General features: G+C 39.5%; 46 protein-coding genes. All 46 read left to right on the top strand.

Going from position 1 to position 48,845, the window contains the following annotated elements:
• The first annotated feature begins 465 nt into the window (after nt 1-465).
• A complete protein-coding gene (gene rpoE, locus HR057_RS10140) occupies nt 466-1,056 on the top strand; it encodes a DNA-directed RNA polymerase subunit delta (protein WP_173731315.1) in 591 nt (196 codons plus the stop codon).
• A gap of 320 nt (nt 1,057-1,376) precedes the next feature.
• Nucleotides 1,377-2,984 (top strand): CTP synthase, encoded by a 1,608-nt coding sequence (locus tag HR057_RS10135; RefSeq protein WP_173731314.1) that lies wholly within the window; start codon nt 1,377-1,379, stop codon nt 2,982-2,984.
• A 1,052-nt stretch (nt 2,985-4,036) separates the two neighbouring features.
• The gene (locus tag HR057_RS10130) at nt 4,037-4,408 is read left to right on the top strand and encodes a response regulator (protein WP_173731313.1); all 372 of its coding nucleotides are present in this window, start codon (nt 4,037-4,039) and stop codon (nt 4,406-4,408) included.
• 879 nt (nt 4,409-5,287) lie between these two features.
• Entirely contained in the window at nt 5,288-6,151 is an 864-nt protein-coding gene (fba, locus tag HR057_RS10125) for a class II fructose-1,6-bisphosphate aldolase (protein WP_173731312.1), read from the top strand.
• A gap of 429 nt (nt 6,152-6,580) precedes the next feature.
• Nucleotides 6,581-7,237, top strand: a complete 657-nt coding sequence (gene fsa, locus HR057_RS10120; protein ID WP_173731311.1) for a fructose-6-phosphate aldolase — start codon at nt 6,581-6,583, stop codon at nt 7,235-7,237.
• A 198-nt stretch (nt 7,238-7,435) separates the two neighbouring features.
• On the top strand, nt 7,436-8,722 hold the full coding sequence (locus HR057_RS10115; RefSeq protein ID WP_173731310.1) for a UDP-N-acetylglucosamine 1-carboxyvinyltransferase: 1,287 nt from the start codon (nt 7,436-7,438) through the stop codon (nt 8,720-8,722).
• Nucleotides 8,723-8,743: 21 nt separating this feature from the next.
• Complete coding sequence (gene glpX / locus HR057_RS10110; protein ID WP_173731309.1) at nt 8,744-9,709, top strand: class II fructose-bisphosphatase; 966 nt, start codon at nt 8,744-8,746, stop codon at nt 9,707-9,709.
• A 137-nt stretch (nt 9,710-9,846) separates the two neighbouring features.
• Complete coding sequence (locus HR057_RS10105) at nt 9,847-10,074, top strand: hypothetical protein (RefSeq protein WP_173731308.1); 228 nt, start codon at nt 9,847-9,849, stop codon at nt 10,072-10,074.
• Nucleotides 10,075-10,918: 844 nt separating this feature from the next.
• A complete protein-coding gene (locus HR057_RS17235; protein WP_268990204.1) occupies nt 10,919-11,041 on the top strand; it encodes a hypothetical protein in 123 nt (40 codons plus the stop codon).
• A 352-nt stretch (nt 11,042-11,393) separates the two neighbouring features.
• The gene (gene rho / locus HR057_RS10100) at nt 11,394-12,665 is read left to right on the top strand and encodes a transcription termination factor Rho (protein ID WP_173731307.1); all 1,272 of its coding nucleotides are present in this window, start codon (nt 11,394-11,396) and stop codon (nt 12,663-12,665) included.
• A 513-nt stretch (nt 12,666-13,178) separates the two neighbouring features.
• Nucleotides 13,179-13,379 (top strand): 50S ribosomal protein L31, encoded by a 201-nt coding sequence (rpmE, locus tag HR057_RS10095; protein ID WP_173731306.1) that lies wholly within the window; start codon nt 13,179-13,181, stop codon nt 13,377-13,379.
• A gap of 392 nt (nt 13,380-13,771) precedes the next feature.
• The gene (locus HR057_RS10090) at nt 13,772-14,380 is read left to right on the top strand and encodes a thymidine kinase (protein ID WP_173731305.1); all 609 of its coding nucleotides are present in this window, start codon (nt 13,772-13,774) and stop codon (nt 14,378-14,380) included.
• Between the two features lie 351 nt (nt 14,381-14,731).
• A complete protein-coding gene (locus HR057_RS10085; protein ID WP_173731304.1) occupies nt 14,732-15,178 on the top strand; it encodes a hypothetical protein in 447 nt (148 codons plus the stop codon).
• A gap of 460 nt (nt 15,179-15,638) precedes the next feature.
• Nucleotides 15,639-16,709 carry a peptide chain release factor 1 gene (gene prfA / locus HR057_RS10080; RefSeq protein WP_173731303.1) on the top strand — a complete coding sequence of 357 codons (1,071 nt, stop codon included), beginning with the start codon at nt 15,639-15,641 and terminating at the stop codon, nt 16,707-16,709.
• Complete coding sequence (gene prmC / locus HR057_RS10075) at nt 16,709-17,587, top strand: peptide chain release factor N(5)-glutamine methyltransferase (RefSeq protein WP_173731322.1); 879 nt, start codon at nt 16,709-16,711, stop codon at nt 17,585-17,587. Before prfA ends, prmC begins: the two co-directional genes overlap by 1 nt.
• 535 nt (nt 17,588-18,122) lie before the next feature.
• Entirely contained in the window at nt 18,123-18,728 is a 606-nt protein-coding gene (gene spoIIR, locus HR057_RS10070; RefSeq protein WP_173731302.1) for a stage II sporulation protein R, read from the top strand.
• Between the two features lie 584 nt (nt 18,729-19,312).
• The gene (locus HR057_RS10065; protein ID WP_173731301.1) at nt 19,313-20,362 is read left to right on the top strand and encodes an L-threonylcarbamoyladenylate synthase; all 1,050 of its coding nucleotides are present in this window, start codon (nt 19,313-19,315) and stop codon (nt 20,360-20,362) included.
• Between the two features lie 509 nt (nt 20,363-20,871).
• A complete protein-coding gene (locus HR057_RS10060; RefSeq protein ID WP_173731300.1) occupies nt 20,872-21,432 on the top strand; it encodes a manganese efflux pump MntP in 561 nt (186 codons plus the stop codon).
• Between the two features lie 211 nt (nt 21,433-21,643).
• Nucleotides 21,644-22,105 (top strand): low molecular weight protein arginine phosphatase, encoded by a 462-nt coding sequence (locus HR057_RS10055; RefSeq protein ID WP_173731299.1) that lies wholly within the window; start codon nt 21,644-21,646, stop codon nt 22,103-22,105.
• A 201-nt stretch (nt 22,106-22,306) separates the two neighbouring features.
• On the top strand, nt 22,307-22,462 hold the full coding sequence (locus HR057_RS10050; RefSeq protein ID WP_173731298.1) for a hypothetical protein: 156 nt from the start codon (nt 22,307-22,309) through the stop codon (nt 22,460-22,462).
• Between the two features lie 221 nt (nt 22,463-22,683).
• Nucleotides 22,684-23,982: a methyl-accepting chemotaxis protein gene (locus HR057_RS10045; RefSeq protein ID WP_173731297.1), complete on the top strand. Its 1,299-nt coding sequence runs from the start codon at nt 22,684-22,686 to the stop codon at nt 23,980-23,982.
• Nucleotides 23,983-24,423, top strand: coding sequence for a ribose 5-phosphate isomerase B (gene rpiB, locus HR057_RS10040; RefSeq protein WP_173731296.1), 441 nt, complete (start codon nt 23,983-23,985; stop codon nt 24,421-24,423).
• 459 nt (nt 24,424-24,882) lie between these two features.
• A complete protein-coding gene (locus tag HR057_RS10035) occupies nt 24,883-25,461 on the top strand; it encodes a TIGR01440 family protein (RefSeq protein ID WP_173731295.1) in 579 nt (192 codons plus the stop codon).
• Nucleotides 25,462-25,754: 293 nt separating this feature from the next.
• Nucleotides 25,755-26,996 (top strand): serine hydroxymethyltransferase, encoded by a 1,242-nt coding sequence (locus tag HR057_RS10030; RefSeq protein ID WP_173731294.1) that lies wholly within the window; start codon nt 25,755-25,757, stop codon nt 26,994-26,996.
• A gap of 526 nt (nt 26,997-27,522) precedes the next feature.
• Entirely contained in the window at nt 27,523-28,152 is a 630-nt protein-coding gene (gene upp, locus HR057_RS10025; RefSeq protein WP_173731293.1) for a uracil phosphoribosyltransferase, read from the top strand.
• Between the two features lie 15 nt (nt 28,153-28,167).
• On the top strand, nt 28,168-29,319 hold the full coding sequence (gene wecB, locus HR057_RS10020) for a non-hydrolyzing UDP-N-acetylglucosamine 2-epimerase (RefSeq protein WP_173731292.1): 1,152 nt from the start codon (nt 28,168-28,170) through the stop codon (nt 29,317-29,319).
• Between the two features lie 663 nt (nt 29,320-29,982).
• Nucleotides 29,983-32,307, top strand: coding sequence for a S8 family serine peptidase (locus HR057_RS10015; RefSeq protein ID WP_329955866.1), 2,325 nt, complete (start codon nt 29,983-29,985; stop codon nt 32,305-32,307).
• A gap of 567 nt (nt 32,308-32,874) precedes the next feature.
• On the top strand, nt 32,875-33,072 hold the full coding sequence (locus tag HR057_RS10010; RefSeq protein ID WP_173731320.1) for an AtpZ/AtpI family protein: 198 nt from the start codon (nt 32,875-32,877) through the stop codon (nt 33,070-33,072).
• A 408-nt stretch (nt 33,073-33,480) separates the two neighbouring features.
• Nucleotides 33,481-33,885: an ATP synthase subunit I gene (locus tag HR057_RS10005; protein WP_173731291.1), complete on the top strand. Its 405-nt coding sequence runs from the start codon at nt 33,481-33,483 to the stop codon at nt 33,883-33,885.
• 17 nt (nt 33,886-33,902) lie between these two features.
• Entirely contained in the window at nt 33,903-34,613 is a 711-nt protein-coding gene (gene atpB, locus HR057_RS10000) for a F0F1 ATP synthase subunit A (RefSeq protein ID WP_173731290.1), read from the top strand.
• Nucleotides 34,614-34,677: 64 nt separating this feature from the next.
• Entirely contained in the window at nt 34,678-34,890 is a 213-nt protein-coding gene (atpE, locus tag HR057_RS09995) for a F0F1 ATP synthase subunit C (protein WP_173731289.1), read from the top strand.
• A 247-nt stretch (nt 34,891-35,137) separates the two neighbouring features.
• Nucleotides 35,138-35,668: a F0F1 ATP synthase subunit B gene (gene atpF / locus HR057_RS09990; RefSeq protein ID WP_173731288.1), complete on the top strand. Its 531-nt coding sequence runs from the start codon at nt 35,138-35,140 to the stop codon at nt 35,666-35,668.
• Complete coding sequence (locus HR057_RS09985; RefSeq protein ID WP_173731287.1) at nt 35,665-36,207, top strand: F0F1 ATP synthase subunit delta; 543 nt, start codon at nt 35,665-35,667, stop codon at nt 36,205-36,207. The genes atpF and HR057_RS09985 overlap by 4 nt, the downstream gene beginning before the upstream one ends.
• Nucleotides 36,208-36,504: 297 nt before the next feature.
• Entirely contained in the window at nt 36,505-38,013 is a 1,509-nt protein-coding gene (atpA, locus tag HR057_RS09980; RefSeq protein ID WP_173731286.1) for a F0F1 ATP synthase subunit alpha, read from the top strand.
• Between the two features lie 142 nt (nt 38,014-38,155).
• The gene (locus tag HR057_RS09975; protein WP_173731285.1) at nt 38,156-39,016 is read left to right on the top strand and encodes a F0F1 ATP synthase subunit gamma; all 861 of its coding nucleotides are present in this window, start codon (nt 38,156-38,158) and stop codon (nt 39,014-39,016) included.
• A gap of 293 nt (nt 39,017-39,309) precedes the next feature.
• A complete protein-coding gene (gene atpD, locus HR057_RS09970) occupies nt 39,310-40,731 on the top strand; it encodes a F0F1 ATP synthase subunit beta (protein ID WP_173731284.1) in 1,422 nt (473 codons plus the stop codon).
• 106 nt (nt 40,732-40,837) lie between these two features.
• Nucleotides 40,838-41,242 (top strand): F0F1 ATP synthase subunit epsilon, encoded by a 405-nt coding sequence (locus HR057_RS09965; protein WP_173731283.1) that lies wholly within the window; start codon nt 40,838-40,840, stop codon nt 41,240-41,242.
• Nucleotides 41,243-41,616: 374 nt separating this feature from the next.
• Nucleotides 41,617-41,889, top strand: a complete 273-nt coding sequence (locus HR057_RS09960; protein WP_173731282.1) for a hypothetical protein — start codon at nt 41,617-41,619, stop codon at nt 41,887-41,889.
• A gap of 1,056 nt (nt 41,890-42,945) precedes the next feature.
• Nucleotides 42,946-43,320: an NADH-quinone oxidoreductase subunit A gene (locus HR057_RS09955; protein ID WP_173731281.1), complete on the top strand. Its 375-nt coding sequence runs from the start codon at nt 42,946-42,948 to the stop codon at nt 43,318-43,320.
• Complete coding sequence (locus HR057_RS09950; RefSeq protein WP_407926123.1) at nt 43,311-43,829, top strand: NuoB/complex I 20 kDa subunit family protein; 519 nt, start codon at nt 43,311-43,313, stop codon at nt 43,827-43,829. Before HR057_RS09955 ends, HR057_RS09950 begins: the two co-directional genes overlap by 10 nt.
• Complete coding sequence (locus HR057_RS09945; RefSeq protein WP_173731279.1) at nt 43,830-45,092, top strand: NADH-quinone oxidoreductase subunit C; 1,263 nt, start codon at nt 43,830-43,832, stop codon at nt 45,090-45,092.
• Nucleotides 45,093-45,095: 3 nt separating this feature from the next.
• Nucleotides 45,096-46,199: an NADH-quinone oxidoreductase subunit D gene (locus tag HR057_RS09940; RefSeq protein WP_173731278.1), complete on the top strand. Its 1,104-nt coding sequence runs from the start codon at nt 45,096-45,098 to the stop codon at nt 46,197-46,199.
• A complete protein-coding gene (nuoH, locus tag HR057_RS09935; RefSeq protein ID WP_173731277.1) occupies nt 46,199-47,203 on the top strand; it encodes an NADH-quinone oxidoreductase subunit NuoH in 1,005 nt (334 codons plus the stop codon). Before HR057_RS09940 ends, nuoH begins: the two co-directional genes overlap by 1 nt.
• Nucleotides 47,204-47,593: 390 nt before the next feature.
• Nucleotides 47,594-48,013, top strand: a complete 420-nt coding sequence (nuoI, locus tag HR057_RS09930; protein ID WP_173731276.1) for an NADH-quinone oxidoreductase subunit NuoI — start codon at nt 47,594-47,596, stop codon at nt 48,011-48,013.
• On the top strand, nt 48,010-48,525 hold the full coding sequence (locus HR057_RS09925; RefSeq protein ID WP_173731275.1) for an NADH-quinone oxidoreductase subunit J: 516 nt from the start codon (nt 48,010-48,012) through the stop codon (nt 48,523-48,525). The genes nuoI and HR057_RS09925 overlap by 4 nt, the downstream gene beginning before the upstream one ends.
• Nucleotides 48,518-48,832 (top strand): NADH-quinone oxidoreductase subunit NuoK, encoded by a 315-nt coding sequence (gene nuoK / locus HR057_RS09920; protein ID WP_173731274.1) that lies wholly within the window; start codon nt 48,518-48,520, stop codon nt 48,830-48,832. Before HR057_RS09925 ends, nuoK begins: the two co-directional genes overlap by 8 nt.
• Nucleotides 48,833-48,845: the final 13 nt, after the last annotated feature.

Here is a 48,845-nt window from a genome sequence, read left to right as displayed (position 1 = left end):
ACTTGGTTCTGCATAAATTCTCTGCAAATCTCTGTACTTCTATTTTGCAATAAACAGTGGGGTGCCAGACCCCTCTGGTGTACCGTCTCTGGCACCGTCTGAGGTGGGGTGCCAGACCCCTCTGGTGCACCATCTGCGGCACCATCTGGGGTGGGGTGCCAGACCCCTCTGGTGCACCATCTGCGGCACCATCTGGGGTGGGGTGCCAGACCCCTCTGGTGTACCGTCTGCGGCACCATCTGAGGTGGGGTGCCAGACCCCTCTGGTGCACCGTCTCTGGTACCGTCTCAGGCACCATTGTTGACTTTTTAAGGTGTTTTTTGTAAAAAACAGTTGTTTTCTATAGCATATTATATGAAGTTTTGTTTATAATGAATGGTATGATTTTCTATAGTTTTTATTATGACAGAACTGATTACATACAAATGCTATCATTCTTTTTTATACAGAGAGGGGTTGCCGTATATGATATCACGATTAACTAGTGAAGAAATTGAAGAGTTATCAATGATTGAGCTTGCCCTTATGATTTTGGAGGAAGAGAAGCAGGCGATAGATTTCTATGAATTATTTAATAAAGTTTGTGATTTGAAGGGATTGTCGCAGGAAGAAAGAGAAGAGCGGATCGCTCGGTTTTATACGGATATGAATGTTGACGGTCGCTTTTTTTGCATCGGCGACAATCGCTGGGGCTTAAGAAACTGGTATCCATATGACCAAGTTGATGAAGAGTTCGCTATTCCTGCTAGAACGAAGAAGAAGAAAGGCAAGAAGAAGCTTGTTGATGATGACTTCGACGATTACGATGAGGATTATGTCGAAGATGATGATTACCTTGAAGATGACGAGGACTTCGATGATGATGATCTATTAGATGATGAAGACGATTATGAAGATGAAGATGATTTTGACCTCGATGAAGATTTTGATGATTCAGAGTTAGATGATTTTGATCTCGATGAAGACTTTGATGATTCTGAGTTAGATGATGTTGACGTCGATGTTGATGTAGATGATGAAGATGAAGAATCAGATGATGAAGAAGATGAAGAATAATCCAATGAATAAATTTTTCGATGCTTGACATTATATATCGAAATCGGTAGAATCTTTCTTGGGCTCTGATGAAACAAATAAATGTTGAGATGAACGAGAAAGTGCTCCCTTTTTTTAGGGCTGCACTTTTTTTATTTTTAGACCCTTCATCTTTTTTTATAAAACATCGCATACTAGTAGGGATGGTTCATTGTAGGCATAGTACCTTTTCAGCAAAAATCACTATGTAAGTTTTGTAAATTTGTGATGTCGACGGCGAACGCTTGCCAATGCAGATCGTCGTTTTTACTTTTTAAGTTTTTAGAAAAGAGGGGAAAAGCATGACGAAATATATTTTCGTTACTGGAGGCGTTGTGTCTTCACTTGGAAAAGGGATTACGGCCGCATCACTTGGTCGTTTATTAAAAAATCGAGGTGTAAATGTTACGATTCAAAAATTTGATCCATATATTAATGTGGACCCTGGAACAATGAGCCCGTATCAACACGGTGAGGTTTTTGTTACTGATGACGGTGCAGAAACAGACCTTGATTTAGGCCATTATGAGCGCTTCATTGATATTAATTTAAGCAAGTATAGCAATGTAACAACTGGTAAAATTTATTCAACAGTTATTAAGAAAGAGCGCCGCGGTGATTATTTAGGAGGAACTGTCCAAGTTATACCGCATATTACAAACGAAATTAAAGATCGCGTGTTCCGTGCTGGCCGCGAAACGAATGCAGATGTAGTTATAACTGAGATCGGTGGAACAGTTGGCGATATTGAATCTTTGCCATTTTTAGAAGCAATTCGCCAAATTAAAAGTGATGTTGGCAGTGAAAATGTTATGTACATCCACTGTACTCTCATTCCGTATATTAAAGCAGCTGGAGAAATGAAAACAAAGCCTACGCAGCACAGTGTAAAAGAATTGCGCAGCCTAGGAATTCAGCCAAATGTAATTGTAACGCGCAATGAAATGCCGCTTACGCAAGATATGAAAGAAAAAATTGCGCTGTTCTGTGATATCGACGTGAAATCAGTCATTGAATGCCGTGATGCGAAAAACTTATATGAAATCCCACTTGCACTGCAAGAACAAGGTTTTGACCAAATTGTATGTGACCATCTCAAGCTTGATACAAAAGAAGCGGATATGACTGAGTGGAAAGCATTAGTAGAGAAAGTAACGAATCTTTCAAAAGAAGTAAAAATTGGTTTAGTCGGAAAATATGTTGAGCTTCAAGATGCTTACATATCTGTAGTTGAAGCATTACGCCATGCTGGATATTATTATGACGCTGATATTAAAGTAAAATGGATCAATGCTGAACATGTGACACCAGAAAACGTAAACGAATTGCTTTCTGATGTGGATGGAGTATTAGTGCCTGGGGGATTCGGTGACCGCGGCATTGAAGGAAAAATTGAAGCAACTCGTTATGCCCGTGAAAATAAAGTACCATTCCTTGGCATTTGCTTAGGAATGCAAATGGCAACAGTTGAATTTGCACGGAATGTACTAGGCTATAAAGAAGCAAATTCAGCTGAATTTAATCCAAATACGCCTCATCCAATCATCGATTTATTGCCAGAACAAAAGGATATCGAAGATTTAGGAGGAACGTTGCGCTTAGGATTATATCCATGCAGAATTATTGAAGGAACGACAGCTCATAAAGCTTATAATGATGTGTTAATTTATGAACGCCATCGCCATCGTTACGAATTTAACAACCAATACCGCCAAGAAATGGAGGAAGCTGGTTTAGTCTTCTCTGGAACAAGCCCTGATGGACGTTTAGTGGAAATTATCGAAGTGAAAGACCATCCTTGGTTTGTCGCATCTCAATTCCATCCTGAATTTAGATCACGTCCAACAAGACCACAACCGCTCTTCCGCGAGTTCATTAATGCATCTTTGATTAATAAAGAGAGCAAGTAATTATTAACGAAAAAATAAGAATAGCTAGGTGGCCCAAAACGCCCCTTTTAAAAAAATGTAAAAACCCTTTCGCCCGGTGTGCGGAAGGGTTTTTATTTTAAGTAGTTGATAGAATTTATATTTGCTTCAAAAACGGCAGGAAGATCATGCTAAGTTGATTTTAAATAAGAATGTTGAATTTCTATCGCAAGTCTATATTCAGTTTTTTAGGGCAATGGCAATCATTTTTCGAGATCTTACTTAGAAGGATTTTTTATTGCTATATGGAAATCAATACAAATATAGAAACCGACCATCTCTGGAGCAGGGCATTACTTGTAGAAGTTAAAATCTTTTAAGGAGCAGCCTTACTAGAAAAAATCACCCCCCTTTGGAGTGCGTTCCTATTAGTAAAAATCAACCCCCTCAGGAGAGCGTCCTTACTAGTAGAAATCAACACCCTTTGGAGAGCGTCCTTACTAGTAAAAATCAAACCCCCTCAGGAGAGCGTTCCTACTAGAAAAAAATCAACCCCCTCAGGAGAGCGTCCTTCCTTGTAAAAGTCAACACCTTCTAGAGCGGGTCCTTGCTTAAAAAAGAAAACACTATCTGGAACGCTCCTTACCTTATTAGACTCCCCATTAGGTATAGAAACTTTTTGAAGAAACTACTTGATTGGGCTAAAAAATCTTTTAGAAGTTGTTTTTAAGGTAATCTACCTTTGTTACCTACTGAACGAGCTTAAAGAAACTTTGTTGGGTGCTGTTAAAAAGCTAATCTAGTAACTGCTTAGCGAACTTAAAAATACATATGTTAGATTCCGCGTTTTAAAGTCTAATAAAAATTTCTACCTACTGAACAATCTGCAAATAATTTAATGCTAAAAAATCATTTTTTTGCTATAAATTCACACTTTCGTTCCCTCTCACCGCTGTTATTACGTAATGTGGTTATTTAGAAAAAACTGTCGATATTTTATTATTAAAATTTGCAGGAAATAGGTGGATATTAGAGAATAATATTAAATTAAGAATTAAAAGATTAATTCCTGAAGAAAAGTCGGGGTGGGTAATATGAGTAGGAAAAAACTTTTAATTGTAGATGATCAGTATGGTATCCGGATTTTGTTAAACGAAGTTTTTCAGAAAGAAGGATATGAAACGTATCAAGCTTCAAATGGAGTACAAGCTCTTGAAATTGTTGAGCAAAACAGACCAGATCTTGTCTTGCTAGATATGAAAATTCCGGGAATGGATGGCATTGAAATTTTAAAACGATTAAAGGAATTTGATCAAAGTATTGAAGTATTTATCATGACGGCCTATGGAGAATTAGATATGATTCAGCAGGCTAAAGATTTAGGGGCACGTACTCATTTTGCAAAACCATTTGACATTGATGAAATACGTGAAGCTGTAAAAGCGCAAGTTCCTCTTGAAGCATAATGAACTTAGAATTATTAAGGTGAGAAGCAAATTCCGTTATGTCGCAAAAAGTTACAACCGTTTTTCGTACCGGATTTTCATCTATCAAAGTTTAATTGCAAGCGCACATATACACATATAATTGAAAACATTTTATATTACATAATTTTTTTAACAAAATGTATCTGCTTCTTACCCGGGGGACAGGGAGACTCCGTTCTAGGTAATGAAAAGCGGTTGCAAAATGATGATGTTTTTATATTGATAAATTTGAGTCAATGAAAACAGGCAAATTACATAATGTTATCTATGAAATCAATTTGGACTTAATGCCAATTGGTTCAATTCGTCATGGAACCTATTATTGTATGAATATCATTGGGCTTATGGTCTTGCGTGAAATGGCACTTTCTCACTAACCTAACCTAAATGGACTCTTAAAATTTTGAATACTGCCAAATGAGAACTTGCATCTTAAATGGTTTTGGCTTGCCCTGTGAATAGATGGTTTGAAAAACTGGATATTCCCCAAATAAAATCTTGAAAGCATCTGACAGTTGTACAGTGTTAGAGTTTGGCCAAGGAAGCAGTTGGCAAATTTCTAAAAGATGCCCGAACCAGCCGTACAGCGTTGTCTTGCTTTGCCCAACGATGTTGTAGGCGGCTTTCATTATGCAATCAGAGCTAGTAGACATTATGAACTTTGAGCTTGTTGGGTACTCTATTAGAGGAAAAAAATTCCGACTAATAATCGTTCCCACAAGCTTATTTGTTGCCCCGACACTTTTCTGCAATTTATTTATTTATATTTCCGTACAAAAGGGATTCTGGAATAATCAATGTATTATGCTATACTTACTATAGTACATAAATTCATTTTTGAATGGAGGACATAGAAAAATGCCTTTAGTTTCAATGACTGAAATGTTAAACAAAGCGAAAAACGAAGGGTATGCTGTAGGGCAATTCAACATTAACAACCTAGAGTATACACAAGCGATTTTAAAAGCTGCACAAGAAGAAAATTCACCAGTGATTTTAGGTGTTTCTGAAGGTGCAGCCAAATATATGGGTGGCTTTAAAACTGTAGTTGCAATGGTTAAAGGTTTAATGGAAGACTATAAAATTACTGTTCCAGTAGCCATTCACCTTGACCATGGTTCAAGCTTTGAAAAATGTGTAGAAGCCATGTATGCAGGTTTCACTTCAGTAATGATTGACGGATCTCACCTGCCATTAGATGAGAACATTGCATTAACGAAAAAAGTTGTTGATGTTGCACATGTATTAGGTGTATCTGTTGAAGCTGAATTAGGACGCATCGGCGGACAAGAAGATGATTTAGTTGTTGAAGATGCTGAAGCAATGTATGCAATTCCAGCTGAGTGCGAACGTTTAGTTCGTGAAACAGGCGTTGATTGTTTCGCACCTGCTTTAGGATCTGTACACGGCCCTTATAAAGGAGAGCCAAAACTTGGTTTTGACCGTATGAAAGAAATTATGGAACTTACTGGTGTACCGTTAGTATTGCATGGAGGTACAGGTATTCCGTTAAAAGATATTCAAAAAGCAATTTCTCTTGGTACAGCAAAAATAAATGTCAATACAGAAAACCAAATTACATCTACAAAAACAGTTCGTCAAATCTTAGCAGAAAAGCCAGATCTATATGATACACGTAAATTTATGGGACCAGCACGGGATACAATTAAAGAAACAGTAATTGGAAAAATTCGTGAATTTGGTTCATCTAATAAAGCATAAGTGTCTCAGTACTTGACGAGCAAATCTTGTTTTTAATGGTAATGAAAAATAGGTAAAATCATAAAGAAACCGCCATCCCAACGGCGGTTTCACATTTCCATCTTGCTATACATGAATAAATCAAAGAGGAACACCAGAAACCAAAACTTCATCACGGTGTTTTTTACATAAAATCCACGGTCAGTAAAAAAGTGACTGAAAAACGGCAACAGTGTTTAATGAAAATCGATCCGTGTTCACCGCTTTTTTATTCACCGTAACATATTTCATATGGAATGAAGAGACCGAAAACGATCGGATGATTCGACTTGATTTAATAAAAGCACTTATTGATCCAGTGAAAAAACATCTAAATGTTCAACTGGATTTTAACAGTGCCTAAATCATCATCTTAAAGGTTTTTATTTTTGACTAAAGGAGAGAGTAAATTTGAAATTTTTCATCGATACAGCGAATATTGATGAGATCCGTGAAGCGAATGCATTAGGAATTTTAGACGGTGTTACAACAAACCCTAGTCTAGTTGCAAAGGAAAATGTATCGTTTCATGATCGTTTAAGAGAAATTGCTGCTGAAGTAACCCAAGGTTCGATCAGTGCGGAAGTTATTTCACTTAAAGCAGAAGAAATGATTGAAGAAGGGAAACAATTGGCAGCGATTGCACCAAATATTACGATCAAAGTGCCAATGACACCAGATGGATTAAAAGCGGTTAAAGTGTTTAAAGAGCTTGGCATTAAAACAAATGTAACGCTCATTTTTTCTGCTAATCAAGCATTGTTGGCTGCAAGAGCAGGCGCAACTTATGTATCTCCATTCTTAGGACGTTTAGATGATATCGGCCATGACGGTTTAGCATTGATTGAGCAAATTGCTGATATTTTTGCAATCCATGGCATTGAAACAGAAATTATCGCTGCTTCCATTCGCCACCCAATGCATATTACAGAAGCGGCATTAAAAGGTGCTCATATCGCAACAGTTCCTTACAAAGTACTCATGCAGCTTTTCAATCATCCATTAACAGATATCGGCATCGAGAAATTTTTAGCAGATTGGAACAAAACGAAAGAAGGCAAGGCATAAAACGATTTCTTCCTGAATAAGAAGATGAAATGTCTACCTTTTGGGAAAAAAGTCTAAGCTAATAGTATAGAACATTTTTGTATTTAAATGTGTTTTACTCATCTACGAAAAATACGGCCATCGGTAATGGTTGAAAAATTTTGTATCCAAACAGCAAGACGAAAATTCACGAATGAAAAAGGGGGCTTAGTGTGGTAGATGGAAAAATTAATTATTGAAGGCGGTCATCCTTTAAAAGGTACTGTCCGGATCAGCGGTGCAAAAAATAGTGCGGTTGCTTTAATACCAGCGGCCATTTTGGCAGAATCAGAAGTAACGATTGATGGGTTGCCGAATATTTCTGATGTACATACGCTATGCGGATTACTTGAAGAGATCGGCGGCAAGGTGACTTTGGAAAATGATAAAGTGACGATTGACCCGTCTAAGATGGTATCGATGCCATTGCCAAATGGAAAGGTAAAAAAGCTGCGTGCTTCTTATTACTTAATGGGTGCCATGCTTGGCCGGTTTAAGCAAGCTGTCATCGGTTTGCCTGGCGGCTGCCACCTAGGCCCTCGACCTATAGATCAGCATATTAAAGGATTTGAAGCGCTTGGCGCAAAAGTAACGAACGAACATGGCGCTATTTATTTACGGGCAGAAGAATTGGTTGGAGCTCGGATTTATCTCGACGTTGTCAGCGTAGGTGCTACGATCAATATTATGTTGGCTGCCGTTCGGGCAAAAGGACAAACGATCATAGAAAATGCAGCGAAAGAACCGGAAATTATTGATGTAGCAACACTTCTTACAAGCATGGGCGCAAAAATTAAAGGAGCCGGCACGGACGTGATTCGGATTGAAGGTGTCGAAAAATTACACGGCTGCCGTCATACGATCATTCCGGATCGGATTGAAGCAGGTACATATATGATCATGGCTGTAGCTCAAGGTGAAGAAGTGCTTATCGATAATGTCATTCCGCAGCATTTAGAATCGTTAATAGCGAAACTGCGTGAAATGGGAGCCAATATTAAAATAAGCGATGATCAAGTTCTTGTAACAAAAGTACCGGAACTAAAAATGGTCGATATTAAAACATTAGTGTACCCTGGCTTTCCAACAGATTTGCAACAGCCATTCACTTCGCTTTTAACAAAAGCCGTTGGCACCGGGCTTGTCACAGATACGATTTACAGTGCCCGCTTTAAACATATCGATGAACTAAGAAGAATGAATGCGAATGTAAAAGTTGAAGGCAGTTCAGCTATTGTTACTGGTCCTGTAACGCTGCAAGGTGCGAAAGTAAAAGTTTCTGATTTAAGAGCTGGCGCAGCTTTAGTTATTGCAGGTTTAATGGCAAATGGCATGACGGAAATAACAGGATTGGAGCATATCGACCGCGGTTATGAGAATTTAGAAGAAAAGCTTACAAATTTAGGTGCTGTCGTCTGGCGAAAAAAAATGACTGAAGAGGAGATCAATCATTTTCAAAATTCATAAACCATGGGAGAGGATTGAATCATGGAAAGAAGTTTATCAATGGAATTAGTGCGGGTAACGGAAGCGGCTGCCCTTGCGTCTGCTAGATGGATGGGACGCGGGAAAAAAGAAGAAGCAGATAATGCTGCGACTGAAGCAATGAGGAAAGTATTCGATACAATTCCGATGCATGGGACTGTTGTTATTGGTGAAGGTGAAATGGACGAAGCGCCGATGCTTTATATTGGTGAGGAGCTAGGGACAAAACAGGGTCCAAAAGTCGATGTTGCTGTCGATCCTCTTGAAGGAACGAATATTCTTGCTTCAGGTTCATGGGGAGCTTTTGCTGTGATTGCTGTGGCTGACCAAGGTAATTTGTTGCATGCACCTGACATGTATATGGAAAAAATCGCTGTTGGTCCAGATGCAGCCGGCAAAATTGATATTAATGCACCTGTTATTGATAACTTGCGAGCTGTTGCCAAAGCGAAAAACAAAGATATTGAAGATGTAGTTGCTATTATTTTAAATCGTCCACGTCATGAAAAAATTATTTCTGAAATTCGTGAAGCAGGTGCCCGTATTAAGTTAATTTCCGATGGCGACGTGGCAGCAGCTTTAAATACAGCTTTTGATTTTACTGGTGTTGACATCATGTTTGGAACAGGCGGTGCGCCTGAAGGTGTTTTAGCAGCGGTCGGTTTGAAATGTTTAGGCGGCGAGCTGCAAGGAAAATTGAAACCGCAAAATGAGGAAGAACTAAGACGCTGCCATGAAATGGGCATTACTGATATTAATAAAGTGTTAATGATGGAAGATCTTGTTCGTGGAGACGACTGTATTTTCGCAGCAACTGGTGTAACCGATGGCGAGTTGTTAAAAGGTGTTCAATTTAAAGGAAGCATTGCAACCACACAATCCTTAGTCATGCGTGCGAAATCAGGTACTGTTCGCTTTATTGATGGTCGTCATATGTTGAAAAAGAAACCGAATCTAGTTATGAAATAAAGTTTCGTCCTATAATGGATATGTAAAAAATCATAGTTTATGATGCAAGATCTTTTGCAGATTTTGGCAAAATAATTATTTTGAAAAAATCTTATGTGATGCTTTATAATTTTGTATTGGCTTGGTTGAGGAAACGATTGATCAAGGAAAATAGCAGCTGTCATGTAACAGGAAATTCTATAAGCAAAGTAATGAAGGAAGGGAGAAGGGCTTGCTTAGAGCCAATGATTTTGTATCTGGAAGTGGAAAAAGATTTTATCCAATGGTTATTGGTTGAAATCATTTGGACGGAAAAGCAAAGACATTTGAAAAAGCAAGCCCCAATCCAACGAACTGCAGCCCGCGAAAAAACATTTGATACTTAAAACTTTTATGAGCGAGAAAGCAAACGGCTTTCAGTTTTGTGTAATCGTTAAAAATTTTAAGCAGAAATAAGAGATATTCGATTACTCCAATGGTTGGCGATGAAAACTTGGCTCAAGTGTAATAGACCCCAAAAGTTTTGGAAAGTGCTGAGAACACGAAGGGTTTCAATCTATTGTAATCGGTAAAATTTTTAAGATGAAAAACGAGATCAATGGAGAATCTAATCCTTCCAACGGTTGGCGGTTGAAACTCTGGCCCAAGTGTAATATTTAACGGATGACTACAAAAAGTTTTGGAAAGTGCTGAGAACACGAAGGTCTTTAATCTAGTGTAATCGGTAAAATTTTTAAGGTGAAAAACGAGATCAATGGAGAATCTAATCCTTCTAACGGTTGGCGGTTGAAACTCTGGTCCAAGTGTAATATTTAACGGATGACTACAAAAAGTTTTGGAAAGTACTGAGAACACGAAGGTCTTCAATCTAGTGTAATCGGTAAAATTTTTAAGGTGAAAAACGAGATCAATGGAGAATCCAGTCCTTCTAACGGTTGGCAGATGAAAACTTGGCTCAAGTGTAATAGTAAAGAATGACCCCAAAAGTTTTGGTAAAGTGCTGAGATCCTAAGAGGCTTAATCTAGTGTAAGAGGAAAAATTTTAAGACAAAAAACAAGATCATTGTTGAATCCTTTCCCTCCCCAACAGTTACCAGTTGAAATTATTAAATTGCCTAAAAAATGACCCATTGATAAATTTTTTGAGAAAAAGAATCTAAAATTCAACAAATCACAGAGAAAATATTAGGGTAGAAAAATAAACCTACAAGAGAAAATCGAGTTTGAAACTTGCTTTTAGCAGCAATAATGATTAAAGCGGAAAAACAAAGTTATGGAAAAAGCATGCTTCCATTCAATGATAAAATGGTTGAAAACATTAGTGCGAAAAAACGAAGTGATGATCAAGCGTGATTAGGGCGAATGATACCAATAATTACTGGTAAAGGGCTCAATGCAAAGCTAATAAGATGGTAATGCCCTTTTTAAAACTATTCTAAAAAAGAACAACTGTTTGATTTTTCTGTAAAGTGTGATATACTTGTAATGATAGTCCACCCCGACTAAAATTATATTATTTTAAGAGACAACAAACTACCAATTTCCAACTTCACAATTAAGGAACATCCTTCTCGCGCATTCAACTTCATTGTTTTTATTTCCTTATTTATCGAAAGCTAGGTCGCTTTGCTATTTGGTAAGGCAGTGTTCTGTCTTGCGTAATTTTTTATTACATAGAAAAAATAAAATAAAGAGTGGTGTAAAGATGTCGTTAACAATTTCTCATTTAGAAAATATGAAATTAAAAGAATTGTATGAGCTTGCACGTGAATTAAAAATTTCTTATTACAGTAAACTCAATAAAAAAGAATTGATTTTTTCTATTTTAAAAGCAAGAGCGGAACAAGACGGTTTGTTATTCATGGAAGGTGTTTTAGAAATTATTCCTTCTGAAGGGTTCGGCTTCTTAAGACCAATTAATTATTCTCCGAGTGCTGAGGATATCTACATCTCCGCTTCGCAAATTAGACGTTTTGATTTGCGTAATGGCGATAAAGTTTCTGGTAAAGTCCGTCCTCCTAAAGAAAGCGAGCGGTATTATGGGCTTTTGCATGTTGAGGCCGTCAATGGGGAAGATCCAGAAACTGCGAAAGAACGGGTTCATTTTCCAGCGTTAACACCTCTTTATCCGGATCGTCAAATGGTTCTTGAAACTGACCCAGAACACCTTTCAACAAGAATTATGGATATTATCGCTCCAGTCGGTTTTGGCCAGCGCGGTTTAATTGTGGCACCTCCTAAGGCAGGAAAAACCGTTTTGCTTAAAGAAATTGCTAACAGCATTACAACTAACCACCCTGATGCTGAATTGATTGTTTTATTAATTGATGAAAGACCGGAAGAAGTGACAGATATCGAACGTTCTGTCAAAGGCGATGTTGTTAGTTCCACATTTGATGAAGTGCCAGAAAATCATATTAAAGTGGCTGAACTTGTATTGGAAAGAGCGATGCGTTTAGTAGAACATAAGAAAGATGTCGTCATTCTTATGGACAGTATCACTCGTTTAGCAAGGGCTTACAACCTTGTCATTCCACCAAGTGGAAGAACTCTATCTGGTGGTATTGACCCTGCTGCTTTTCATCGTCCAAAACGTTTCTTTGGTGCTGCTCGTAATATTGAAGAGGGAGGCAGCCTAACAATTTTGGCAACAGCTTTAATTGATACTGGTTCAAGAATGGATGATGTTATTTACGAGGAATTTAAAGGTACAGGTAATATGGAGCTTCATTTGGATCGTAGTTTGGCAGAACGCCGCATTTTCCCTGCTATTGATATTCGCCGCTCGGGTACACGTCGGGAAGAACTGCTGCTTCCAAAGAGCCATTTAGAAAAACTTTGGGCTATTCGCCGAACAATGACGGATACGCCTGACTTTGTCGAACGTTTCTTAAAACGGTTAAAAAGTACAAAAACAAACGAAGAGTTCTTCCAAAAGATGGAAGAAGAAATGCGTGGAATTGCGAGCAAAAGATAACTTGATTAGATGGTAAAAAGTAATTGTTATCCAAAATCCAGTTAGACTCGTGTGAAATGTTACTTTGTCCTGCAAAAGGCTGAGAGGCTTGTACAGGCAAAGCAATTGAGCGTTTGAATATATTTTTTAGTAGGTAAGCCGGTATAGGTTTTTTTAGGTGTTGAACATATTTTAAGGTAGGTAAACCTGCAAGTGGTCGAGGTTTGAGGGAATGTTAGAACTTTTGAAGTGGAAAAATTTTTCTGATTAGGAAAACGCTTGGAACGGAATTTTGGCAGGAGTAAAGTGCACTTGTGATAAACAGATTGGAATCTCAATACATGGAGATAGGTCAAACCAATTTTAAAATTAAAGTGAATAGAAGGATGTTGGAGAATAAGATCTGTGAAATTAATAGAAAAGAGTGCGTAAAATGAAATCTTGCATTCATATTTTATTCCTGCTATAATTTTTTCATGTGTGTAAAAGTAAACTCTGTTTCCTCAGGATTCAGGGCGGAAGGAGATGAAAGATATGAAACAAGGGATTCACCCAAATTATAAAAAAGTAATGGTACAATGTGCATGTGGTAACGAATTTGAGAGCGGTTCAGTAAAAGATGTAGTTAAAGTGGAAATTTGCTCTGAGTGCCATCCATTTTATACTGGCCGTCAAAAATTCGCTGATGCTGGTGGACGTGTGGATCGCTTCAAGAAAAAATACAATCTTAAATAATTGTATGATTCGAAAGCCACAGCATGTAGAAAAGCTAGTGGAATTGGGAATTTATAAATTTCAAAGGGTTGTCTCAAAAGTGTCGTGCATCTTTTTTGATGCAAAAAAGGCCGCATAAAGGTATGTGGAATTAGACACATTTTGGGACAACCTTTTTATACTTTTATCTATATTTGTTATTGCAAGGTAATAGATGCAGGTTTTATCGCGGCTGAGTCAATAGTTATAGATGGATTCAGATATTTAGTAATGGTAAAAATAAGCACTCAGACCGAACTTGTATTTACCCTGACAAAGATCTTTTGAATATATATGGAAATGGGATTTTTTTAAAATTCTAAGGATCGTAATTTTGATAGCTAAGCAGCAGCTTGGGGGGAATTGAAGACAATATGTATGTAATGAAACAAAAAGGTTCGGTTGAGTTGATTTGCGGAAGCATGTTTTCTGGGAAATCAGAGGAATTAATACGGAGAATTCGCAGAGCGGAATATGCGAAACTTTCGGTTCAAGTGTTTAAACCTGTCATCGATAACCGTTATAGCCAAACTTCGGTTGTTTCACATAATGGTGCATCGGTTCAAGCCGTGCCGGTAGAAAGCGCGTCCAATATTTTGCAATTAGTAAAGCCAGAGACGGATGTAATCGGAATTGATGAAGTTCAGTTTTTTGATGATCAAATCATCGAAGTTGTGCAATATTTGGCGGATCAAGGATATCATGTCATTTGTGCTGGTTTGGATTTAGATTTTCGAGGTGAACCATTTGGTTCCATGCCGGTATTAATGGCTATGGCTGAAACAGTAACGAAATTACAAGCGATTTGTGTTCAGTGCGGTTCCCCAGCGAGCCGGACGCAGCGGCTAATTAACGGAAAACCAGCTTCTTATAATGAGCCAGTAATCTTGGTTGGAGCTTCTGAATCCTATGAACCTCGATGCCGCCATTGCCATGAAGTGCCAGGCAAAGCTGCTTTTCAACCTCAGTATTTAAAATCTTAAGGATGATTGGTCCAAGGGTTTTCATACACCTTCTTAGCGATCTCATCACATTAATATTTTATAGATGATTGATTTTCGATGGAGATCCGGTTGACATTAACATGATCTCTCCGTATTAACATTTTATGGATGACTGGTTCGGAGATTTTGAGGAATATTGGGTAAAACATTTGTATGGAGAGTTAGAAAGCAAATTTTGTTCATTTTTCTATTTCAACATCTCTTGGGAAAGAACTAAATAGATATAGGCAATGGAAGTCAAAATTGTATGATTTAGGCAATTTTGGCTTTTTTATTTTTGTATGGAATGGAGTTATTTTGGCAACCTACATTTAGAGGAGGTGCCGTCAAATGAATAAACTAGCAATTTTTATCGTGATCTTGTTTCTAAGTGCTTGTAATGTTTGGAGCAATAATGAAGCTGGTGTACAGCCATTGGAAACTAGAAATGCATTAAAAGATAATGAAGGCTCTAAGATGGAACCAACCACATATTTAGAGGGTGAGATCACTGATATTGCGGATCGCAACCCAAATTTCTTGGATCTAAACAACGAGAATGAGGCGCATAATAATCGAGGAGCATACCAACAAAAATTGCGTGAAATCGTTGAAAGCACTCAAGTTTTTGATGCCGGCATGATCTATATCAATGGTCATCGAGCTGTTGTAAATGTCACACCGACACGACAACTTTCAGAAAGAGAACTAGAAAAACATGCAAATGAACTCGAAAAGAAATTAGTCAATGCTGTTCCCCGCTTTAAAATTGATCTTCGAGTAAGAAACAACGGTTAATCAACAAAAAATTGAAATTGTTATAGGCCCAACCCAATCTCTCTGGCACCATCTGTGTTGCGGTGCCAGACCCTTCTGATGTACCGTCTCCGGCACCAAGTCTGGCACCATCTGCGTTGCGGTGTCAGACCCTTCTGGTGCACCATCTCCGGTACGGTCTGCGGCACCATCTGTGTTGCGGTGCCAGACCCCTCTGATGTACCGTCTCCGGCACCAAGTTCGGCACCACCTGCGGTATGGTGTCAGACCCCTCTGGAGTACCGCCTCCTGTACCTTTTCCGGCACTATGCAAGTCAAATTCCCTGCTAACGATAACCGTTTAAGGTTTTATTCCTTTTGGATATTGAAAGCCCAAACTTTTTTACTTCCGCTCTCTGCAAATTTCATACATATTTTGACTAGCAATTTCTCATGTACTATAATTGAAATGTTATGGACTTATATGATGGGGTGAGTATGCGTGTTAGACCGTTTGCAATCGATTGAAAATCGGTATGAAAAGTTAAATGAGCTGCTGAGCGATCCAGCAGTTATTAATGATACGGAAAAATTACGTGAGTATTCTAAAGAACAGGCTAGTATTGAAGAAACTGTTCAAGTTTACCGTGAATATAAAAAAGTTGTACAGCAACTGAAAGATGCGAAAGCGATGCTTGAAGAAAAGCTTGATCCGGAAATGCGTGAAATGGTAAAAGAAGAAGTTGCTGAACTTTCAGAACAGGAAGAACAATTAACAGAACGTTTAAGAATTTTACTTTTACCGAAAGATCCAAATGATGAGAAAAACGTAATCGTTGAAATCCGCGGTGCTGCAGGTGGAGATGAGGCTGCCTTGTTTGCTGGAGATTTGTACAGAATGTATACACGTTATGCTGAATCACAAGGTTGGAAAATCGATGTGATTGAAGCCAATACAACGGGATTAGGCGGTTACAAAGAAATCATCTTTATGATCAACGGAAAGGGAGCCTATTCAAAACTAAAATTTGAAAATGGTGCACACCGTGTTCAACGGGTTCCTGAAACTGAATCAGGCGGCCGCATACATACGTCAACAGCCACGGTTGCCGTACTTCCTGAAGCGGAAGAAATTGAAGTTGAAATTAATGAAAAAGACATCCGCGTTGATACATTTGCATCAAGCGGTCCTGGTGGACAAAGCGTAAACACTACGATGTCAGCTGTTCGTTTGACACATATTCCAACAGGTATTGTAGTATCCTGCCAGGATGAAAAATCGCAAATTAAGAACAAAGAAAAAGCGATGAAAGTTTTGCGTGCTCGTATTTATGATAAGTACCAACAAGAAGCACAAGCTGAATACGATCAAACTCGTAAATCTGCTGTTGGAACAGGCGATCGTTCCGAACGTATCCGTACGTACAACTTCCCGCAAAACCGCGTAACCGATCACCGCATCGGTTTAACGCTCCAAAAACTTGATCAAGTTTTGGAAGGAAAACTTGATGAGATTATTGATGCTCTTATTTTAGATGACCAAACGAAAAAAATGGAGCAAGCAAATCAATGATGAAACCGAGTTTTTCGAAAGTTTACGAAGCCCTCAATTGGGCTTCTTCTTTTTTAGAAGATCATAAGCGGGAAAAATTTGCGGCAGAAATTTTGCTCAAATATCATCTCAATATGTCGCGATCACAGCTATATTCTTCGCTGCGGGAAGAATGGCAGGATGAAGAAGCAAAAGATGCTTTTGTAAAAGATGTCTATACACATGCACTTGAAGGGGTGCCCGTCCAATATTTGGTCGGTTATGAGGAGTTTTATGGTCGCAAATTTATAGTCAATGAAGAAGTGCTAATTCCGCGGCCGGAAACGGAAGAATTAATCGAAGGAGTTTTACGAAGAAAAAAAGAGCACTTTCCAAAAGATGCGAAGCTTGATGTCGTTGATGTGGGCACTGGAAGCGGCATTATTGCTATTACTTTGGCGTTGGAGGATCCTGCATTAAACGTAACAGCAACAGATATATCTAGTGAATCACTGAAAGTTGCCAAAATGAATGCTGAAAAACTTGGGGCAAGCATTCGATTCATTGAAGGTGATTTGCTTACTCCATTCATAGAGCAAGGAGAGAAGTTTGATATCATCGTTTCCAACCCTCCTTATATACCTGAAGCAGAAATCGCAACTTTATCTGTTATTGTCAAAGATCACGAACCGCTGCGTGCTTTAGTAGGTGGAGAAGATGGCTTGGCGCTTTACCGGCGATTCATGGAGCAACTTCCACTTGTTGTAAAAGACCATGCCCTTATTGCATTTGAAATCGGAACAGGTCAAGGAGAAGCTGTTTCTGAAATGTTACGCACCACTTTTCATGAAAAAGGCATTCAAGTAGAGGTTGCGTATGACATTAATGGAAAAGATCGAATGGTATTTGGAGCTTTTTAGAGGTGTCAGAAATTCATTGGTAGAGGGGTTAGTAGAGGAAATAGGCGCCCAGTGGAAGAAGTGACAATAGAAAATTCAGTAGAGAGGTTAGTAATTCGCAGGCAGAAGTATCACAAGAAGTACAGCAGAGGGGTCAGGCACCGCACCACAGACGGTGCCACAGACCGTACAAGAGACGGTACTCCAGAGGGGTCAGGCCCCGCACTGCAGATGGTGCCGGAGACGGTACTGGAGATGGTGCACCAGAGGGGTCAGGCCCCGCACTGCAGATGGTGCCGGAGACGGTACCGGAGAAGGTGCATCAGAGGGGTCAGGCACCCAAAGGTAGAAGTACCACCAGAGGACCCCTCCCCTCGGTAAAGGATCATCAGAAGGGCCGGCACCTTCACTTAGGTGTTTCTCTTCAGGTGCCGATCCCATTTCTTTATCTCTATCGATTGCTCTATTAAACTATTTTTGAAAAAATTTTAAATTTACTAGTTTAAGATTCTTCCATTTTGTCCACACTGTCTTAGTGAAGGACGGTGGAGAGAAAATGACAAAAAGAAATCAAGCAATCATTTTTATAATTTTACTATTGATTGGTGCAAATTTAATTCAAGTTTTTGATAGAGCAATTGCTGAGGCAAATGGGCCTGTTGTAATTCCAGATGAAGCTATTCGTTTACGAATTCTTGCAAACAGTAATTCAGATGAAGACCAAGCGTTAAAGAGAAAAGTACGTGATGCAGTAAACGCTGAAATTACGACATGGGTAGAAGACTTAACATCAATCGAGGCGGCTAGAGCATTAATCGAGAGCCGAGTTGATGAAATTGAGGAAATTGCGTATGAAGTGTTAGCTGAAGAAGGCAGCAACCAAACTGTTCAAGTTGAATTTGGTCAAGTTAACTTTCCGACGAAAATTTATGGTAACTATATTTATCCAGCAGGCCAGTATGAAGCAATTTTAATTACGCTTGGAGAAGGGGAAGGTGCCAATTGGTGGTGCGTTTTATTCCCTCCTTTATGTTTCCTAGATTTTTCAAACGGAGACGCAGTAATGGAGCCTGGTGATGAAGAAGAGCAGGATTCTGAAGAAGAAGTGGAAGTTAAATTTTTTGTTATAGTGTTGTTTGAAAAATTAATGGATCTCTTTTAGATTTAAGAAATCTATGAAACTGTGGATGAGCTGGGGAAGTTTTTGAGGGTTAAGAAAAACGTTATAGGGGTGAGCGGCTAAACATTTCACAGTGATTGTTAAATAAAATAAGTTATTGAAAAAGACGTGCCGACTTAAGTCGTCCAGTTTCTCAGCGATTTCACCAAGTCTATTAAATAGTACGAACGAAAGGTATTAGTTGGCAAAAACAAATTTACATATAATGAGGAACTGAATAAATTGTGGATAACTTTTTTATTTTGCACTTTGTAACTCAACGATTGTAAATGTAGAATCGTTCGTTTATGAATGAAATGTATAAAGTATTTTGCGGCATTTGAACGTTTAATGATTAGGAACTATTGAAAAGCTTGGTTGTCAAAGAATTTACCATGATCAAAAGATAAAAGAAGATGAACACCCTATTTTAATGTATTATACTTAGAATTAGGGGATAAAAATTGGGAATTCACAAAGTTATCCACTTTTCCAAAGCGTTTATCCACATTATGTGGATATTTTTGTTTATAACTTTTATAACACAGTGAAAAAAATAGTGATATTTCTAGAGAAAGGACATAGTAATGAGCCGATTAGATACGAAATATTGGGTTGTGGATAAAAAAGATGAAAAACTCACAACTAATCCACAGATTCAAGAAGCGGCTCTGTGGATAAATAAAAATGAAGTAGTTGCCTTTCCGACAGAAACGGTGTATGGGTTGGGGGCAAATGCTTTGTCAGATGAAGCGATTGCCAAAATTTACGAAGCTAAAGGACGTCCAAGCGACAATCCGCTAATTGTCCATATTGCAAAAGAAAGCCAATTGCAAAACTTAGTGAAAAGTATTCCGGAGTCAGCAGAAAAATTAATGGCTGCCTTTTGGCCAGGTCCGTTAACCATTATTTTTGAAAGCAATTCAACTGTTTCGTCCAAAGTTACCGCCGGGTTATCAACAGTTGCCATTCGTATGCCGGATCATCCGGTGGCCCTTGCTTTAATTGAAGCTGCTGGTGTTCCTGTTGCGGCACCAAGTGCAAATTTGTCTGGCAAACCAAGTCCAACAAATGCAGAGCATGTATTGCATGACTTGCAAGGAAGAATTGCTGGTATTGTTGACGGTGGTCCGACCGGTGTTGGTGTAGAATCAACGGTGATCGATTGTACATCTACCCCTGCAATTATTTTGCGTCCGGGGGGCATTACTCGAGAAGAAATTGAAGCGGTTATTGGTCCTGTCGCTGTTGATAAAGCATTGACAGAAAAAGGCCAAGCCCCGAAATCTCCTGGAATGAAATATACTCATTATGCACCGAAAGCGCCGCTTGTTATCGTTCTTGGTTCCAATACTTTCATGCAAAATTTGATTGATAAAGAACGGCAAAGCGGAAAAAAAGTTGGTGTGTTGGCAACGGAAGAAAGTAAACAAAGGTACAAAGCAGATGTAATAGTTGCTTGTGGATATCGGGAAGATTTAAAGACGGTGGCCAGAGATTTATATGATAGTCTGCGTGCATTTGATAAAGAAATGGTCGATATCATTTTCAGTGAAGGATTTCCGCGCACGGGTCTTGGGGAAGCGATTATGAACCGCCTTGAAAAAGCAGCAGGAGGTCATATTATAAAAGAATAAAAAACTTCATATCTGCCGTGCGGTGCCAGACCCCACTGGAGTACCTTCTCTGGCACCGAGTGCGGCACCATCTGGGGTAGGGTGCCAGACCCCACTGGAGTACCGTCTCTGGCACCAAGTGCGGCACCATCTGGTGAGCGGTGCCAGACCCCACTGGAGTACCATCTCCGGCACCAAGTGCGGCACTATCTGGTGAGCGGTACCAGACCCCACTGGTGTACTATCTCCGGCACCAAGTGCGGCACTATCTGGTGAGCGGTGCCAGACCCCACAGGAGTACCGTCTCCGGCACCGAGTGTGGCACCATCTGGTGAGCGGTGTCAGACCCCACAGGAGTACCGTCTCTGGCACCGAGTGCGGCACCAACAGAGGTAGGGTGCCAGACCCCACAGGAGTACCGTCTCCGGCACCAAGTGCGGCACCTTCTTGCAGCTTGTGTTTACATCCCCGCTTCTAAATCCTTCTGGACGTGCATATGTTATACAAGCACGGCTTTAGGGGGAAGTTTGATGGGACTATCAGAAATAATCGGGGAAGTAATTCCGTTAGCAATTATGGCAATGGCACTTGGTATGGATGCCTTTTCATTAGGCTTGGGGATGGGAATGCTTCGTCTCCGGCTAAAACAAGTCTTTTATATAGGGATTACGATTGGTTTTTTTCATGTGATCATGCCGCTTTTAGGTATTGTTCTTGGTCGTTATATTTCTTATCATTTCAGCGGCATTGCAACATATATCGGTGGTTTCCTATTACTAATTTTGGGGCTGCAGATGGTTATTTCTTCCTTTAAATCTGAAAATGACACTTTTGTAACACCTATAGGTTTTGGCCTCATTGTTTTTGCATTAACCGTCAGCTTGGACAGTTTTTCGGTCGGACTGAGCTTAGGTATTTTTGGAGCGAGGACAGCAGTTACAATTATGCTCTTCGGTTTTTTCAGCATGGTATTAACATGGGCCGGCTTGTTATTGGGGCGGAAAGTTCAGACTTGGCTCGGTTCTTATGGAGAAGCGCTTGGCGGCAGCATTTTGTTTGCATTTGGATTAAAATTATTACTGCCAATCTAGCTATCTTACAGATTTGACAATATACCCATATACTGGCAGAAATAGTTGCAATCGATTTTGCAATCCACACGCTTTTTTACTCTAGTAAAAAACAATATTTTATAATTTTTTTAAAAAAAATAAAAGTAAATAACAATAAATTATATTAGAAAAAGCAAGATTGCATTATAATAAAACTATGGCAATAACATGCCAATGGGGTGATTTTGTTATGCGGAAAATTTTATTCGTTTGTACGGGAAATACATGCCGAAGTCCAATGGCAGAGGCGATTTTTAAATATAAATCGAACAATCGCTATGAAGTTAAATCTGCGGGTATTTTTGCTCACGAGGGAAGTTTGGCATCGTCTCACTCTCAAGAAATTTTAAAAAAAGAAGAGATCCCGCTTGATCATAAATCAAAACAGCTAACAACAGAACTTGTAGCTTGGTCAGATTTAATTTTGACAATGGGAAATTCCCACAAAGAGCTTATTTTGCAACGTTATCCGAAATCGAGCGGAAAAGTATATACTTTGAAAGAATTTGCTTTAAACAGTAAAGCTGACATCGTAGATCCTTTCGGGGGAACACTCGAAGTCTATGAACAGACATATCAAGAAATTAAAGAAGCTGTAGAAAAATTAATCGAAAAGTTGGACAACCTCACAAACGACCAACAAGAAGAATAAGCTGAAATAATCCGTAAATAGCAACATTAAAAAATCCACACAAATAACCGATAATATAATTAGTTGGATTAGTTTAAAAATGCACGCAAGTCTATATCCCACAAAAATAAACGTAAAGTAGAAGCTCTGCGACAGTTGTGAAAGATCAAATGGAACCCCATTATAAAAAAAGCAAGTTACCATACAGCCAAATGAACGGAAATGGAATTAGCTGCAAGGGATGAGATCGCGTGTAAATTAACTCCAAAGTATCAGTTGCAAGATTTGGGGGAGCGTAAGTCTATTTTTTTAGTAAAAAACGCAGTTAAAAAAGTTGCAACATTTGGTAAATTGCGTAAATCAACAAAAGAAAAGTAAGTGAGGCACTAGAATCTTTTACAAGAGATAGAGCCTCTAAACCTGAAAAAACTAGTATACTAAATATAAAATAATTTTAATGTTAGAAATATAAAAATAATTACGTTTCTTTTTTTAGATTATTTTGTTGCTATAAAAAAAGCGTATGACCTTAAAAAGGTGCAAAGAATTGAGGATACTGTAATACATTATGTATTACAACAGGAGGCAACTAAAAAAATATGAAAAAAAAATATAAGTTTAGCTTGCGACTGAAAGTAGTTGTTTTTATAACGATTGTTTCAATCATTACGTATACTACAAGTGGATTTTATATTTACGTTCTTTATGATTTTGTTAATAACTTTATTTCAATAAGCGAAGAATTATTCACCGTTTTAACGTTGTTATTGGGAATTGTATGGTCCGGCATTCTTGGTTATTTTGCGGCTGGACTCATTGTAAAACCATTGGAAATTCTTGAAGAAGCTGTCCATAAAGCCGCTGAGGGTGATATTCGCGAAGATGTCAAAGTATCAAAATCCGATGATGAAATTCGATCTTTAGGACTTGCGTTTAACCATATGTTGCGCTCATTACGAACGATGGTAATCAATATAGACGAAAATTTTAAAATGACGAATAATTATGTTGAAAAAATTACAGGAGCGTCAAGATCGGCAGCAGATCAAGCGGATAGCATTTCAAAAACACTTGAGGAAATTGCTAAAGGTGCTGAGCGGTCAGCTTGCGCCATCACATCGACCGTTGAATCAATCAACAATGTGACAGAAATTTCTCAGCAAGTTTTAAAGCAAGCAACCGATTCTCAAGAAGTATCCGCCCAAATGGTTGTATCTTTGGAAAATAGCAAAAAAGTCATTCATTCGCTTGTCGAGGGAATTGAAAAATTAGTGAAAGACAACCAAGCATCATTGGTGGCTGTTGAACGGCTTGAAAAAAATGCAAAGCAAATTGAAAATATCATTTCACTAGTTGGTGATATTGCTGACCAAACGAACTTGCTTGCACTAAATGCGTCCATTGAAGCGGCCCGTGCTGGGGAACATGGTAGAGGATTTGCAGTCGTTGCAGAAGAAGTTCGCCAGCTTGCAGAACAAAGCAGAAATGCTGTTCAAGGCATAACGGGGTTAATTGAAAACATTCAAGCTGAAGTGAAAAGTGTAGTAGATCAAATTCTTGGTCAAGTGGAAGCTGCGAACGAAGGTGCAGAAAAAGGTTTGGAAACGAATAAAGCTATTCAGGAAATGACGGAATCCGTTCACAAAATGGAAGAAGCCGTTCAAAAAATAGCTGTTTTTGCGGAAAAACAAATGAAGTATATTCAACTAACACAAAATGAATCTGAAGAGGTGGCAGCGATTGCCGAAGAAACATCAGCTGGTGCAGAGCAAATTGCTTCAGCTACAATGGAACAAGCTGCACTGATTGATGATATTGCCCAAATTGCTGTACAATTATCTACACAAGCAAAAACATTGAAACAAACAATCAATCAATTTCAACTAGGAGGTAAATAAATGAAAGTCGCAATCGCTTCCGATCATGGAGGCATACATATTCGTGAAGAAATTAAAAAGTTGATGGATGAAATGGGGATTGAATATGAAGATTTTGGCTGTGAATGCAGCACTTCTGTAGACTATCCAGACTATGCAATCCCTGTTGCTGAAAAAGTAGCAAACGGCGAGTTTGATCGTGGGATTCTTATTTGCGGAACTGGTATTGGCATGTCCATTGCAGCTAATAAAGTGAAAGGAATCCGTTGTGCACTTGTTCATGACGTATTCAGTGCAAAAGCAACCCGTGAGCACAATGACAGCAATATTTTAGCGATGGGCGAGCGTGTAATTGGACCAGGATTAGCGAGAGAAATCGCAAAAGTTTGGCTCACGACGGAATTTGAAGGCGGCCGCCATTTAAATCGTGTTAATAAAATCACTGATTATGAGAATAAGTAAGAGCGAAAAAAATCACATAGTTGGAGCTTTATGATGACTAGGAACAACGATAGCAGGTATACGTACCTGCTATTTTTATAGGTTTAGTATAGGAAAAAAGGTATTTACATTCTGGGTTGTGAACGAAAGGGCATCAATGTTTTTTATAGAAAATGTTGAAGAGTCATTAGGCATGTTTTGTAAAATAGAACGTCATTCGCTTGGAGGATTTGACAAAAGAGCAGGTTTTAGAGGATATCATTTTTTCGTGAAAATAAGGCAGAGATAATATTCGTGAAGTCTTTGGGCAAAAAACATGAATGTTTTCTTATGAAAAAAACGGGGAAAAATGCTTTTCGATTAGGATTGACAGCGGAAGATCATCAATGGTTTTATAGAAAAAATATCTCAGCGTCTTCACGCAAGTTTTGCAAAATAAGCGTCATCGCTTGATGTGTTTGAAAAAGGAGTGGGTTTTCAATGGACATCAATTTACAGGAGATTCAAAGCCAGTTGCAAGCAGCGTTAGATGATTTGCAGGCAGCAGCTAGTTTAACTAGCGAGCACATTCTCGTTATTGGTTGCAGCACGAGCGAAATTATTGGAAAACGAATTGGTACAGCGGGCTCTGAAGAACTTGCACCGGTGCTGTTTGAAGTATTCGACAATTTTAGAAAAAAAACAGGGGTACATCTTGCTTTTCAATGCTGTGAACATTTGAACCGAGCGCTAGTCGTTGAAAAAGAAACGGCTCAACAAAAAGGGTTGGAACAAGTAACTGTCATTCCTGTTAAAAAAGCAGGTGGAGCAATGGCAGCCTATGCGTATAAACATTTGAATCATCCGCAAGTGGTTGAATTTATAAAAGCTGATGCAGGCATCGATATTGGCGATACATTGATCGGCATGCACTTAAAACATGTTGCAGTGCCTGTTCGCAGTAAAGTAAAGGAAATTGGCCAAGCGCACGTGACAATGGCTCGAACAAGACCGAAACTTATTGGTGGTGAACGTGCTGTTTATTCGGAAAACAAGGAAAATACCATTTGCAATGGTTAGATTTCTATATTAACATGGATTCCCCGCATAAGGAAACTGAAGGGGAATCCATCTATTATTTTGGATAAAAAACATACGATTGGTAGTCATAAAAGTTTATTTTTTTGATTAAATTTTCGGATTTTAAAGCAAGCTAAATTTGATACAACCAATTAAATTCGGAAATAATAGTGAGTAAACTTTCTTAAGAAGAAATATTTTCTGTTTTTTATTGAAAACAAATATGATACAATGGTGGACGAGTGTTAATATTCGGATTTTAATAAATTTATATATATTTTTAGGAGGAAATCATGAGCTATTTAAAAAATCAAGACATGGAAGTATTTCAAGCAATCCAAGATGAACTTGGACGTCAGCGCAATAAAATCGAACTAATTGCGTCTGAAAATTTTGTAAGTGAAGCTGTAATGGAAGCACAAGGATCGGTGTTAACAAACAAGTACGCGGAAGGTTATCCTGGTCGTCGTTATTATGGAGGCTGTGAGTACGTTGATGTAGTTGAAAACATTGCAAGAGATCGTGCGAAGCGAATTTTTGGTGCGGAACATGTAAACGTTCAGCCACATTCAGGTGCCCAAGCAAATATGGCTGTTTATTTCACGATTTTAGAGCACGGCGATACGGTTCTTGGTATGGACTTATCACACGGGGGCCATTTAACGCACGGAAGCCCTGTGAACTTTAGTGGTATTCAATACAATTTCGTTGCTTATGGTGTGGATAAGGAAACTCATCGTATTGACTATGATGATGTTTTAGCTAAAGCAAAAGAACATAAACCAAAATTGATCGTTGCTGGTGCAAGTGCATATCCGCGTGAAATTGATTTCAAAAAATTCCGTGAAATTGCTGATGAAGTTGGCGCGTATTTAATGGTTGATATGGCACACATCGCTGGACTAGTGGCTGCTGGTTTCCACATGAATCCAGTACCTTATGCTGATTTCGTAACAACAACTACTCACAAAACCTTGCGTGGTCCACGTGGTGGTATGATTTTATGTAAACAAGAATTTGCGCAAAAAATTGATAAAGCAATTTTCCCAGGGATCCAAGGCGGGCCATTAATGCATGTTATCGCTGCTAAAGCTGTTGCACTAGGAGAAGCATTGCAAGATAGCTTCAAAGAGTATGCGCAAAACATTATTAACAACGCTAAGCGTCTAGCTGAAGGTTTGCAAAAAGAAGGATTAACATTAGTTTCAGGTGGTACAGACAACCATTTAATGTTAGTTGACGTTCGTAATTTAGGACTTACTGGAAAAGTTGCAGAAAAAGCGTTGGATGATGTGGGTATCACTGTAAATAAAAATACAATTCCGTATGATCCAGAAAGCCCATTTGTAACAAGCGGTATCCGTATCGGTACAGCTGCTGTTACAAGCCGTGGCTTCGGATTAGAAGAAATGGATGAAATCGCAGCGATCATCGGCCTAACATTGAAAAATGTTGACAACGAAGAAAAATTGGCTGAAGCAGCTAAACGTGTAGAAGCATTGACAAAGAAAATCCCGCTTTATCCAAATAAATAATAATCGCGATTTTTGTCAATAATGAGAATAACCTGATAAAACATGAATATCTAATTCTAATAAATAGGGGAACCCATTGGGATGCGCGTTTGCATCTCAATGGAGTTCCCCTTTTTGTGTAAAGCTAAAGCTGTCTCCGGCCCCATCTGCGGTACGGTGCCAGACCCCTCTGGAGTACCGTCTCTGACACCATCTCCGGCACCATCTGGGGTAGGGTGTCAGACCCCTCTGGAGTACCGTCTCTGGTACCATCTGCGGCACCATCTGGGGTAGGGTGTCAGACCCCTCTCCTGTACCGTCTCCTGTACCCTCTCCTGTAGTTGTTTAAAAATAGTGACTTTTCCTATTTCCCTTGTTTATGACGTTTTTTTATTTTACAATTTATTAGACAAATACAGACGTATTTTGACTGAATTAGCCAAAATATTATTATGTTAGCTCCAACACTAAATTAGGGATGTCCATTTTTTCAGTGGAAAATAGGGCAACATACATATTGGGAAAACAAGTAAAGGAGACGTTTCGAATGGGAAAAATTCATGTGTTTGATCATCCGTTAATCCAACATAAGCTTTCAATGATTCGTGACAAAAATACGGGCACAAAGGAATTTCGTGAGTTGGTTGATGAAATTGCTAGCCTAATGGCCTTTGAAGCTACACGTGATTTGCCTCTTGAAGAAGTAACTGTAGAAACACCGGTTGCTACAGCGAAAGCAAAAGTGATTGCTGGTAAAAAGCTAGGCTTAATTCCAATTTTACGTGCCGGCCTTGGAATGGTTGATGGCATTTTGAAACTTATCCCTGCCGCTAAAGTAGGTCATATTGGCCTATATCGCGATCCGGAGACATTGAAACCTGTCGAATATTATGTGAAGCTTCCATCTGATGTTGAAGAACGTGAATTTATCGTGCTAGATCCGATGTTGGCAACAGGAGGTTCTGCTGTTGCGGCTATCACTTCTTTGAAAAACCGTGGAGCAAAGCATATTAAATTAATGTGCGTAATTGCAGCTCCTGAAGGTGTGGAAGCTGTGCAAAAAGAACACCCAGATGTTGATATTTTTATTGCTGGTTTGGACGAAAAACTGAACGACCATGGCTATATCGTACCAGGTCTTGGAGATGCAGGAGACCGCTTGTTTGGGACAAAATAATTTGGAGTGAAAAAAATGTCAAAACGGATCAAAGTTTTAACAACTTTCGGGACACGGCCGGAAGCGATTAAAATGTGTCCGCTCGTGCTTGAATTAAATAAACGTTCTGATCAATTTGAGTCGATCGTGGCAGTAACTGCCCAACATCGTCAAATGCTTGATCAAGTTTTAGAAATTTTTCAAGTAAAACCTGATTATGACCTGAACATTATGAAAGAGCGGCAAACATTAGTAGATGTAACAACGAGAGGCCTTGAAGGTCTTGACCGTGTTATAAAAGAGGTAAAGCCGGATATCGTTCTCGTACACGGAGATACAACGACAACGTTTATCGCTAGCCTTGCTGCTTTTTATAATCAGGTGGCTGTCGGCCATGTAGAAGCCGGACTTCGAACATGGAATAAATACTCTCCATTTCCAGAAGAAATGAATCGCCAGCTCACTGGTGTCATTGCGGATCTTCATTTTGCGCCGACAGAAAAAGCGTATGAAAACCTTGTTCGTGAAAATAAAAATGAAAAAGATATTTTTATTACAGGAAATACAGCTATTGATGCGTTGAAAACAACGGTAAAAGCTGATTATGAACATGAAGTTTTGAAAAAAGTAGGATGTGGCCGTCTTGTACTGGTGACCGCTCATCGCCGTGAAAACCTCGGTGAACCAATGCGCAATATGTTTCGGGCGATTCGCCGGATTGTGGATGAATATCCAGATGTTGAAGTCGTTTACCCAATTCACTTAAATCCGGCTGTGCGTGAAATTGCAGCTGAAATTTTGGGTGGTCATGAGCGCATTCAGTTGATCGAACCGCTTGATGTAATAGATTTTCACAATTTTGCATCCCGCGCTTACTTGATTTTAACCGATTCCGGCGGTATTCAAGAAGAAGCTCCTTCTCTTGGTGTGCCAGTTCTCGTTCTTCGTGATACGACAGAGCGTCCGGAAGGCATCGAAGCTGGAACGCTGAAGCTTGCAGGTACGAATGAAGATACAATATACCGTTTGGCCGCTGAACTCCTTTCAGATCCTGCTGAATATGAAAAAATGGCTAAAGCATCAAACCCATATGGGGATGGAAATGCTAGCAGCCGCATCGCAGAAGCCATTCGCTTTTATTTTGGACAAATAGATGAGCGTCCAGCGCCGTTTTTATATAAAAAATAGTCGCAACAGTACTATTTGATTATTATTAAAAAATAGTTTGGTATACCAAAAAGTTTCATAACAAAAAGTAGAAAAAACAACTCAAGAGACAAAACGAAAAAAACTAGAAGGGCGTTTGAGGTCGACAATTCCGGCTTTGAACGGCCCTTTTTATTTGTGTGAAGACTGGTTTTAAGCGATTGTGAATTTGTTTTATTGGAATTTTGCGTTATTATTAACAAACTATGTTCCCCTTCCCAAAAGCGTAAAAAACATTTTTCATCAGCACCGTGATCTAGGGCAAAAACATTATTTTTATATAAAAAATTACTTAAAGATGGGAAAGTTAAAAAGCTTCCTTAGTAAAGCTGTCTCTTTCCCTGTTTTATAAATAAAGAAAAACGTGTTTCGAACCAATGATATTTTATTAAATTTGTAGAAAGAATCATTCAAAAAAATGCTTATATAAATAGGAAGAAATACGATACGCACGACAAAAAAATATAAAACTTTTATAAAATCTTATGTTCGATTTGTATGCAAGTAGATTTATATACTTTTGAAATTTTTTCAAGGAAAACGGAATAGTACAGAATTCTAATGGTGTGTTATTGCTTCTGAAAAGGGTTACATGAAAATTCCATGATTGTGGCACTATACACGTTAAAGGAGCGTGTCATTATTATGGAAAAAAAATTGTGGAGAATCTTCTTTTTGATGCCCTTCATATTCCTTAATGGACCAACAGCTATTGCCTCTCATTCGATTCAAAGTTCCATTGAAGTAAAACCGAAAGTAGAAAAAGTGAATCCAATAAACATAAATGTTGAATCACCACAATCAAACGTGAAAAAGTTCATCATAGAAGTAGAAAAGCTTGAAATGATTGATCAGTTGAGAAAAAAACATCCAAATGTAAAAATCGCCCGAGTGTACGACACGGTTTTTAAAGGTGTTTCTGTATTGGCAACTGAAGATGAAGTGGAAAAAATGAAACATCAATATGGCGTGAAGCGCATTGATCCCGTTTATACATACAAAGTGGAGTTGGATGAAAGTGTACCGTTTATTGGCGGGACGCTTTTGCGTGGGGAGTTTGACGAAGAAAATAAGCGTCTCACTGGAAAAGGCGTAAAAATCGGAGTGATCGACACAGGCATCGACTATAACCATCCCGATCTGATCCGTAATTACAGGGGAGGTTATGACGTAATTGATGAAGATGAAGATCCGATGGAAACTGTAAAAGGCCAAGGAGAGGTGACTATACATGGGACGCATGTGGCAGGGATTATTGCTGCCAATGGGAAGTATCTTGGTGTTGCGCCGGATGCTGAAATATATGCGTACCGTGCCCTTGGTCCAGGGGGATATGGGACGTCTGATCATGTAATTGCTGCAATTGAAAAAGCAGTGGAAGATGGCATGGATATTATTAATCTTTCCCTAGGAAGTTCCGTCAATGGACCGGATTATCCGACAAGCGTGGCGCTTGATAAAGCTGTTGAAAAAGGTGTTATTGCTGTCACTTCTAGTGGAAATTCTGGTCCGAATATTTGGACGGTCGGTTCTCCAGGAACATCTGAAAAGGCTATTTCTGTTGGTGCGTCTACACCTCCGCTTGAAATTCCGGTTTTAATGATTGCACTTGCTCCGAAAAAAACTATTTATCTTCAGCCGCTGCAAGGATCCGTTCCGTGGAATATCTCGAAAGGACACCAAATAGTTTTTGGAGGCTTAGGCCGCCCTGATGAACTTCGTGATGTGAAAAATAAAATTGTATTGCTTGAACGGGGGGAGATTTCTTTTACTCAAAAAGTTAAAAACGCCTACGCCAAAGGAGCAAAAGCAGTTTTAATTTTTAATAATGAGAAAGGATCGTTTTTTGGCAGCCTTGAGGAAGCCATTACAATTCCTGCGGTGGCTTTATCTCGAGAAGATGGGCTTTTTTTGAAAAAGGAAATTGAAAAAGGACATGATTGGGCTGTAATAAAAAAAATCAAAATCGAGGATCGGTTGGCGCCATTTAGTTCGCGTGGACCGGTTACACACACGTGGGGAATTAAACCAGATGTTGTGGCGCCGGGAGTAAAAATCGACAGTACGGTTCCGTATGGTTATACGGCATTGCAAGGGACTAGCATGGCAGCACCGCACGTGGCCGGGGCAGCAGCACTCATAAAACAAGCTCACCCAGACTGGGGGCCGGAAGAAGTCAAAGCAGCTCTGATGAATACAGCAAAGCCTATTTTTGATGAGAATGAAAACTTTTATAACCCATATGAGCAAGGGGCTGGACGCATTCAAGTCGATCGGGCCATCAAAGCGGAAGTGCTCGCAATTCCCGGGGCGCTTGCGTTTGGTGCGGTCAGGCCAAAAAGTGGAGTGGTTGAGAAGACGGTAGAACTTACGGTGGAAAATAAATCCCAGCAGGTGAAAAAACTTTCGTTTGCTGTTCCCCGAATGGAAAAAGGGATAAAATGGCAAGTGCCGTTATCGTTTTATTTGGAGCCGAAGGAAAAAAGGAAACTGGCGCTCGCGATCGAAGTCGATACAAAGCTGGTGGAAGAAGGTATCTATTTTGGCCATTTGCAATTGGAAGTGCTCGGCGGAGATTCAATCATGCTCCCTTACATGTATATCGTCGGTGATGCTGATTATCCGCGGGTAATGGGCTTTTCATTTGAAATAGATGAGGATGGGTGTCGTCCTCAAGCTAGTGAACATGATCGGGAGTGTTACCAGCCAGGTGCTGAAATGTACAAATATGAGCTTTATTTGCCGGAAGGTGCCGATGAGTTGGGGGTTGCCCTTTTTGATCCAACAACTTTGAAATTTGTGGGAGTTTTACTGCATGAAACCAATGTAAATCGAGGACTCATCGAACAAAGAAAGAAACGCGAAGAAATCCCGTTCCCAAATGGCGAATACCTAGCAGTCGTATACGCCACCAAAGACGGCAAAGAAACAACCCAAAGGACCACAATCAAAATTGGACCTGAACAGTAGATGGTGCCGGAGAAGGTACGGTAGAGGGGTCTGTCACCGCACGGTAGATGGTGCCGGAGAAGGTGCAGTAGAGGGGTCTGTCACCGCACGGTAGATGGTGCCGGAGAAGGTGCCAGAGAGGGGTCTGTCACCGCACGGTAGATGGTGCCGGAGAAGGTGCAGTAGAGGGGTCTGTCACCGCATGGCAGACGGTGCCGGAGAAGGTGCCACAGAAGGGTCTGACCCCGCCCCGCAGATGGTGCCACAGAAGAGCCTGACCCCACACCGCAGCTATCTCATCTGTAACTTTCTACCAGTAGCAAAACTAGCGGGTCCAGTAACCATGCAGAAAGTGCCGCTTTATAGTCTCAATCTTCGTTTCGTAAACTACGGAGCGGCACCGAAATTTTGACATATATGTGACGTTTTGCATTGAAAATGGATTGACATTAAAAGTGCCCTATTGTATGCTAAAAAAGGTGTGAAAAGGGAAAAGATAAACCGTACATACTTGTCGAAGTATGGAGAAAAGCAGAAGGGGCGTTTTCTTTGAGCGATGACAAGCGGTCTAAAAATCCTTATAAGGCTATGGCGCTAATGTCGGCCATTTCTGCTCAATTAGTCGGATCAATTTTAATCGGTTTATTTCTAGGTAAATGGGTGGATGCCAAGTTAGGAACGTTGCCATTATTTTTGATTATAGGCCTTTTTCTTGGACTAGCTGCCGGCATTTACAGTATGTTGCGGCTAATCAAGACATTTACCGAAGGCAATAAAGATGAATAATGGTTGGCAAAGAAACCATCCTAAGTAATGTTTAATACTTGATGAATTGAAAATTTAATAGAAAATCTCGCTTTTTAAAAACACATCAATCAGTATAACCAGTTATGGCAAATAATAACCATCCGATTTGTGAGCTTGTATGCTTGGTTGGAAAAGTGCAAAGCTCCTAGGAAAGCATTTTGCCTTTTTTTAGGTGTGCCGAAAAGTGCGTTCACATGTGTACGATGGATGGTGGAAGTGTGCCCTTGCGCCCAATTTTGCTTTGCAATTGGCCCTTGTGCATGCGATCAAATCAATCGTGAACCGTGAAATGGCATTCCCATAAAACACAACACACGGCAAACAGCTAGAACATCGGTTAGATAAACCCCTGCCAGATTAAAAATTCGTAGAAACTAAAAGGGAGTAATGATGAATAACGAATATAATCAAATTTTCATCAGACAAATAAAGATAATTTTGAATTTACTGGCAATATTTGTGATTGGATGGGGGTTTACACCATATCAACACATTTTTTTAGGGTTAATACTGGGAACTGTTATCAGTACATACAATTTATGGTCTATGCATCGCAAAGTGAACCGTCTTGGCCAAACAATTATTGAAAACGCAAAAAAACAACCTCATGAAAAGAAAAAGAAAGTAAAATCTCTCGGTTCACTCAATCGACTTGCAGCGGCTGCGCTGGCAGTGGTGATTGCAACGCGATATCCTGAAACTTTTCACCTTCTAAGCGTAATTATCGGATTAATGACATACCATTTCGTCATTATGATAGATTTTCTTTTTCAATCCATCCGGAAAAACTGAAAGAGAGGTGAAATAAAGTGCATCATGGTGCTCCAATCGTAGAATTTCTTGGACTTACTTTTAATTTATCCAATGTATTAATGGTCACAGTAACATCTGTCATTGTTTTCCTAATTGCTATTGCAGCAACTAGATCTTTGCAACTTCGCCCAACTGGGATGCAAAACTTCTTGGAATGGGTGATGGATTTCGTCAAAGGCATTATCGGAAGTACAATGGACTGGAATACTGGTGGCCGATTCCTAACTTTAGGGATGACATTAATCATGTACATCTTTGTTGCCAACATGTTAGGTTTGCCATTCTCAGTATCAGTGAATGGTGAATTATGGTGGAAATCACCAACAGCCGATCCAACAATTACATTAACATTGGCTGTCATGATTGTTGGCTTGACACATTACTATGGAATTAAATTACGGGGAGTAAAACATTACGGAAGTACATTCTTCTCTCCAATGAAGTTTTTATTCCCACTAAAAGTTATCGAAGAGTTTGCAAACACTCTAACTCTCGGTTTGCGTCTCTATGGTAACATTTATGCAGGTGAAATCTTGCTAGGATTACTTGCAGGATTAATGACAAGTGGTATTGGCGGCGCAATTGGCGGTGCGATACCGATGATGGTTTGGCAAGGATTCAGTATCTTCGTTGGTACAATCCAAGCGTTTATCTTCACAATGTTAACAATGGTTTATATGTCACATAAAGTGAGCCATGACCATTAATCATATAAAAACACTATTATAATAAATTAAAAATTATTTTCATGAAAAAAGGGAGGACTTTTAAATGAATTTAATAGCAGCAGCAATTGCGGTAGGTTTAGCAGCACTAGGTGCTGGTATTGGTAACGGTCTTATCGTAGGACGTACAGTAGAAGGGATTGCTCGTCAACCAGAGCTTCGCGGTACTCTTCAAACAACTATGTTCATCGGGGTTGCGTTAGTAGAAGCATTACCGATCATCGGCGTAGTTATCGCATTTATCGTACTTGGTTCTTAATGGTCCTAGTGCAAAGCGATGCTTGCCAACATGAAGTATAGGCTACAAGGATCCAGGACCTTAGTTCAAAATGGCGAAAGATCGAATCTAAGCGAGATCCTTCGCCATTCCTTTATGTAGCCTTTCTCTATGAAAAAATTTTATTACTCTTAAACCTAGAAAATAACTGAACTAATTTTTACAAAAGATATATGAACAAAATGATATTTATTTAGCGAAAGGCACGTATTGAAAGGAGTGAAATACAGTGTCACTAGACTTTTTAGTATTGGGAGCAGCTGAAGCAGGTCACACAGGTATTAACACTGGGGATATTGTTTTTCAGCTTTTAATGTTCATCATTTTATTAGCATTGCTTCGTAAATTCGCATTCGGCCCATTAATGGGTATCATGAAACAGCGTGAAGAGCATATTGCAAATGAAATTGAAGCAGCTGAAAGAAGCCGCAAAGAAGCTGAAAAATTTGCAGCTGAACAAGCAGAAAGCTTAAAAGCAGCTCGTCAAGAAGCGCAAGAACTTATTGAAAATGCGAAAAAACTTGGCGAACAACAACAAAAAGAAATTATCGATGCAGCAAAAGCTGAAGCAGCTCGTATTAAAGATGCAGCAGTAAAAGAAATTCAACAAGAAAAAGAACAAGCAATCGCAGCATTACGCGAACAAGTTGCTTCATTATCTGTGCTAATTGCGTCTAAAGTAATTGAAAAAGAGTTAACTGAACAAGATCAACAAAAATTGATCAATGAATACATTAAAGAGGTAGGCGAAGAGCGATGAGTCAAAATGCTGTCGCAAGTCGCTATGCCTTAGCTCTTTATCAATTAGCAAAAGAACAAAATCTATTAGAGCAATTAGAACAAGAATTAAAAGTTGTTGAACAAGTATTGAATGAAAATCCTAAATTTTTAACGATCTTGAAACATCCAAAAGTTTCTAAAGATGCAAAAAAAGCGCTTGTGAAAGATGTGTTCAAAGATGCATCACAAACATTAGTGAACACAATTCTTTTATTAATTGATCGCAAACGTGAGGATTTATTGCTCGAAATTGCTGAACAATATTTTCTTCTTGCCAATGAAGCGCGCGGCATTGCTGAAGCGAAAGTGTACTCAGTTCGCCCATTAACAGCTGATGAAGAACAAGCACTTTCTGAAGTTTTTGCGAAAAAAATCGGCAAATCCGAGTTGCGTATTAAAAATATCGTAGACAATAGCTTAATTGGCGGTATTAAATTGCGTATCGGCAATACTATTTATGATGGCAGTGTTAAAGGCAAATTAGAGCGGATTGAACGTCAATTATTGCAAGCAAAATAAATGGTTGATCGATTGGAAGCCAGCATAAAAGCGTGCTGAAAATATGCTGTTACGAAAAAGGACAGGCAATCTTTAAAGCGCCGCTAGACAAAACTGGTGAACAATGCCCTCTATTGATCGAGGAAATTTCGCTAAACGTGAAAAGTTAAAATGTTTTCACGGTTGATGAGCTATAAAAAATTTTAATTGTAAAAATTCAGTTCATCAAAACTCGCTGTTTTAAAAATAGATCCGGTGCAAATCGAACGACCAAGACAATAAAACCATCAAAAAGCTTAGAAGTTAGGGGTGAAATACATGAGCATCAAAGCAGAAGAAATTAGTGCGCTGATAAAAAAGCAAATTGAAAACTATCAGTCTGAAATCGAAGTAAATGATGTTGGTACTGTTATCCAAGTTGGTGACGGTATTGCACGTGCTCATGGTCTTGATAACGTAATGTCAGGAGAACTTGTTGAATTCTCTAACGGTGTCATGGGTCTTGCCCAAAACTTAGAGGAAAACAACGTTGGTATCGTTATTCTAGGACCATTTACAGGTATTCGTGAAGGTGACGAAGTTCGTCGAACAGGCCGTATCATGGAAGTACCTGTAGGTGAAGAACTATTAGGACGTGTTGTAAACCCATTAGGTATTCCAGTTGACGGATTAGGACCAATTGAAACAAAACAAACTCGTCCAATTGAAGTAAAAGCTCCTGGTGTAATGGCACGTAAATCCGTTCATGAGCCATTACAAACAGGTATTAAAGCGATTGACGCACTTGTGCCAATCGGACGCGGACAACGTGAGTTAATCATCGGTGACCGTCAAACAGGTAAAACAGCGGTAGCAATTGACACAATCATCAACCAAAAAGATCAAAATATGATTTGTATCTATGTTGCTATCGGACAAAAAGAATCAACAGTACGCGGTGTTGTTGAAACATTACGTAAACATGGTGCATTAGAATATACAATCGTTGTAACAGCTTCTGCATCACAACCAGCTCCACTATTATATCTAGCTCCATACGCTGGTGTATCAATGGGCGAGCACTTCATGTTCAACGGCAAACACGTATTGATCATTTATGATGATTTATCAAAACAAGCAGCTGCATACCGTGAGCTTTCATTGCTATTACGTCGTCCTCCAGGCCGTGAAGCATATCCAGGGGACGTATTCTACTTGCACTCTCGCTTGTTAGAGCGTGCAGCAAAACTTAGCGATGATTTAGGCGGCGGTTCTATGACTGCACTTCCATTCATCGAAACACAAGCTGGGGACGTTTCTGCGTACATCCCAACAAACGTTATCTCTATTACAGACGGACAAATCTTCTTACAATCAGACTTGTTCTTCTCTGGGGTACGTCCAGCGATCAACGCAGGTCTTTCAGTATCACGCGTAGGTGGTTCTGCGCAAATTAAAGCGATGAAGAAAGTTGCAGGTACACTTCGTCTTGACCTTGCTTCTTACCGCGAACTTGAAGCATTCGCTCAATTCGGTTCAGACCTAGATAAAGCTACACAAGCAAAACTCAACCGCGGTATTCGTACGGTTGAAGTATTAAAACAAGGTTTACACAAGCCGCTTGCAGTTGAAAAACAAGTAACAATTCTTTATGCATTAACAAGAGGCTTGCTAGACGATATTCCAGTTGCGGATATCAAACGTTTCGAAGAAGAGCTTTATGCTTGGATCGAAGTAAACCGCAACGATATCTTTGAACATATTCGCACAACAAAAGATCTTCCTGCAGATGATGTCATCACAGGAGCAATCAATGACTTCAAAAAGACATTTGCAGTTTCTGAGTAATTTTAATAAAATGGCGGAGTAAAATTTTGTGCTCGTACATTCGAAACGCCGAATAGTAAATAGAAAATGCAATTTAAGATAAAAAGGTGGCGGTGGATCGGATATCACCGTCCCTTAACCCCGATAAAAGGTGGTGAAACGAGTGGCTTCATTACGTGATATAAAACAACGGATTAATTCAACAAAGAAAACGATGCAAATTACAAAAGCGATGCACATGGTATCTGCTTCAAAACTTTCCCGCGCGGAAGAAAATGCAAAATCATTCTATCCTTACATGGAAAAAATGCAAGAAGTTGTTGCTAGCATCGCTCTTGGAAGCAAAGGTGTCCGCCATCCTATGCTTGAGTCAAGACCTGTGAAAAAGACAGGTTATTTAGTCATTACATCAGACCGTGGATTGGCAGGAGCTTATAACAGTAACGTATTGCGTACAGTTTATCAAGTAATCAAAGAACGTCATAAATCAACAGATGAATACGCAATCTTTGCAATCGGACGAATTGGCCGCGACTTTTTCAAAAAGCGGAATATGCCAGTAGTTAAAGATATTACTGGATTAGCTGACCAACCAGCATTTGCTGATATTAAAAACTTAGCGAGCCAAGCTGTTGGTATGTTTGCGGATGGAACATTTGATGAGCTGTACATGTACTACAACCATTATATTAGCGCAATCTCACAAGAAGTAACTGTGAAAAAATTATTGCCGCTAACAGATATTGCTGAAGGCAATACAAAATTGAGCTCATACGAATATGAACCATCACAAGAAGAAATTTTAGAAACATTGCTGCCACAATATGCTGAAAGTTTAATTTACGGTGCGCTGCTCGATGGAAAGGCAAGTGAACATGCTGCACGGATGACTGCGATGAAAAATGCAACCGACAACGCAAGCGAGTTGATCGATGTGCTTACATTGTCTTACAACCGTGCTCGCCAAGCAGCGATTACTCAAGAAATTACAGAAATTGTCGGCGGTGCAGCAGCTCTAGAATAGGACTATCGGGACCTTTTAATCAATTGGAACATTGTTTGGCAAGAGGTCAAACTTGAGCATATTTTTAAACCATTTATGGCAGGCTTTTCATTTAGAGAAGCTGCTTCCATCACTCGGTTAGCTAGGAATTTTATAAGTAAAGCTAATTTTTCAAACGGCATTTTTATACTAAGCGGTTTACAGCACCCGATTTTAATTGAACGGAAATTGGACGGGTGCTTACATACCACAAAATGCCGGCAAGAAGTGGACGGAATGGTTCGTTGGAACAAATTTGTTAGGAGGGGAAAGCGATGAATAAAGGACGCATTACAGCAATTTTAGGTCCGGTTGTAGACGTAAAATTCGAAAGCGGCAAGCTTCCTGAATTATACAACGCCCTAAAAATTGAACATAAAGCGCGCAATGAAAATGAAGTTGACATCAACTTGACATTGGAAGTTGCCCTTCATCTAGGCGACGATACAGTACGTACAGTTGCGATGGACTCAACAGATGGTTTGATTCGCGGTATGGAGGTCATTGATACTGGTGGCCCAATTTCAGTACCAGTTGGTGACGTAACTCTTGGACGTGTATTCAACGTATTAGGGGAACCAATTGACTTAAAAGGTGACATCCCTGAAGATGCACGCCGCGATCCAATTCACCGTCCAGCACCATCTTTTGAAAACTTATCAACACAAGTTGAAATCTTAGAAACAGGTATTAAAGTTGTAGACTTGCTTGCACCTTATATCAAAGGTGGAAAAATCGGCTTGTTCGGTGGTGCCGGTGTAGGTAAAACAGTATTAATTCAGGAGTTAATTAACAATATCGCGCAAGAGCACGGCGGTATCTCTGTATTCGCTGGTGTAGGTGAACGTACACGTGAAGGTAACGACCTTTACCATGAAATGAGCGACTCAGGCGTTATCAATAAAACAGCGATGGTATTCGGTCAGATGAACGAGCCGCCAGGTGCGCGTCTACGTGTTGCATTGACTGGTTTGACAATGGCTGAATATTTCCGTGATGAGCAAGGCCAAGACGTGTTATTCTTTATCGATAACATCTTCCGTTTCACACAAGCAGGTTCTGAGGTATCTGCGCTATTAGGCCGTATGCCATCTGCGGTAGGTTACCAACCAACTCTTGCAACTGAAATGGGTCAATTACAAGAACGGATTACATCTACAAACGTAGGTTCAGTTACATCAATCCAAGCGATTTACGTACCTGCGGACGACTATACAGACCCAGCGCCAGCAACTACATTCGCTCACTTGGATGCAACAACAAACCTTGAGCGTAAACTTTCTGAGATGGGTATTTACCCAGCGGTGGATCCACTTGCATCTACTTCTCGTGCATTGGCGCCAGAAATCGTTGGTGAAGAACATTACAACGTTGCTCGTCAAGTACAGCAAACATTACAACGTTACAGAGAATTACAAGATATTATCGCAATCTTAGGTATGGACGAGCTTTCAGACGAAGATAAATTAGTCGTTGCTCGTGCTCGCCGTATCCAATTCTTCTTATCACAAAACTTCCACGTTGCTGAGCAATTTACAGGTCAACCTGGTTCATACGTTCCTGTAAAAGAAACAGTGCGCGGATTTAAAGAAATTCTTGAAGGAAAATACGACGATCTTCCAGAAGACGCATTCCGTCTCGTTGGACGCATCGAAGAAGTTGTTGAAAAAGCAAAAGCTATGCAGGCGAATCTCTAGAAGTGACCGTTGGGATTTGAGAGGGGCCGTGTTGGTTGCTTAAAGCGGCACCTTCTCAAAATTCTCATATTGTTTGGAATCACCTTCTAGAATGGGAGGTTATCTAATGAAGACAATTCAAGTCAGTGTAGTTACTCCTGATGGCGCCGTCATTGAAACAGACGTTGAAATGGTAAGTGTAAAAGCAGTAAGCGGTGAGCTAGGGATCTTACCTGGACATATTCCGTTAGTTGCTCCATTAACCATCAGCGCTGTTCGTCTAAAAAGCGGTGGAAAGACAGAACTAGTTGCCGTTAGCGGCGGCTTCGTTGAAGTACGACCTGATAAAGTAACAATCTTAGCTCAAGCAGCTGAATTAGCAAAAGACATCGATATAGATCGTGCCCGTGCCGCTAAAGAACGTGCAGAACGCCGCTTGGCACAAGCAAAAGCTGACGATGTTGAATTCAAACGTGCTGAGCTTGCATTAAAACGGGCAATGAACCGTTTAAGAGTAGGCGGCGGCCTCTAATAAACTAAACCTAAAGAAGATCATTGTGATCTTTCTTTAGGTTTATTTTTTTGCAATGCGGACTTGCGGAATGTTGCGATCATGCATTTGGGTTTGTAAAGGTAGCGAAAGTTAAATGATAGATAAAATTTGTTTACTATGGATAATTATGAGAAGCCACGTTAAATCGTAAAAAGACGAAGAAATCGAATTCTTCCTAGTATTAAATAAGGAACTAGTTCATGGATTCGGTGCAAAAAAATGACAAGCACCTTACCATTGAATGGTGCGCCTTTCATAAGATACGGTGTGGAAACAAATCAAAATGATGAGTACTCTATCATTGAATGGGGATGCGCTGTTCATAAGATACGGTGTGGAAACAAATCAAAATGATGAGTACTCTATCCTTGAATGGGGATGCGCTGTTCATAAGATACGGTGTGGAAACAAATAAAAATGATGATGCTCTATCATTGAATGGGGATGCGCTGTACATGAGATCCAGTGCGGAACAAATCAAAATGATGAGTACTCTATCATTGAATGGAGATGCGCTGTTCATAATAAACAGTGCGGAAACAAATAAAAATGAAAAGCACGCAATCATTGAATGGAGTGTTCCGTTCATGAGATTCAGAGCCGAAAAAATAGAGGTTGAAATATAGAACATATTAAATAGGGCAGGGAATTATAGAAATGCGATACCCTATATTGAATGTTGTTCCTTGGTTTTAGAAGTTCGACTGAATAAGGTAACCAGAAAAGGATCCTAGATAAAAGGTCTAAAAACATTCATGGGGTTAACGATCGCAACCCAGAATGAAAATAATTTCAAATGAGCTTTCATCGAAAACATTCATGAACTTTTGTTTTAAAAATTTTCACGCCTTTTTTCGCATAAAAAAAGAAAGCAAAACCTCTAGTACATCGAATTTTTCTTACAAGCGGTTTGTTAGATTCCAAAAAAAAAATCCGACTGCATGTATTTTTGCCCAACAACCCAAAATGAAAAGAAACCTAAAAACTTAGTGTATCTGTTTTTAGAAAACCAGTCATTTTTAAACTCCATAAACAAAGCTACTCCACCGTCTGGTGTTGTTCACATATTTTAAATAGAGTATTACGCAAATGGAGAATGAAACTTGTTGATTTTCCATATCTATTATAAGGGGCTGAAACGACTTAGCTGAATTGATGTTGTCCAGGTATTAAAGCCCTCTGGAAAGTAGTAAATGAATAGTTTTGCAATGGACAAAGCTGAGAATTCCTACGTTTCTTCTGTTCTTATTTTTATAAAACTTCTATTTTTAATAACTATTTCCCAGGTATTAATAGCTCTTCTTCTTGAGGGAAGGTCCTACAAGCTGTAAAAAACTAGAAAACCATCAATCCTATTTCTCTTCTGAATTTGCCGCTACAATCATCTGACAAAAACTGAAAACCACTCGCAAACAGACAAAAAATAAAGAAAATTCTAGAAAAAATATGATAAAAATTAATATATTGAAATAATAATATCTATCTCTTTCTTTCGATTGGCAAAGAATTACTGTGACAAAAATCACTTGATAAGAAAAATATAAGAAAATTTGTCAATTGTTCCAAAAATGTTTTACCACATTTTTTTGCGATATTTTTGAACGTTTGTCGACACCTAATTGGTGATTTGCTATAATAAGGTCGGCATTAAAAATTCGAAAATCCGATTTGGGGGGGATGGTATGGACAGTTTACTGCTGTACCAAAACAATTATTTAATTGTTGTTGTTTTTTTATTGTTGGGGATTATTTTACCAGTTGGTGCGCTGACGTTAGGTAGATTCCTTCGTCCTTACAACCCGATTGATGAAAAGCGTACAACATATGAAAGCGGTCTTGACCCTTTCCATGATTCAAGGGTCCAATTTAATGTCCGTTACTATATTTTTGCGTTAATGTTTGTAATTTTTGACGTAGAAACTGTCTTCTTATATCCTTGGGCAGTTGCGTATGATAAACTTGGCATTTTTGCACTAATTGAAATGTTGATTTTCGTTGTTATGCTTATCATTGGTCTAGTATACGCATGGAAGAAGAAGGTGTTAAAGTGGACTTAATATTGCAAGATATTACACCGGAAGAACAAGAAGAATTAAATCGCAATGTGTTTTTAACAACTGTAGAACAAATTAAAGCATGGGCTCGCAGAGGCTCTATTTGGCCAATGACCTTCGGGCTTGCTTGTTGTGCCATTGAAATGATGGCGGCAGGTGGAGCACACTTTGATATATCCCGTTTTGGGAAGGAGGTTTTCCGTGCATCACCTCGTCATGCAGACTGTATGATCGTTGCCGGAACTGTTACAAAGAAAATGGCACCAATTGTGCGTCGTCTTTACGATCAAATGCCAGAACCAAAATGGGTTATTGCCATGGGTGTCTGTGCAACAGCCGGCGGTCCATATGTAAAATCCTACTCCGTTGTTAAAGGGGTAGACCAAATTGTTCCTGTAGATGTTTATATTCCAGGCTGCCCACCAAATCCGGCTGCCTTAATTTATGGGTTGCATAAATTAGAAGAAAAAATCCGCCTAGAAGCAAAGATTGGGAAGCGGGTGATTGAATAGATGAGCGATAAAGATTTAGAACAATTAAAGAAGGAAGCAGCTGAACGGGCAAAAGCTGCTGCATTGCGCAAAATGCAAGAATTGCAAAAAAAACAAGGAGCAGTTTCAAACGAAGGTGCTGATGCAAACGAAGCAAGTTCAGCTCAAGTAACAGCTAATGAAGCTCCTGAAACAACTGCAAGTTCTGATGCAGCCAATGCGGAAGATTTAAAAGATGCAAAAGCGAAAGCAGCCGCAGCCGCAAAAGCAAAAGCAGCTGCTCTAGCAAAGGCAAAAGCCGCTCAATCTGAAGGGGAAAAAGCAGAATCAGAAGGAGAAGACGATAAAGCGAAGGCACTAGCAGATGCGAAGGCGAAAGCAGCCGCGGCCGCGAAAGCAAAAGCAGCAGCCCTTGCGAAGGCAAAAGCCGCTCAGTCTGAAGGGGAAAAAGCAGAATCAGAAGGAGAAGACGATAAGGCTAAAGCACTAGCTGCTGCGAAAGCGAAAGCCGCTGCAGCCGCGAAAGCAAAAGCTGCCGCTGCTGCAAAAGCGAAAGCTGCTGCAGGACAAGCAACTGAAGCAGAAGGTGATGACGCGAAAGCAAAAGCAATCGCCGCTGCCAAAGCAAAAGCCGCTGCGGCTGCGAAGGCAAAAGCAGCTGCTGCAGGAAAAACAGCTGGAGCAGACGGCGATGACGCAAAAGCGAAAGCAATTGCCGCTGCCAAAGCAAAAGCAGCAGCCCTTGCAAAAGCGAAAGCCGGTGGTGGTGCTGCAGATGCAGGTGCTGAAAGTGCAGAAGCTCCATCTCCAAATCAACCTTATTTAGATAAGTATATGAAAGTGATTAAAGACCATCTTGGGGAAGATGTCCTTGAAGATGCGTATATCAATAGACTTTCAAAAGATGTTCCAACACTTGTAGCAAAGCCGGAAACTTATTATAAAATCGCTGAATTCCTAAAATATAACGAACAGCTTGGCTTTGATTATTTATCAGAACATCATGGTACGGACTTTGTAACACATATGGAAGTTTACAACCATCTGTACTCTTATAAAAACCGTCAATCTGTCGCATTAAAAGTAAAAATCGACCGCGACAATCCGGAAATTGATTCACTAACGCCGCTTTGGGCAGGCGCTGACTGGCCGGAACGTGAATCATACGATTTGCTAGGCATTAAATATAAAAATCATCCAAACTTAAAACGAATCATGCTTGCAGACGATTGGGTCGGACACCCTCTTCGCAAAGATTACGAGCAGTATGATGTGGAGGTGTAGCAGATGGCTTATAAAACAGAAGAATTGCTACTCAACGTTGGCCCTCAGCATCCAAGTACACATGGTGTATTCCGGGTTGTTTTAAAACTTGATGGTGAAATCATTAAAGAAGCTACACCTGTGATCGGTTATTTGCATCGTGGTACGGAGAAGCTGGCGGAAAGCCTGCAATACACTCAAATCATTCCTTACACAGACCGGATGGACTATTTGTCTGCAATGACAAACAACTATACCGTTTGCCATACAGTTGAAACGATGATGGGAATCGAAGTACCTGAACGTGCTGAATATTTGCGTGTCATTGCTATGGAGCTTGGCCGCATTGCCAGCCACTTGATCGCGTTCGGTTCTTTCCTCATGGACATGGGTGCAACAAGTCCGTTCTTATATGCATTACGTGAACGGGAAATGATTTTGAATCTATTAAATGAATTGTCAGGTGCACGGATTACGTTTAACTATATGCGCGTTGGCGGTGTGAAATGGGATGCACCAGACGGCTGGATTGAAAAAGTAAAAGATTTTGTGCCATATATGCGTGAAAAAGCAAGAAGCTATCATGACCTTGTAACTGGAAATGAAATTTTCCTTACACGTGTAAAAGGCATCGGTGTGTATACGAAAGAAGAAGCAATCAATTATTCATTGAGCGGTCCAAACTTACGCTGTACAGGTGTAAAATGGGATTTGCGCAAAGATGAACCATATTCTGTATATGACCGTTTTGATTTTGATGTCCCTGTCGGCGAAAACGGCGATGTTTTTGACCGTTATTACTGCCGTATGAGAGAAGTCGAAGAATCTTTGAAAATAATTGAACAGGCTTGCGAACAAATTCCAAAATCAGGCGAGATCATGGCAAAAGTTCCAAAGATCATTAAAGCGCCTAAAGGTGAAGCGTTCACTCGTATCGAAGGTGCGCGCGGTGAAATTGGCTGCTATATATACAGCGATGGCAAAAAAGAGCCATATCGTATTAAATGGCGTCGCCCAAGCTTTTACAATCTGCAAATTTTCAAAAAGCTGATTGAAGGGCAAAACATTTCGGACATGGTGGCCATTCTAGGAAGTATTGATATCGTATTAGGGGAGGTAGACGGATAATGATCCAATCGCTTTTACATTCACCTCCAAGTCTCTTAAATTTTGGGATCTATTTTCTATTAGCAGCATTGTTGCTATTCGTTGTTATTCTAGCATTCGTTGCTTACTGTATTTTGGCAGAACGGAAAGTGCTCGCGTTCATGCAATCGCGGGTTGGTCCGAATAAACTCGGGGGGCGCTGGGGTTTACTACAAACAGTGGCGGACGTTCTCAAATTGTTAGTAAAGGAGGACATCATTCCAAAAGCTGTTGATAAACCGCTGTTTTTACTAGCGCCAGTTATTGCTTTTGTCCCATCTTTCATGGTTATTGCAACAATTCCTTTTACAGATAAATATCAGTTTGCAGACCTAAATGTTGGGGTTCTTTACTACATTGCTTTGTCCGGTATGTCCATCGTCGGTATTGTAATGGCTTCATGGGCATCAAACAACAAATATTCATTGCTAGGCGGTATGCGTGCTGGTGCGCAAATGATTTCTTATGAAATTCCGCTTGTTATGTCTATTTTAGGTGTCATCCTGTTTACAGGAAGCATGAACTTAAACGATATCGTGGCGGCACAAGAAAAATGGGCGTTCATTTTCTTGCAGCCAATCGGCTTTTTAGTGTTTTTTGCAGCTGCTAATGCTGAATTGGCACGGATTCCTTTCGACTTGCCAGAGACAGAATCTGAGCTTGTTGCAGGGTACCATACAGAGTATTCGGGTTTCCGTATGGCCTTTTTCATGTTAGCTGAATACGTTTATTTATTTGCAATGTCAGCGCTAATTACGGTATTGTTTTTGGGCGGTTGGAATCCAATTCCTGGATTAGGCTTTATTCCAGGGGCTGTTTGGTTTGCCCTCAAGTTTAGCTTAATCGTTTATATTTTCATTTGGTTCCGCGCAACATTCCCTCGTTTTAAAGCAGACACTTTGATGGAATTCGCGTGGAAAGTGCTCTTGCCAATTGCGTTAGCAAACTTATTCCTATCAGCTTTAATTAAGGAATTGTTTATGTAAAATCAATCCCAAACGTTTTGGAAGCAGATGAAGAACAAAAGAACTGTTTTTTGATGTTTCATAATGGAATTTCATCTGGTAAAACTAATTCCTATAGATTAAAAGGAATTACATATGTAATACAAATAACATAAGAAAAAACAGTCGGGCATAATCAAGAAAATTGGACACGGTAAAAATGCGGGACTTTATCGAAGTATTACATATGAAATGCACGAAAAGAAATTCTAGATTATTGTCATATCTATGACTAGTTGTCGGTTTGGGATAGATTCGAAGTCTCATCAATAATCTTTCGGCATTTGTTGAGCAGAGACTCAATAGAAATAGAACGTTTTGGTTTTGAAAAATTTTGTAAAATTAGTGTTCACCAAGAAAAGGGGTGGAAACATGAAAGGCTTAGTAAAAGGCTTAAAGTATACCCTGAAGGAATTAACGAAAAAGCCGGTTACATTTGATTATCCGAATGAGCCATTGGCTTTGCCTGATCGTTTTCGCGGGATCCAAAAATTTTATCCTGAAAAATGTATCGTTTGCAATCAATGTGCGGCGATCTGTCCGACAGATTGTATTAAATTGAGCGGGAAAAAACATCCGGATCCAAATAAAAAGGGGAAAATTATAGATACGTATACGATTAACTTTGAAATTTGCATTTTATGTGACTTATGTACGGAAGTATGTCCAACTGAAGCGATCATCATGACAAACAACTTTGAACTAGCAGAATATAGCCGTGATGATTTGTTCAAAGACTTGGACTATCTAAATGAAAACGATGAGAATATAAGAGAGGTGAATAAACCATGAGTGGAGAACTTTTTGCCTTTTTTGTCCTTGCCCTCATCGCGATTGCCGGCGGGGTGTTGATGTTAAATTTGACAAAGGTGGTCCACATGGTTGTCGCCTTGGTATTCACCTTCCTAGCTTTTGCAGGACTTTATGTAACATTGTCTGCAGAATTTGTTGCAATTGTCCAAGTATTGATCTATTCCGGTGCGATTACAATCATCATCTTATTCGGAATTATGCTCACTAAACATAATGACGAAGAAGTGAGAAAACCGCATTTTTGGAAAAGATTATTTGTAACCATTGGCATTATCGCTTTCTTCCTAGTGATGTATTTTTCAATTAATGATTTATCATTTGGCAGTCAAGCAACGACATTGCATGAAGACAATGCGGTCCAAATTGGTAAAGAAATGTATTCAAAATACATCATTCCTTTTGAATTGACGTCAGTATTATTACTAGTTGCGTTAATCGGTGCAATTATTTTATCAAAGAAAGATACCAAGGAGGGCGAAGCGAATGAGTAGTTTACCAATGTCAGTCTACCTTGTGCTTGCTCTCGTCATTTTCTGCATCGGCTTGTACGGTGCTCTTACGAAACGTAACACCGTGATCGTATTGATTTGTATTGAATTGATGTTGAACGCAGTAAACTTAAACCTTGTTACTTTTAGCAAGTATGGGGTAAATCCAAGTATCACAGGACAGATTTTTTCATTATTTACAATCACTGTTGCAGCGGCTGAAGTGGCAGTTGGACTTGCAATCTTAATTGCTTTATACCGCAACCGCAAGACAGTAAATATTGATGAAATAGATATGATGAAAAAATAGGAGAAAGTCTCAC

The sequence above is a fragment of the Calidifontibacillus erzurumensis genome, from assembly GCF_013303125.1.
GTDB classification, from domain to species: Bacteria; Bacillota; Bacilli; order Bacillales; family Bacillaceae_J; genus Calidifontibacillus; species Calidifontibacillus erzurumensis.
This window is presented reverse-complemented; position numbering and strand designations above follow the sequence as displayed.

Coding starts and splice junctions, on each gene's coding strand:
- HR057_RS10050 (WP_173731298.1), top strand. CDS start 22,307: ATGGAATTAGCTGCAAGGGATGAGATCGCGTGTAAATTAACTCCAAAG.
- HR057_RS10010 (WP_173731320.1), top strand. CDS start 32,875: ATGGCGCTAATGTCGGCCATTTCTGCTCAATTAGTCGGATCAATTTTA.
- fba (WP_173731312.1), top strand. CDS start 5,288: ATGCCTTTAGTTTCAATGACTGAAATGTTAAACAAAGCGAAAAACGAA.
- HR057_RS10055 (WP_173731299.1), top strand. CDS start 21,644: ATGCGGAAAATTTTATTCGTTTGTACGGGAAATACATGCCGAAGTCCA.
- HR057_RS10085 (WP_173731304.1), top strand. CDS start 14,732: ATGAATAAACTAGCAATTTTTATCGTGATCTTGTTTCTAAGTGCTTGT.
- atpA (WP_173731286.1), top strand. CDS start 36,505: ATGAGCATCAAAGCAGAAGAAATTAGTGCGCTGATAAAAAAGCAAATT.
- HR057_RS10030 (WP_173731294.1), top strand. CDS start 25,755: ATGAGCTATTTAAAAAATCAAGACATGGAAGTATTTCAAGCAATCCAA.
- HR057_RS09945 (WP_173731279.1), top strand. CDS start 43,830: ATGAGCGATAAAGATTTAGAACAATTAAAGAAGGAAGCAGCTGAACGG.
- atpD (WP_173731284.1), top strand. CDS start 39,310: ATGAATAAAGGACGCATTACAGCAATTTTAGGTCCGGTTGTAGACGTA.
- rpoE (WP_173731315.1), top strand. CDS start 466: ATGATATCACGATTAACTAGTGAAGAAATTGAAGAGTTATCAATGATT.
- HR057_RS10045 (WP_173731297.1), top strand. CDS start 22,684: ATGAAAAAAAAATATAAGTTTAGCTTGCGACTGAAAGTAGTTGTTTTT.
- spoIIR (WP_173731302.1), top strand. CDS start 18,123: ATGACAAAAAGAAATCAAGCAATCATTTTTATAATTTTACTATTGATT.
- HR057_RS09965 (WP_173731283.1), top strand. CDS start 40,838: ATGAAGACAATTCAAGTCAGTGTAGTTACTCCTGATGGCGCCGTCATT.
- HR057_RS09960 (WP_173731282.1), top strand. CDS start 41,617: ATGAGTACTCTATCCTTGAATGGGGATGCGCTGTTCATAAGATACGGT.
- prmC (WP_173731322.1), top strand. CDS start 16,709: ATGAAACCGAGTTTTTCGAAAGTTTACGAAGCCCTCAATTGGGCTTCT.
- HR057_RS09940 (WP_173731278.1), top strand. CDS start 45,096: ATGGCTTATAAAACAGAAGAATTGCTACTCAACGTTGGCCCTCAGCAT.
- HR057_RS09985 (WP_173731287.1), top strand. CDS start 35,665: ATGAGTCAAAATGCTGTCGCAAGTCGCTATGCCTTAGCTCTTTATCAA.
- HR057_RS10090 (WP_173731305.1), top strand. CDS start 13,772: ATGTATGTAATGAAACAAAAAGGTTCGGTTGAGTTGATTTGCGGAAGC.
- nuoI (WP_173731276.1), top strand. CDS start 47,594: ATGAAAGGCTTAGTAAAAGGCTTAAAGTATACCCTGAAGGAATTAACG.
- HR057_RS10035 (WP_173731295.1), top strand. CDS start 24,883: ATGGACATCAATTTACAGGAGATTCAAAGCCAGTTGCAAGCAGCGTTA.
- atpE (WP_173731289.1), top strand. CDS start 34,678: ATGAATTTAATAGCAGCAGCAATTGCGGTAGGTTTAGCAGCACTAGGT.
- rho (WP_173731307.1), top strand. CDS start 11,394: ATGTCGTTAACAATTTCTCATTTAGAAAATATGAAATTAAAAGAATTG.
- HR057_RS10005 (WP_173731291.1), top strand. CDS start 33,481: ATGATGAATAACGAATATAATCAAATTTTCATCAGACAAATAAAGATA.
- HR057_RS10115 (WP_173731310.1), top strand. CDS start 7,436: ATGGAAAAATTAATTATTGAAGGCGGTCATCCTTTAAAAGGTACTGTC.
- HR057_RS10060 (WP_173731300.1), top strand. CDS start 20,872: ATGGGACTATCAGAAATAATCGGGGAAGTAATTCCGTTAGCAATTATG.
- upp (WP_173731293.1), top strand. CDS start 27,523: ATGGGAAAAATTCATGTGTTTGATCATCCGTTAATCCAACATAAGCTT.
- glpX (WP_173731309.1), top strand. CDS start 8,744: ATGGAAAGAAGTTTATCAATGGAATTAGTGCGGGTAACGGAAGCGGCT.
- HR057_RS09955 (WP_173731281.1), top strand. CDS start 42,946: ATGGACAGTTTACTGCTGTACCAAAACAATTATTTAATTGTTGTTGTT.
- nuoH (WP_173731277.1), top strand. CDS start 46,199: ATGATCCAATCGCTTTTACATTCACCTCCAAGTCTCTTAAATTTTGGG.
- HR057_RS10015 (WP_329955866.1), top strand. CDS start 29,983: ATGGAAAAAAAATTGTGGAGAATCTTCTTTTTGATGCCCTTCATATTC.
- HR057_RS10135 (WP_173731314.1), top strand. CDS start 1,377: ATGACGAAATATATTTTCGTTACTGGAGGCGTTGTGTCTTCACTTGGA.
- nuoK (WP_173731274.1), top strand. CDS start 48,518: ATGAGTAGTTTACCAATGTCAGTCTACCTTGTGCTTGCTCTCGTCATT.
- rpiB (WP_173731296.1), top strand. CDS start 23,983: ATGAAAGTCGCAATCGCTTCCGATCATGGAGGCATACATATTCGTGAA.
- HR057_RS10065 (WP_173731301.1), top strand. CDS start 19,313: ATGAGCCGATTAGATACGAAATATTGGGTTGTGGATAAAAAAGATGAA.
- HR057_RS09925 (WP_173731275.1), top strand. CDS start 48,010: ATGAGTGGAGAACTTTTTGCCTTTTTTGTCCTTGCCCTCATCGCGATT.
- rpmE (WP_173731306.1), top strand. CDS start 13,179: ATGAAACAAGGGATTCACCCAAATTATAAAAAAGTAATGGTACAATGT.
- wecB (WP_173731292.1), top strand. CDS start 28,168: ATGTCAAAACGGATCAAAGTTTTAACAACTTTCGGGACACGGCCGGAA.
- HR057_RS10130 (WP_173731313.1), top strand. CDS start 4,037: ATGAGTAGGAAAAAACTTTTAATTGTAGATGATCAGTATGGTATCCGG.